The organism is Nonomuraea sp. NPDC005501 (genome assembly GCF_040605905.1).
In the GTDB taxonomy this organism is placed as follows: Bacteria; Actinomycetota; Actinomycetes; order Streptosporangiales; family Streptosporangiaceae; genus Nonomuraea.
In genome coordinates, this window is record NZ_JBEXDT010000069.1 from 1 (window position 1) to 51,523 (window position 51,523).

General features: G+C 71.1%; 56 protein-coding genes and 2 pseudogenes. 26 read left to right on the forward strand and 32 right to left on the reverse strand.

Annotated elements, in window-relative coordinates; all coding sequences use genetic code 11:
- Window positions 1-229, reverse strand: a pseudogene (locus ABZS51_RS28720) (SAM-dependent methyltransferase); the annotation flags it as partial.
- Window positions 230-401: 172 nt separating this feature from the next.
- Between ABZS51_RS28720 and ABZS51_RS28725 the strand changes: the two are divergent.
- Both ABZS51_RS28725 and ABZS51_RS28730 read left to right on the forward strand, forming a co-directional pair.
- On the forward strand, window positions 402-848 hold the full coding sequence (locus ABZS51_RS28725) for an SRPBCC domain-containing protein (RefSeq protein ID WP_355447233.1): 447 nt from the start codon (window positions 402-404) through the stop codon (window positions 846-848).
- Entirely contained in the window at window positions 845-1,204 is a 360-nt protein-coding gene (locus ABZS51_RS28730; protein WP_355447236.1) for a metalloregulator ArsR/SmtB family transcription factor, read from the forward strand. The genes ABZS51_RS28725 and ABZS51_RS28730 overlap by 4 nt, the downstream gene beginning before the upstream one ends.
- A gap of 67 nt (window positions 1,205-1,271) precedes the next feature.
- Here the strand turns inward: ABZS51_RS28730 and ABZS51_RS28735 are convergent, their stop codons facing one another.
- Window positions 1,272-2,513 carry an MFS transporter gene (locus tag ABZS51_RS28735; RefSeq protein ID WP_355447239.1) on the reverse strand — a complete coding sequence of 414 codons (1,242 nt, stop codon included), beginning with the start codon at window positions 2,511-2,513 and terminating at the stop codon, window positions 1,272-1,274.
- Between the two features lie 99 nt (window positions 2,514-2,612).
- Between ABZS51_RS28735 and ABZS51_RS28740 the strand changes: the two genes are divergently transcribed.
- Window positions 2,613-3,698, forward strand: coding sequence for a helix-turn-helix domain-containing protein (locus ABZS51_RS28740; RefSeq protein WP_355447242.1), 1,086 nt, complete (start codon window positions 2,613-2,615; stop codon window positions 3,696-3,698).
- A 58-nt stretch (window positions 3,699-3,756) separates the two neighbouring features.
- On the opposite strand, the gene ABZS51_RS28745 is transcribed toward ABZS51_RS28740, so the two are convergent.
- Window positions 3,757-4,296 carry a TIGR00730 family Rossman fold protein gene (locus tag ABZS51_RS28745; RefSeq protein WP_355447245.1) on the reverse strand — a complete coding sequence of 180 codons (540 nt, stop codon included), beginning with the start codon at window positions 4,294-4,296 and terminating at the stop codon, window positions 3,757-3,759.
- 171 nt (window positions 4,297-4,467) lie between these two features.
- Here ABZS51_RS28745 and ABZS51_RS28750 point away from each other — a divergent pair, with 171 nt between their 5' ends.
- Window positions 4,468-5,787, forward strand: a complete 1,320-nt coding sequence (locus ABZS51_RS28750) for a hypothetical protein (RefSeq protein WP_355447248.1) — start codon at window positions 4,468-4,470, stop codon at window positions 5,785-5,787.
- Window positions 5,784-6,245, forward strand: coding sequence for a PA14 domain-containing protein (locus tag ABZS51_RS28755; RefSeq protein WP_355447385.1), 462 nt, complete (start codon window positions 5,784-5,786; stop codon window positions 6,243-6,245). The genes ABZS51_RS28750 and ABZS51_RS28755 overlap by 4 nt, the downstream gene beginning before the upstream one ends.
- Before the next feature lie 61 nt (window positions 6,246-6,306).
- On the opposite strand, the gene ABZS51_RS28760 is transcribed toward ABZS51_RS28755, so the two are convergent.
- Both ABZS51_RS28760 and ABZS51_RS28765 read right to left on the reverse strand, forming a co-directional pair.
- Entirely contained in the window at window positions 6,307-7,353 is a 1,047-nt protein-coding gene (locus tag ABZS51_RS28760; protein ID WP_355447251.1) for a class I SAM-dependent methyltransferase, read from the reverse strand.
- A gap of 155 nt (window positions 7,354-7,508) precedes the next feature.
- Window positions 7,509-7,910, reverse strand: a complete 402-nt coding sequence (locus tag ABZS51_RS28765) for a nuclear transport factor 2 family protein (RefSeq protein WP_355447254.1) — start codon at window positions 7,908-7,910, stop codon at window positions 7,509-7,511.
- Window positions 7,911-8,002: 92 nt separating this feature from the next.
- Between ABZS51_RS28765 and ABZS51_RS28770 the strand changes: the two genes are divergently transcribed.
- Window positions 8,003-8,599, forward strand: coding sequence for a helix-turn-helix domain-containing protein (locus ABZS51_RS28770; RefSeq protein WP_355447257.1), 597 nt, complete (start codon window positions 8,003-8,005; stop codon window positions 8,597-8,599).
- A gap of 15 nt (window positions 8,600-8,614) precedes the next feature.
- On the opposite strand, the gene ABZS51_RS28775 is transcribed toward ABZS51_RS28770, so the two are convergent.
- Window positions 8,615-9,253, reverse strand: a complete 639-nt coding sequence (locus tag ABZS51_RS28775; RefSeq protein WP_355447260.1) for a M15 family metallopeptidase — start codon at window positions 9,251-9,253, stop codon at window positions 8,615-8,617.
- 244 nt (window positions 9,254-9,497) lie between these two features.
- Here ABZS51_RS28775 and purB point away from each other — a divergent pair, with 244 nt between their 5' ends.
- From purB to ABZS51_RS28795, 4 genes are all read left to right on the forward strand, one after another.
- The gene (purB, locus tag ABZS51_RS28780) at window positions 9,498-10,928 is read left to right on the forward strand and encodes an adenylosuccinate lyase (RefSeq protein ID WP_355447263.1); all 1,431 of its coding nucleotides are present in this window, start codon (window positions 9,498-9,500) and stop codon (window positions 10,926-10,928) included.
- 27 nt (window positions 10,929-10,955) lie between these two features.
- Window positions 10,956-11,687 (forward strand): GNAT family N-acetyltransferase, encoded by a 732-nt coding sequence (locus ABZS51_RS28785; protein ID WP_355447266.1) that lies wholly within the window; start codon window positions 10,956-10,958, stop codon window positions 11,685-11,687.
- Between the two features lie 127 nt (window positions 11,688-11,814).
- Window positions 11,815-12,852: a DUF4037 domain-containing protein gene (locus ABZS51_RS28790; protein WP_355447269.1), complete on the forward strand. Its 1,038-nt coding sequence runs from the start codon at window positions 11,815-11,817 to the stop codon at window positions 12,850-12,852.
- Window positions 12,853-13,201: 349 nt separating this feature from the next.
- Window positions 13,202-14,386 (forward strand): MFS transporter, encoded by a 1,185-nt coding sequence (locus ABZS51_RS28795; protein WP_355447272.1) that lies wholly within the window; start codon window positions 13,202-13,204, stop codon window positions 14,384-14,386.
- A gap of 43 nt (window positions 14,387-14,429) precedes the next feature.
- Here the strand turns inward: ABZS51_RS28795 and ABZS51_RS28800 are convergent.
- From ABZS51_RS28800 to ABZS51_RS28835, 8 genes and pseudogenes are all read right to left on the reverse strand, one after another.
- A pseudogene (locus ABZS51_RS28800) lies at window positions 14,430-14,603 on the reverse strand (FAD-dependent monooxygenase); the annotation flags it as partial.
- A 255-nt stretch (window positions 14,604-14,858) separates the two neighbouring features.
- Complete coding sequence (locus ABZS51_RS28805) at window positions 14,859-15,860, reverse strand: hypothetical protein (protein ID WP_355447275.1); 1,002 nt, start codon at window positions 15,858-15,860, stop codon at window positions 14,859-14,861.
- A 195-nt stretch (window positions 15,861-16,055) separates the two neighbouring features.
- Window positions 16,056-16,940, reverse strand: coding sequence for an aldo/keto reductase (locus tag ABZS51_RS28810; protein WP_355447278.1), 885 nt, complete (start codon window positions 16,938-16,940; stop codon window positions 16,056-16,058).
- 62 nt (window positions 16,941-17,002) lie between these two features.
- Window positions 17,003-17,791 (reverse strand): SDR family NAD(P)-dependent oxidoreductase, encoded by a 789-nt coding sequence (locus ABZS51_RS28815; RefSeq protein WP_355447281.1) that lies wholly within the window; start codon window positions 17,789-17,791, stop codon window positions 17,003-17,005.
- Between the two features lie 36 nt (window positions 17,792-17,827).
- Complete coding sequence (locus tag ABZS51_RS28820) at window positions 17,828-18,145, reverse strand: putative quinol monooxygenase (protein ID WP_355447284.1); 318 nt, start codon at window positions 18,143-18,145, stop codon at window positions 17,828-17,830.
- Window positions 18,146-18,158: 13 nt separating this feature from the next.
- A complete protein-coding gene (locus ABZS51_RS28825) occupies window positions 18,159-18,932 on the reverse strand; it encodes an SDR family oxidoreductase (RefSeq protein ID WP_355447287.1) in 774 nt (257 codons plus the stop codon).
- An 86-nt stretch (window positions 18,933-19,018) separates the two neighbouring features.
- A complete protein-coding gene (locus ABZS51_RS28830; RefSeq protein WP_355447290.1) occupies window positions 19,019-19,999 on the reverse strand; it encodes an aldo/keto reductase in 981 nt (326 codons plus the stop codon).
- Window positions 20,000-20,213: 214 nt separating this feature from the next.
- Window positions 20,214-20,543 carry a carboxymuconolactone decarboxylase family protein gene (locus tag ABZS51_RS28835; protein ID WP_355447293.1) on the reverse strand — a complete coding sequence of 110 codons (330 nt, stop codon included), beginning with the start codon at window positions 20,541-20,543 and terminating at the stop codon, window positions 20,214-20,216.
- Window positions 20,544-20,793: 250 nt separating this feature from the next.
- On the opposite strand from ABZS51_RS28835, the gene ABZS51_RS28840 reads away from it, so the two are divergent.
- Window positions 20,794-21,599, forward strand: a protein-coding gene (locus ABZS51_RS28840; protein ID WP_355447296.1) for an IS5 family transposase whose coding sequence is annotated in 2 segments (ribosomal slippage) — window positions 20,794-21,139 and window positions 21,139-21,599 — 807 coding nt in all. Because the reading frame shifts where the segments join, the coding sequence is not laid out codon by codon here.
- Between the two features lie 33 nt (window positions 21,600-21,632).
- On the opposite strand, the gene ABZS51_RS28845 is transcribed toward ABZS51_RS28840, so the two are convergent.
- The 5 genes from ABZS51_RS28845 to ABZS51_RS28865 all read right to left on the reverse strand — a co-directional run bounded on the left by ABZS51_RS28845 (window position 21,633) and on the right by ABZS51_RS28865 (window position 26,241).
- Complete coding sequence (locus ABZS51_RS28845; protein WP_355447298.1) at window positions 21,633-22,520, reverse strand: helix-turn-helix transcriptional regulator; 888 nt, start codon at window positions 22,518-22,520, stop codon at window positions 21,633-21,635.
- Window positions 22,487-23,362 (reverse strand): DUF4158 domain-containing protein, encoded by an 876-nt coding sequence (locus tag ABZS51_RS28850; RefSeq protein ID WP_355447301.1) that lies wholly within the window; start codon window positions 23,360-23,362, stop codon window positions 22,487-22,489. Before ABZS51_RS28850 ends, ABZS51_RS28845 begins: the two co-directional genes overlap by 34 nt.
- A 26-nt stretch (window positions 23,363-23,388) precedes the next feature.
- Window positions 23,389-23,853, reverse strand: coding sequence for a hypothetical protein (locus tag ABZS51_RS28855; protein ID WP_355447304.1), 465 nt, complete (start codon window positions 23,851-23,853; stop codon window positions 23,389-23,391).
- A gap of 211 nt (window positions 23,854-24,064) precedes the next feature.
- Window positions 24,065-25,150, reverse strand: coding sequence for a MerR family transcriptional regulator (locus ABZS51_RS28860; RefSeq protein ID WP_355447307.1), 1,086 nt, complete (start codon window positions 25,148-25,150; stop codon window positions 24,065-24,067).
- A gap of 161 nt (window positions 25,151-25,311) precedes the next feature.
- Entirely contained in the window at window positions 25,312-26,241 is a 930-nt protein-coding gene (locus tag ABZS51_RS28865) for an aminoglycoside phosphotransferase family protein (protein ID WP_355447310.1), read from the reverse strand.
- Window positions 26,242-26,377: 136 nt separating this feature from the next.
- Here ABZS51_RS28865 and ABZS51_RS28870 point away from each other — a divergent pair, with 136 nt between their 5' ends.
- From ABZS51_RS28870 to ABZS51_RS28885, 4 genes are read left to right on the forward strand one after another with little or no spacing between them, the layout of a single operon-like run.
- Window positions 26,378-27,238, forward strand: coding sequence for an alpha/beta fold hydrolase (locus ABZS51_RS28870; protein WP_355447312.1), 861 nt, complete (start codon window positions 26,378-26,380; stop codon window positions 27,236-27,238).
- A gap of 48 nt (window positions 27,239-27,286) precedes the next feature.
- Window positions 27,287-28,093 (forward strand): MerR family transcriptional regulator, encoded by an 807-nt coding sequence (locus tag ABZS51_RS28875; RefSeq protein ID WP_355447315.1) that lies wholly within the window; start codon window positions 27,287-27,289, stop codon window positions 28,091-28,093.
- On the forward strand, window positions 28,090-28,602 hold the full coding sequence (locus ABZS51_RS28880; protein WP_355447318.1) for a hypothetical protein: 513 nt from the start codon (window positions 28,090-28,092) through the stop codon (window positions 28,600-28,602). Before ABZS51_RS28875 ends, ABZS51_RS28880 begins: the two co-directional genes overlap by 4 nt.
- Window positions 28,603-28,653: 51 nt before the next feature.
- Window positions 28,654-28,932 carry a helix-turn-helix transcriptional regulator gene (locus ABZS51_RS28885; protein ID WP_310716796.1) on the forward strand — a complete coding sequence of 93 codons (279 nt, stop codon included), beginning with the start codon at window positions 28,654-28,656 and terminating at the stop codon, window positions 28,930-28,932.
- Between the two features lie 32 nt (window positions 28,933-28,964).
- On the opposite strand, the gene ABZS51_RS28890 is transcribed toward ABZS51_RS28885, so the two are convergent.
- Complete coding sequence (locus ABZS51_RS28890) at window positions 28,965-29,462, reverse strand: FBP domain-containing protein (protein ID WP_355447321.1); 498 nt, start codon at window positions 29,460-29,462, stop codon at window positions 28,965-28,967.
- 73 nt (window positions 29,463-29,535) lie between these two features.
- Between ABZS51_RS28890 and ABZS51_RS28895 the strand changes: the two genes are divergently transcribed.
- Window positions 29,536-30,192 (forward strand): WHG domain-containing protein, encoded by a 657-nt coding sequence (locus tag ABZS51_RS28895; protein WP_355447323.1) that lies wholly within the window; start codon window positions 29,536-29,538, stop codon window positions 30,190-30,192.
- 64 nt (window positions 30,193-30,256) lie between these two features.
- On the opposite strand, the gene ABZS51_RS28900 is transcribed toward ABZS51_RS28895, so the two are convergent.
- The 3 genes from ABZS51_RS28900 to ABZS51_RS28910 form a co-directional block, all read right to left on the reverse strand.
- Entirely contained in the window at window positions 30,257-31,342 is a 1,086-nt protein-coding gene (locus ABZS51_RS28900) for a tyrosine-type recombinase/integrase (RefSeq protein WP_355447326.1), read from the reverse strand.
- Window positions 31,343-31,446: 104 nt separating this feature from the next.
- The gene (locus ABZS51_RS28905; protein ID WP_355447329.1) at window positions 31,447-32,976 is read right to left on the reverse strand and encodes a UDP-N-acetylglucosamine 1-carboxyvinyltransferase; all 1,530 of its coding nucleotides are present in this window, start codon (window positions 32,974-32,976) and stop codon (window positions 31,447-31,449) included.
- Window positions 32,977-32,992: 16 nt separating this feature from the next.
- Window positions 32,993-34,696, reverse strand: coding sequence for an enoyl-CoA hydratase-related protein (locus ABZS51_RS28910; protein ID WP_355447332.1), 1,704 nt, complete (start codon window positions 34,694-34,696; stop codon window positions 32,993-32,995).
- A gap of 481 nt (window positions 34,697-35,177) precedes the next feature.
- Here ABZS51_RS28910 and ABZS51_RS28915 point away from each other — a divergent pair, with 481 nt between their 5' ends.
- A complete protein-coding gene (locus tag ABZS51_RS28915) occupies window positions 35,178-35,723 on the forward strand; it encodes a TetR/AcrR family transcriptional regulator C-terminal domain-containing protein (protein ID WP_355447334.1) in 546 nt (181 codons plus the stop codon).
- A 19-nt stretch (window positions 35,724-35,742) separates the two neighbouring features.
- Here the strand turns inward: ABZS51_RS28915 and ABZS51_RS28920 are convergent, their stop codons facing one another.
- Entirely contained in the window at window positions 35,743-36,795 is a 1,053-nt protein-coding gene (locus ABZS51_RS28920) for a putative sulfate exporter family transporter (RefSeq protein WP_355447337.1), read from the reverse strand.
- 23 nt (window positions 36,796-36,818) lie between these two features.
- On the opposite strand from ABZS51_RS28920, the gene ABZS51_RS28925 reads away from it, so the two are divergent.
- From ABZS51_RS28925 to ABZS51_RS28935, 3 genes are read left to right on the forward strand one after another with little or no spacing between them, the layout of a single operon-like run.
- Window positions 36,819-37,736 (forward strand): LysR family transcriptional regulator, encoded by a 918-nt coding sequence (locus tag ABZS51_RS28925; RefSeq protein ID WP_355447340.1) that lies wholly within the window; start codon window positions 36,819-36,821, stop codon window positions 37,734-37,736.
- A 40-nt stretch (window positions 37,737-37,776) separates the two neighbouring features.
- Complete coding sequence (locus ABZS51_RS28930) at window positions 37,777-38,163, forward strand: hypothetical protein (protein ID WP_355447343.1); 387 nt, start codon at window positions 37,777-37,779, stop codon at window positions 38,161-38,163.
- A 2-nt stretch (window positions 38,164-38,165) separates the two neighbouring features.
- Window positions 38,166-38,747: a TetR/AcrR family transcriptional regulator gene (locus tag ABZS51_RS28935; RefSeq protein WP_310716816.1), complete on the forward strand. Its 582-nt coding sequence runs from the start codon at window positions 38,166-38,168 to the stop codon at window positions 38,745-38,747.
- A gap of 96 nt (window positions 38,748-38,843) precedes the next feature.
- Here ABZS51_RS28935 and ABZS51_RS28940 read toward each other — a convergent pair whose 3' ends face one another.
- From ABZS51_RS28940 to ABZS51_RS28965, 6 genes are all read right to left on the reverse strand, one after another.
- Window positions 38,844-39,098, reverse strand: a complete 255-nt coding sequence (locus tag ABZS51_RS28940; protein WP_355447346.1) for a hypothetical protein — start codon at window positions 39,096-39,098, stop codon at window positions 38,844-38,846.
- Between the two features lie 45 nt (window positions 39,099-39,143).
- The gene (locus ABZS51_RS28945; RefSeq protein WP_355447349.1) at window positions 39,144-39,605 is read right to left on the reverse strand and encodes a hypothetical protein; all 462 of its coding nucleotides are present in this window, start codon (window positions 39,603-39,605) and stop codon (window positions 39,144-39,146) included.
- A gap of 689 nt (window positions 39,606-40,294) precedes the next feature.
- Window positions 40,295-40,669: a nuclear transport factor 2 family protein gene (locus ABZS51_RS28950; RefSeq protein ID WP_355447352.1), complete on the reverse strand. Its 375-nt coding sequence runs from the start codon at window positions 40,667-40,669 to the stop codon at window positions 40,295-40,297.
- Between the two features lie 128 nt (window positions 40,670-40,797).
- Window positions 40,798-41,103, reverse strand: coding sequence for a DUF952 domain-containing protein (locus ABZS51_RS28955; protein ID WP_355447355.1), 306 nt, complete (start codon window positions 41,101-41,103; stop codon window positions 40,798-40,800).
- Window positions 41,100-41,654, reverse strand: coding sequence for a GNAT family N-acetyltransferase (locus ABZS51_RS28960; protein WP_355447358.1), 555 nt, complete (start codon window positions 41,652-41,654; stop codon window positions 41,100-41,102). The genes ABZS51_RS28955 and ABZS51_RS28960 overlap by 4 nt, the downstream gene beginning before the upstream one ends.
- 74 nt (window positions 41,655-41,728) lie before the next feature.
- Window positions 41,729-42,262, reverse strand: a complete 534-nt coding sequence (locus ABZS51_RS28965) for a MarR family transcriptional regulator (protein ID WP_355447361.1) — start codon at window positions 42,260-42,262, stop codon at window positions 41,729-41,731.
- A 98-nt stretch (window positions 42,263-42,360) separates the two neighbouring features.
- Between ABZS51_RS28965 and ABZS51_RS28970 the strand changes: the two genes are divergently transcribed.
- The 6 genes from ABZS51_RS28970 to ABZS51_RS28995 all read left to right on the forward strand — a co-directional run bounded on the left by ABZS51_RS28970 (window position 42,361) and on the right by ABZS51_RS28995 (window position 48,005).
- Window positions 42,361-43,305 carry an NADP-dependent oxidoreductase gene (locus ABZS51_RS28970; RefSeq protein ID WP_355447364.1) on the forward strand — a complete coding sequence of 315 codons (945 nt, stop codon included), beginning with the start codon at window positions 42,361-42,363 and terminating at the stop codon, window positions 43,303-43,305.
- A 239-nt stretch (window positions 43,306-43,544) separates the two neighbouring features.
- On the forward strand, window positions 43,545-44,522 hold the full coding sequence (locus ABZS51_RS28975; protein ID WP_355447367.1) for a radical SAM protein: 978 nt from the start codon (window positions 43,545-43,547) through the stop codon (window positions 44,520-44,522).
- 162 nt (window positions 44,523-44,684) lie between these two features.
- Window positions 44,685-46,049: a hypothetical protein gene (locus ABZS51_RS28980; RefSeq protein WP_355447370.1), complete on the forward strand. Its 1,365-nt coding sequence runs from the start codon at window positions 44,685-44,687 to the stop codon at window positions 46,047-46,049.
- Between the two features lie 135 nt (window positions 46,050-46,184).
- The gene (locus tag ABZS51_RS28985) at window positions 46,185-46,916 is read left to right on the forward strand and encodes a phytanoyl-CoA dioxygenase (RefSeq protein ID WP_355447373.1); all 732 of its coding nucleotides are present in this window, start codon (window positions 46,185-46,187) and stop codon (window positions 46,914-46,916) included.
- Window positions 46,913-47,467 (forward strand): GNAT family N-acetyltransferase, encoded by a 555-nt coding sequence (locus ABZS51_RS28990; protein ID WP_355447376.1) that lies wholly within the window; start codon window positions 46,913-46,915, stop codon window positions 47,465-47,467. Before ABZS51_RS28985 ends, ABZS51_RS28990 begins: the two co-directional genes overlap by 4 nt.
- Before the next feature lie 64 nt (window positions 47,468-47,531).
- Complete coding sequence (locus ABZS51_RS28995) at window positions 47,532-48,005, forward strand: MerR family transcriptional regulator (protein WP_355447379.1); 474 nt, start codon at window positions 47,532-47,534, stop codon at window positions 48,003-48,005.
- Window positions 48,006-48,067: 62 nt separating this feature from the next.
- Here the strand turns inward: ABZS51_RS28995 and ABZS51_RS29000 are convergent, their stop codons facing one another.
- Window positions 48,068-49,255, reverse strand: coding sequence for an Ig-like domain-containing protein (locus tag ABZS51_RS29000; protein WP_355447381.1), 1,188 nt, complete (start codon window positions 49,253-49,255; stop codon window positions 48,068-48,070).
- A 228-nt stretch (window positions 49,256-49,483) separates the two neighbouring features.
- Window positions 49,484-51,523: ATP-dependent RecD-like DNA helicase (locus tag ABZS51_RS29005; protein ID WP_355447383.1), on the reverse strand; the 2,040-nt coding region annotated here is incomplete at its 5' end.

Sequence of the window (51,523 nt, forward strand, 5' to 3'; positions counted from 1 at the left end):
GCCGGGCGCGCAGGCGACGGCGCATGGCGGCGTCGGGTTCGGCGGCCACCACCTGGCCTGCCGCGCGGTAGTGGGCGAGGTTGGCGCCGGAGCCGGCGCCGATCTCCAGGACCCGCCCGCCCAGGCCCCCGACCAGCTCCTCGCGTACGGCCCCCAGCCAGCGCCGCTCGGCGACCCGGGTGATGGCGTCGTAGCACATCGCGAAACACCGGTGCCCGCGCCCGTCCATGACCGGCTCCCTCCGTCCCGCGTCCGGTTCGGCCCTGACCTCCAGCCAAGCACCCTCGCCGCACCGGACCGAGACGGGGTCCGCGCGGAAGCGCAACTCTGGGGTTGCGCTTGTGAGGGGCTATGTGCAACCCTGAAGTTGCACGCAAGGACGAATACGAAGGAGTCTCCTCATGAGCGAGGATCGGATCGAACGCGAAACGCTGATCGCGGCGTCCCTGGAGCGGGTCTGGTCGCTGGTGGCCCAGCCCGGGTTCTGGGTGGCCGACGAGGCGAGCCTGCCCGGCACCGTGGCACGAGAAGGAGAGTCGATGGTGGCCAGGAACGCCCAGCACGGTGACTTCCCGGTGCGCGTGGAGACGGTGCGGCCACCGACGTACCTGGCCTACCGCTGGACCAGCGCGTTCCCGGGGGAGGAGCTGAGCGAGGACAACAGCACCCTCGTGGAGTTCACGCTGACCCCGGAGGGCGACAAGACGCGGCTGCGCGTCGTGGAGAGCGGGTTCGCGGCACTGCCCGGCACCGAGGAGCTGCGCACCCGGAACCTGAAGGACCACACCGACGGCTGGCCCCAGTGCTTCGACGCGCTCAAGGCGCGCGCCGAGCAGCCGTCCGCGTGACGGACGAACCTCGCGGCGTCGCCGGGGAGGTCGACAGCGTCCTGGCCGCGTTGGCCGACCCGACGCGACGTCACCTGCTCGACCTGCTCGCAGCTCGGGGCGAGGCCACCGCGACGACGCTCGCCGAACGGCTGCCGGTCTCGCGGCAGGCGGTGGTCAAGCACCTCGCCGTCCTGGACGCCGCCGGGCTCGTCTCCGGCAGCCGGGTCGGCCGCGAGATGCGGTACGCGGTCCGCCCGGCGGCGCTGGACGCGACGGCGCGGTGGATGGCCGCGCTCGCGGCCGACTGGGACCGGCGACTGGCGACCATCAAGCGCGTCGCCGAGGCGGCGGAGGGGGATGCGCCCCTGAGCTGAAAATCTACAATGTAAAGGGCGCGGGCCCGGGACGGGCTGGGACCTGCACGAGTGGCGATCGCCGCGCTCACGAGCCTGCTCGCGGCCGGGGACGGCAACCGCTGAGCCGCGTTCTTCGATCCTTCTCGGTGGCGACGGCGGAGGCGGACAGGAGCGTCGCAGCGGTGAGGCTGCCCCAGAGGGCGGCCGAGCCGTGGGAGGCGAGAGCGGTGATGACCGCCGGGGAGACGGCGAGGCCGAAGCCCGTGGAGAGCTGGAAGCGGGCGAGGGCGCGTCCCAGGACGGGGGCCGGGGCGAGGACGGTGACGAGCGCGGTGGCGCTGCCGGCATAGATGATCTCGCCGATGGTGCAGACCACGGACACCGCGGCGACGGCCGGGGCACTCCATCCGTGTCCCAGGGAGGTGGCCGCGAGGAAGCCGAGGTAGGACGCGGCGAGCACCACACCGGCGAGAGCCAGCATGGTCCGCCGGGAGAAGCGGGACATCAGGACGGTGACCGGAACCTGCAGGGTGACCACCAGCACCGTGTTCGCCACGAAGATGGCCGCCGACCACACCGGGGACGCGTGCAACTGGGTCACCAGGACCAGGGGGACCGCGATTTCCGGGACGTTGAGGCAGAAGACATAGATCACGTTGGCGGCCAGCAGCGCGCGCATCCGAGGCGCGGGCCCGCCGGCACTGTCCCTGGCCGGAGTGGCGGCTGGATGCGCGTGCAGGTGGACCGACCATGCCAAGGCCGCCGCGGCGAGATAGGCGAGCCCGGTGACGGCTGCCAGCGCCTGCAATGCGGTGGTGCCGCCCGCCAGGCATGCGGTGGCGAGCAGGGCGCCCACGCCCAGGCCGGCGTTGCGCAGGGCGCGGGCTCCCGCGAGAGCGGCGTCGCGTTCGCGGCCGTGGGCGACGGTGGCCACGAGAGCCGCGTGGGCGGCCGGCCACGCCTGGTTGCCGATGCCGAGGAAGAGCGCCGCCGTCGCGAACAGCCAGACGTGCCCCGCCGGGGCGGCCAGCAGCAGCGCCACGCCCACCACCCGCACCAGCATCGACGCGGCCACGACCGTGCTGCGTGCGCCCCGGTCCAGCCATCGGCCCACCGCGGGCATGCACACCAGACCCACGACGATGCCGGCCGTCATGGCGATGCCGGTGGCCGACGCGGACAGCCGCAGCACCGTCACCCCGTAGAGCAGCAGAAAGGGCCGCAGCAGGCCGGTGCCGAGCGCGTCCACGGCCAGGGCGACGGCATAGCGGGGGCCTCCGGAGGCGCGGACGAGGGCGCGCGGCTGGATCTTGGTGGTGGTTGCCATGGCGTCAACGATGCGTTCGGCCGCCGCGCCGACCGCGTCGGTTGACGGACACCGTCAATCGACGCGGTCGTCGGCCATCCGACCAGCGATGATGGGGGGATGACGTTGAGGATCGACATCGGCGGCCTGCCGTCCGGGCGGCTGCGGTTCGCCGCCTCCCCGCTGGCCGAGCTGACCGCGATGCTGCACGTGCTGGCCGAACCCGGGCATCACCCGCAGCTCGCCGGCTGGGCCGGGGACGTCTGGGCCGGGCTGCGGCCGGAGCTGGCCGAGCGGCTCAGGGAGGCGGAGTTCCTCTGGCGTTCCTCACGAGCCGACTTCCTGGTCCCCGCCCGTCCCCGGCCGACCCTCGCCGAGGAGCTGGACGAGGTGGACCGGATCGACGATGAAACCTATGTGAGCGCCGCGCTCATCACCACGTGCGGCAGCAACCGGGTCCACTTCGGCGCGCCGTCGCCGCTCGCCGACGCGGCGGCGCGCGAGCGGGCCCTCGACCTGGCCCAGGCCCGCGGCGCGCTCCAGGAGGCCTTCGCGGAACGGCTGCTCGCGGACCCGGCCGCCGTTCGGGCGAGGGTGCGTGACACCCTCGAACAGTGCGCCGAGGCCTTCTTCGACGCCGCCTGGGCGGGCGCCGCCGTGCAACTCGCCACCGACCTGCGCCTGAAGAACGACCTGCTGAAGCGCCAGGGCATCGGGGCGGCACTCGCGTCGGCCTCCGGCGCCGTCACCCTGGCTCCGGACGGCGACTGCATCATCGTCGACAAACTGCAGGACAATGCGACCTCCGCCCACGGCACCGGGGTCACCTTCCTTCCCAGCGTCTTCGGCCGCCCGCACCTGGTGGTGATCCAGGCGCCCGGGTGGCAGCCGGTGGTGCAGTACCCCGTGGCCGAGGCAGGTCCATCGGAGCCGGTGTCGCTGGAAACGGTGACGCTACGGCTGGAGGCACTCGCGCATCCGGTACGGCTGCGGCTGCTGCGCACCCTCGCCCGCGGTCAGCACACCACCGGTGAGCTGGCCCACGCCTGGGAGCTCTCACCCCCGGAGGTCTCCCGCCACCTCGCTGTCCTGCGCCGCGCGGGCCTGCTCACGGCCCGGCGGCACGGTCGTTACGTCCGTTACACCGTCAAACTCCCCGATCTGACGGCGTTGGGCGCCGACCTGCTGACGGCCGTACTGCGCTGAGCAGCTTCGGTCAGCCGGACCGCGGGCGACCGCCGACCTGCCGGCCAGGACCCGGACCTCACCGGTCGCCGAGTGACTCCTTGAGGTAGGTCATGGCGTCCACGGGCTCTTCGGCGAAGAACATCAGCTCCGAGAGGGGACGCGGCAGGAATCCCTCGTCCTCCATGCGGCGGAACTGCTCCTTCAGCCCGTCGTAGAAGCCCGCGGTGTTCAGCAGCACCACCGGCATGTCGGTATGCCCGTGCTTCTTCAGCTCCAGGATCTCGGTCGCCTCGTCCAGGGTCCCCGTGCCGCCCACCATGATCACCACCGCGTCGGCCTTGTCCAGCAGCAGCCTCTTGCGCTCGGCGAGGTCCTGCGCGATGACCATGTCGTCCACGCCGGGCCGCACCTTGTCCACCAGAAAATGCACCGAGACGCCCATGAGGCGCCCGCCGGAGGCGTGCACCCCGTCCGCCACGACCTTCATCAGCCCCACGTTGGAGCCGCCCCACACCAGCGTGTGCCCGCCCTGCCCGATCAGCCGCGCGAGCTCGCGGGCGGGCCGGGTGTAGGTCTCGGCGAGGTCGGCGGCGGAGAGGAAGACGCAGATGTTCATGACAACACCGTAGGGGCTGCCCGTGGCGGACCTGGAGAGAGGCGTCAGCAGTGACGGCATGTGAGACGGCGGCTTCCGCGGGGCAGACCGGCCGATCATGACGCTTAACCCTCCGGACATCCACGCGTGTCATGATCTCCGGGATCTTGAGCAACCTCTGACAGGAGCATGATGACGGCATCTGCACGCCGCGCGTTACGCGCCGTTCTCGCGGGCGGCCTGACGGCCGCCGCGCTGGTCTGGCCGGCGGGCGCACAAGCGCAAGCGGCCGGGGCCGCCACCGTCTCGGTGGACTTCACCAAGCCCGTTCACACGATCTCTCCCGCCGACATCGGCGTCTCCATCACCGGGTACGGCGAGGGCTCGTACATCACCGACGACACCAGGCACCGCGAACACCTGCGCAGGCTGGGCGTGGGCCGCATGCGTATCGAGCTGCACTACCAGACGCCGGGCGACCACAGCAGCCCCATCGTCTGCGGCGGCTACAAGTGCGCCACCGAGGTCTCGGGCGACGCCTGGATCGGCGCCATCCGCGACCTGGGCGCGGAGCCGGTCGTCATCCTCCAGGTGGACGGCCGGCAGAGCGCGGAGGTGAACCGGGACGACGCGGTCGCCCTCTACCGGCACTTCGCCGCCTCCGGCAAGCCGATCCAGCGGTTCATCCTGGGCAACGAGCTCAACTGCTCCTGCACCCCGGACAAGCCGCAGATGACGGCCACGGAGTACAGCAGGCGCTTCAACCTCATCGCCGACGCGCTGCGCGCCGAGAAGGCCTCCGTCGCGGTCGGCGGCCCCGCCACCTCCTCGAACGACCATGACTACATCCGCACGTTCCTGCAGGGATCGGGCGCCCGGGTCAGCTTCGTCGATTACCACGACTACGGCAACGGCTTCGACCCCATCACCGACGACGCGCTGCTCGGTGACGTGATCCGCGACTACGAGACCGACATCGAGGCCGTGCGCGCCACGGTCCGCTCCGTGCTCGGCCACGACCTGCCGATCCAGATCGGCGAGTTCAACTCCGACTACGACGACCCGGACGGCCACCGCACGCTGACCCACTTCAACACCCTGTGGGGCGCGGCGGCCCTCGGCCAGATGCTGCACGCCGGCGCGAGCGCCTTCCAGTACGGCGACAAGAACGGCCGGCTCGGCCTGACCAGCACCAAGGGCGAGGGCGGCATCGCCCGCAGCGAGCCGCTGCCCATGTACCACGGCATCGGCATGTACACCGGTGAGGCCTGTTCAGGCCGTTCGGCACGACCGTCGTCCAGACGAGCGCGAGCACCGCCAAGCTGCACGTCTTCGCCTCCGACCACGCCAGGAACGTCGTCCTGGTCAACGTGGGCGACGAGCCGCTGGAGACGGCCCTCACCCTCACCGGGGCGGCGAACGGCACGGCCGCGATCTGGCAGAGCACCTCCGACGCCTGGACCCCGCACCGCACCGGCACCGCGACGATCTCCGGCGGCCGGGCCACGGTGACGTTGCCGGCCGGATCGGCCACCACCCTGGTCCTGGACGAGCAGGGCCTGTCGGCGACGTACTTCGACAACGCCGACCTGACCGGCCCGAGCGTCACCCGCGTCGACCCCACCGTGAACTTCGACTGGGGCTCGGCCTCCCCGGACCCCGCCATCGGCGCCGACACCTTCAGCGCCCGCTGGAGCGGCAAGGTCGTCGCCGACAAGGCGGAGACGTACACGTTCATCACGACCAGCGACGACGGCGTGCGGCTGTGGGTGGACGGGCGGCTGATCATCGACGCCTGGAGCGACCACTCCAAGCGCGAGGACACCGCCGCGATCGCGCTGAGCGCCGGCTCGCACGACCTCAGGATGGAGTTCTACGACGGCGGCTACGACGCCATCGCGGAGCTGCGCTGGACGAGCCCGAGCATCCCCCGCGAGATCATCCCGGCGGACAGGCTCCGCACCGGCTGAACCAGCGGGACGCCTGCCAGGAGCCGGCGAGGGCGGCCGGCGGCGACGCCGCTGCGCCGTCCTACGGCCGGACCTCGTACACCAGGTTGAACGGCGTCTCCGCGGCCCGCCGGAACCGCGTGAAGCCCGCCTTGGTGACCAGCTCCCGCATCCGGGCCTCACCGGCCTGCGCGCCGAGAGCGTAGCCGCCCGGCTGGGAGAGCGCGTTGGGCACGCACAGGAACGTGGAGGCGCTGTAGTACAGCCGGCCCACGGGCGTCAGGTTCTCCTCGACCCGGTCGAAGGCGAACGGCTCGACCAGGAGCCAGGTCCCGTCCGCGGCCAGCGCCTCGCGCACCCGCCGGGCGGCGCTCAGGGGGTCGCCCATGTCGTGCAGGCAGTCGAACATCGTCACCAGGTCGTAGTCGGCGCCGGTGAAGGTGTCCGCGCCGGACACCTCGAAGCCGAGCCGGTCGCCCAGGCCGGCCTGGGCGGCCCGCTCGCTCGCCAGCGCGATGGACTCGGCGTGGTAGTCGGAGCCGAGGACCGTGCTGCGCGGGTACGTCTGCGCGATGAGGGCCGAGGACGAGCCGAGACCGCAGCCCACGTCGGCCACCCGGGCCCCGGCGGCGAGTTTGGCCTCCACCCCCTCCAGGGCCGGGATCCAGCTCGTCACCAGCTGGGCCACGTAGGCGGGCCGGAAGAACGCGTCGCAGCCGACGAAGACGTCCTCGTGGTGCTCGTGCCAGCCGAATCCGGCGCCGGTGCGGAAGCTCTCGGTGATGCGCGGTTCGGCGCGCAGCATGCCGAGGGCGAGCAGGAACGCCGCGGGCAGGTTGGGGCCGTCGGGGGCGGCCAGGCAGAACGCCTGCTCCTCCGTCAGCGAGAACCGGCCGGTGCCCGGATCGTAGCCGACGTACCCGCCGGCGGCCTGGCCGCGCAGCCACTCGGCGAGGTAGCGCGGGTCGCAGCCGGTGCGCTGCGCGAACTCCTCGGGCGTGGCGGGACCCTCCGCGAGCGAGCGGTACAGGCCGAGCCGGTGACCGATCACGATGGAGCCCGCCGCGTTGGTCGCCGCCAGGTCGCTCGTGAACCGGCCCAGGAACTCCGTCAGCTTGTTCTGGTCCATCCGGTCCTCCTCGCCGTCGAGCCGGCTCGTGCCGGCTGCGACAGCAAGGGTCGGCGCGCGCCCTCCGGCGCGCTGTCCTGGTCCTACCAGGCAGAGTTTGCCCTGGTACGCGGGATGCTACGCATGGGTTGCCGGAGCGGCGTGTCGTGGTGCCGTCACCCGGCCAGGGGGACCCGCCGGGCGAGCACCTTGCGGTGGCTGATCCGCCAGCCCCGGGCCACGCGCACGACGGTGTCCTCGTACGTCACGCTCCCGCTCGTGCCGTCCGAGCGGATGCCGATCCCCTTGGACCGCGCGCTCACCCGGCCGTCGGGCCGCTCGCCGAGGACGACGTTCGTGACATGGTGCCCGACCGGGTTCAGCTCGCCCAGGGCGCGCGCCGCCTCGGCGCATGCCGCCACCCCCCGCAGGACCCCCTGCCCGAAGTCCGTGACGTCGTAGGTGACATCGGTGGTGAACACCTCGTCCAGGCGGTCGAGGTCGCCGCTGTCGCACAGGTGCCCGTGCATCGCGATCAGCTCGGCGATCAGGAAGCGGTCTTCACAGGTGAGGGCCATGACGCTCCTTTGCTGGGTAAGGCGGGAGCCTCCCGTCATAGCGCGCTACCATAAACGGGGAACTCCCCACTTAGCAACCAGGGAGCACGACGATGGCGGATGCGGGCAGGCCGGCGGGCACGCGACGACCGCGCAGGACGGACGCGGCCAGGAACGCCGAGCTGCTGCTCGCCGCGGCGAGAGAGCTCTTCGACGAGCGCGGGCCCGACGTCCCGCTGGACGACGTGGCTCGCCGGGCGGGCGTCGGCAACGCGACCCTCTACCGGCACTTCCCCACGCGGAGCGACCTGATCGTGGCGGTGTACGCGGAGGAGGTGACGACGCTCTGCGAGCAGGGCGCCGCTCTCCTCGAAGCCGAACCGGCAGAAGAGGCCCTGTTCACCTGGCTGGAGAGCTTCGTCGTCCACGTCGCCACCAAGCGAGCCCTGGCACTGGCCGGGACCGACCACAACGACGAGCGCCGCACCGAGCTGTTCGACCACTGGCACACCTCCATGCGCTCGGCCGCGCGGAAACTCCTCGCCCGGGCCCAGCGGACCGGCGCCGTCGATCCCGGCCTCACCGTGGCGGACCTGCTCGCCCTGACCAGCGCGGCCGCCATCGCGGCCACCGGCCCGGAACACGCGCGACGCCTGCTCCGGCTCATGCGCCACGGCTTCGCGGGCCCCCAGCCACCTCGCCCCGGCTGACGGCCGGGAGGACGCTCACGGACCGGCGGGCCCGTACCGCACAGGCTCGCCCCTCAGCGCCGACCACAGGCGAGTGCCGAACTCGAAGTGCCACCACTCCTCGGCGAGCACGACGAAGCCCTGCCGGCGCAGGCTGTGGTACAGCAGGCGGCGCAACGCCCGCACCGGCCCCGGGACAAGCTCGAAGGCGCCCGCCCCCGCCGGCTCCGAGAAGTCGTCGAAGCCCGTCCCCAGCGCCAGCGCCCTGCCTTCCCACGTCAACGTGAGATCGACCGCCCCGCCGGTCAGATGAGGCGGCGGTGCCGCCGGATCCCCGGAGGGCCGCGCCACCATGGTGGGCCCAGCGGGGTCGCCCTCCGGGGTGAGCGCGTCGAACAGCTCTCGCTGCAGCGCAAGGGGGCGCCAGGCGTCGAAGACCGCGATCCCGAATCCCTCCGGCAGCGTGGCGGCCGCCTGGCGCAGCCGCCCGAGCGCCTCGGCTCTCAGCCACTGCCCGCAGGTCGCATGCCGCCGGCCCGCCTCGGCGTAACTGTGCAGCACCTGCACGCCGGCACCGGACACCTCGGCGAGCCGCTCCGCCTGGTGCGTCACCTCATGGGCCGGGCAGAGGGCGGCCGACCCGGGCATGAGCGGCGGAATGGCCGTGCGGGTCATGGGAGCCGGGGGAACGGGGACCTGATCGGCACCCAGAAGCGCGGCCTGGCCGGCCGTGGGCCTCCCCGTGCCGGCCGGCTGCCGGCCTGCGAGCTCTAGCGGCGGCGTGCTCACTCATCCCCTCTTCCACCACAGGCTGAAAGTCATCGCCAGCGTACGCCCAGTGGGGCCGGCTGGATGAGCGCCGCCGCCGGGGAAGTCCCCGTCGAGAACGTCATGTGCCCGCGTCATAGACTTGTCCGACGTGACGTCGAAGCCGCGTATCCCCGATGTTCTGGCCGCCCGTTATGCCTCGCCGGAGCTGGCCCGGTTGTGGTCCCCCGAGTACAAGGTCGTCGCCGAGCGGCGGCTGTGGCTGGCGGTGCTGCGCGCCCAGGCCGAGCTGGGGGTGGCCGTGCCCGAGCAGGCGGCGGCCGACTACGAGAAGGTCCTCGACCAGGTGGACCTGGAGTCGATCGCGGCGCGTGAGCGGGTGACGCGGCACGACGTGAAGGCCCGCATCGAGGAGTTCAACGCGCTGGCCGGCCACGAGCAGGTCCACAAGGGCATGACCTCGCGCGACCTCACCGAGAACGTCGAGCAGCTGCAGATCCGCGACAGCCTGCTGCTGGTGCGCGACCGGGTGGTGGCGCTGCTGGCACGGCTGGCGGCGCTGGCCGAGGAGCACCGCGAGACCGTGATCGCCGGCCGCTCCCACAACGTGGCCGCGCAGGCCACCACGCTCGGCAAGCGGTTCGCCTCGGCCGCCGACGAGCTGCTGGTCGCCCACCGCCGGCTGGAGGAGCTGATCGCCCGCTACCCGCTGCGCGGGATCAAGGGCCCGGTCGGCACCGCCCAGGACATGCTGGACCTGCTCGGCGGTGACGAGGACAAGCTCGCCGAGCTGGAGGGGCGGGTGGCGGCCCACCTGGGGTTCGAGCACAGGCTGACCAGCGTCGGCCAGGTCTACCCGCGTTCCCTCGACTTCGAGGTCGTCTCGGCGCTGGTGCAGCTCGCCGCGTCCCCGTCGTCGCTGGCCAGGACGATCCGGCTGATGGCCGGGCACGAGCTGGTGACCGAGGGGTTCAAGGAGGGGCAGGTCGGCTCCTCGGCGATGCCGCACAAGATGAACACCCGCTCCTGCGAGCGGGTCAACGGCCTGGCCGTGGTGCTGCGCGGCTACGCCTCGATGGTGGGGGAGCTGGCCGGCGACCAGTGGAACGAGGGCGACGTGTCCTGCTCGGTGGTGCGCCGGGTGGCGCTGCCGGACGCGTTCTTCGCCTTCGACGGGCTGGTGGAGACCATGCTGACGGTCCTGGACGAGTTCGGCGCGTTCCCGGCGGTGATCGCCACGGAGCTGGACCGCTACCTGCCGTTCCTGGCCACGACCAAGATGCTGATGGCGGCGGTGCGGGCCGGCGTGGGCCGCGAGACGGCGCACGAGCTGATCAAGGAGCACGCGGTGGGCTCGGCGCTGGCCATGCGCTCGCGCGGCGCGGCCAACGAGCTGCTGGACCGCCTCGCGGCCGACGAGCGGTTCCCGCTGGAGCGGGCGGCCCTGGAGGCGCTGCTGGCCGACCGGGTGTCGTTCACCGGCGCGGCGGCCGGCCAGGTGACGGCGGTGGCGCGGCAGGTGGCCGAGGTGGTGTCCGCCCATCCGGAGGCGGCCGCCTACCGGCCCGGCTCCATCCTGTGACCCCCGGCTCGCGCGGTACCGATCGTGGTGCGTGAGCTGAGATCCGTGGCCGAGGTGCGGGCCGCGTGCGGTGACGACGACCTGCCGGTGTGGGTGGCGCAGGACCTGACGGGCGGCGCCCGGGCGTGGGCGCTGGGCGAGGCCGTGGTGAGCGCCGCGCCCGCGGTCTCGCGCCGCGACCGCATCGGCGTGTGGGGGAACGCCTCGGACGCCGTCGAGCTGGTACGGCACGCGCTGGCGCAGATGGGGCCCTCGTACCGGCCGTTCGGCGAGGCGGGGCTGATGGCCGAGGTGGCGGCGAAGGTCGACGGGCTGCAGGTGGCGGGCGGCTTCTCCTGGATGAGCCTGCCCGCCGGCCACGTCCCGCCCGACGCGGGGGCGGGCGTGGGCTGGCTGGGGGAGGGGGCCGAGGGGGAGGTGGCCGAGCTGCTGGCCGAGCACGCGCCCACCTCGTACGCGGTGCCGGGCGCGCCGGGGGTGCGCCGCTGGGCGGGCGCGCGGGTGGACGGCCTGCTGGCGGCGGTGGCCGCGGACGCGTGGAGCGCCCCGTCGGTGGGGCTGCTGGCCGGGGTGGCCACGGCGGCGCCGTTCCGGGGACGGGGTCTGGCGGAGCGCGTGTGCCGGTGGGTGACGGGCCGGCTCGTGGCGGCGCACGGGCGGGCGGCGCTCATGGTGGACGACGACAACCCGGCGGCGATCGGGGTGTACGGGCGGCTCGGGTACCGGCGCACCCGCGTGCTGGCCACGCACGTTCAGTGAATCTACATTGTAAAGGCGCTCCCGTCTGTCCGAACCCGCCGAAGCCAGACCGAACCCCATCGCATCGAACGCGCAGGCGAAAAACGAGGTGAGGCGAAGGCCGGCCGTGAGGCACAGTTCTGGGGTGATGTGCGATTTCGTACCAGGTATCGACCTTTCCCGCGCCTTCTACGGTGAGGTCGTCGCGCCGCTCGTCGGGCGGGCGCCGCACAGTGCCGCGTTGATCGGGCCGGGGTCGGAGGTGCTGGCGTTCGACACGGCCCGCTCGGCCGACCACGACTGGGGGCCTCGGGTGCTGCTGTTCGTGGCGGCCGGCGAGGTGGAGGAGGTGCGGTCGCGGGTGGTGGCGGGCCTGCCGGAGCGCTTCCGCGGCTTGCCGACGGTGTTCGGCTACCACGGTGTCCTGCGGCCCGGCGTGGAGGTGGCCGAGCTGGGGGAGTGGCTGGCGGGGCGGCTCGGGTTCGACCCGCGGGGCGGGGTGTCGCTGCTGGACTGGCTGTCGGTGCCGTGGCAGTCGCTGGCCGAGGTGACGCGGGGGGAGGTGTTCCAGGACGGGCTGCCGGACGGGCTGGAGGCGGCCCGGTCGGTGCTGCGCTGGTATCCGGCCGACGTGTGGCGGTACGTGCTGGCCTGTCAGTGGCGGCGCATCGCGCAGGAGGAGCCGTTCCCGGGCCGGTGCGGCGAGGTGGGCGACGAGCTGGGGTCGGCGGTGGTCGGGGCGCGGCTGGCGCGGGAGGTGATGCGGCTGGCCCTGCTGCTGCGCCGCCGCTATCCGCCGTACGCCAAGTGGCTGGGCAGCGCGCTGGCGCGCCTGCCGGGCTCGGCGGAGCTGGGGGAGTCCTTGGGCCGGGCGCTGGCGGCGCGGACGTGGCGCGAGCGCGAGGCGGCGCTGGCGGCGGCGTACGGGAGGGTGGCCTCGACGCAGAACCGGCTGGCGCTGGCCGCGACGCTGGATGAGCGGGTGCGCGGCTTTCACGACCGGCCGTTCCGGGTGATCGGGGGCGACCGGTTCGCGCAGGCGCTGCTGGAGGCGGTGTCGGATCCGGCGATCAGGGGGTTGCCGCTGGTGGGGTGTGTGGACCAGGTGTCGGACTCGGTGGATCTGCTGCTGTCGCCCGCGCGGGCTCGGGCGGTCGCGGGGGCGGCGCTCGGCCTGGTGGCCTGAGGCGCGCGCGGGGGCTGCCGGCCCCCCGCGGGTGCCGTCCGCGGCCGAGGCGCCGTGTCGCACCAGGCCGGGTGGATGTGTCGAGGGTCGCCAGGCTCGTCCGCCGCGACCTGGGCGCCCCGGACGTCACCGAGGACGACGAGGCGATGTGACAGAGAACCCGGCCGGGCTCGATCGGCGGTTGAGGTTGGGGTCTGAGGAACATCCGAACCGGATCATCCGCTCTCGGGCGCCGGCAGGCTGGACGCGATCCAGCCGCCCGCAAGCGGTGAGGGCGGACCTTCGAGGAAACTGGGTGCAAGGGGATCGATATGCCTGATGGATGGCAGGGCGACGGGAGGAAGCCCGCGTGAGTGCCGCGCGGTTGATCTTCGCGGCGCAGGCCTTGCGCGGCCTGGCGTACGGACTGGCCGCCGTCCAGCTCGCCACGCTGCTGCGGGCCGAGGGGCTGCGGGCCGCCGGGGTCGGTCTCGTGCTGGCCGCCGTGCTGGCCGGGGGCGCGCTGGCCGGCATCGCCCTGGCCCGCTGGGGCGACCGGTTCGGCCGTCGCCGCTCCTACGCCGTGTTGTACCTGGCCCTGGCCCTGTGCGGGTCGCTGATCGCGGTCGGAGCTCCGGTGTGGCTGCTGAGCCTGGCCGCCCTGTCCGGCGCGCTGTCGGTCGAGGTGGTCGAGTCCGGGCCGTTCACCACCGTGGAGCAGGTCATGCTGGATGGCAGCGGCGTGGCCGTGCGCGGCTTCGGCCTCTACAACGCCGTCGCCGCCACCGCCGGGACCGCCGGCGCGCTGCTGGGCGCGCTCCCGCCCTCGCGGTCGCTGCTCGGCGGGGTGTTGCTGGCCGTGGGCGTGGCCGGCGCGTTGCTGGCCCTGCGGCTGCCCGCTTCGCTGGAGGTGGCCTCGATTCAGGTCTCCGCGCCGGTCCGGCCCCGCCCGGTCGTGGTCCGGCTGGCGGCGCTGTTCGCCGTGGACAGCCTGGCAGGGGGTTTCGTCGCGCAGGCCTACCTGGCCTACTGGCTGGGCGTCCACTACCAAGCTGACACGGCGAGCATCGGGCTGCTGTTCGCGGGCTGTGCCGTCCTGCAGACCGCCTCCTTCCTCCTCGCGCCGGTCCTCGCGGCCAGGATCGGACTGCTGAACACGATGGTCTTCACCCACCTGCCGAGTAACCTGCTGCTCATCGGCGTCGCCTTCGCCTCGGAGTTCCCGGTGGCGGCGGGGCTGCTGCTGGCCCGCGCGTGCCTGTCCTCGATGGACGTGCCCACCCGCCAGGCCTACGTCATGGCCATGGTCCCGCCCACCGAGCGCATCACCACAGCCGCCGTCACCAACACCGCCCGCTACCTGACCCGGCCCGCCGGTCCCGCGCTCGCCGGGCTGCTGCAGCCCCTGGGTCCGGGCTGGCCGTTCCTCATCGCCGGGACCGCCAAGACCCTCTACGACCTGACCCTGTGGCGGATCTTCCGCCGCGTCTCTGCACACCGGGGGCCACTGAACTCAGTGGCGCCGCAACGCTCGGCGAGTGACGGGATCCCGTGATTCTGCTGAGGAGGCCCTCACTCACCCCGCCGAGAGCAGCCCCCTTCGGAGCCCGAGGGGCGGCCCCCGATCGCTCCAGCATCGTCACGTCGACTCCGGCGTGCGACAGGGCCAAGGCGGTCATCAGACCCGCGAGTGATGCACCGACGACGATGGCGGCGCCCTGGCGCTTGGCCCGGTCCCCGGTACGGGGCACGTCGCGCATAGCTGTGGTCATGCTGTTGTTCTCCTCACGTAGTCGTCACGGTGTTGGTCTGGGCGGGCGCGCTGTGGCAGGCGCCGAGGCTCGGGGTGGACATCTCGGCGGCGCTGTCCAGCGTGATCACCGGGCTCTTGCCAGCTGTGTCCCAATCTCCTGCGGAAGTGGGGCACTGACCATGCAACCGGGAATGGCGATGACGTGGGAGTCTCGGTTGTGAGGGGTACCTGCAGGGACCGCCAGGTGGCATGCCTGCAGGCCACGCCCTCTGCATTACCGGGAGCTGCCGGGCGCTCCGTGTGAGAGCAGCGCGCCGAGGTCGATCTTCCCGCTCTGCACTTGCGCGTCGTGGGGCTCGTTGAGTCCGCCGTCGGTGATGTACAGCCGCTTCCCGCGCACCGCGGTGGCGGTGGGCGAGGCGAGGCCGTCCGAGGCGGTCAGCACGGTCCTGGTGGTGCCGTTCGGGTAGACGACCGCGATCTGGTTCTGTGTGTTCAGCGCGGCGAACACGACGTTGGAGTGGTCGCTGAGGAAGTTGAAGTCATCGATGCCAGTGAGGCCGCTGGTGACGGTGTGGACCCGGCCCGGAGCTCCGGTGGCGGTGACGGGGATCCGCAGCAGGGTGCCCTTGCTGAGGTTGGAGACCCATACGGCGCCGTTGTGGAAACGGAGTCCGTTCGCACCGTACGGCACGGGCGCGGACGCCTCGATCGTGAGGGCGGGGTCGACCAGCCACGCGGTCGCGGGACCGCCGGAGACCGGTACGGCCCAGACCGTGTTCATCCGGCTGTCGGCGACGTACAAGGTGCGCCCGGCCGGATCGATGGCCAGACCGTTGGGGACTCCGCCTAGGGGCAATGCCGCGATGCGGTGAGGAGTGCCGCCGGGCGGCAGCTTCCACACCCCGTTCCGGGAGGCGTCGGAGGACCACACGTTGTAGTAGGCGGTGCCGTCGTGGCCGCGAGCGTTGCCGGTGAATCCGTCGCCCTTCTGCCCGGTGACCAGCACCGTGCGGTGCCCGGACGGTGCGATCCGCACCAGTGCCGGCCGTTCGCCCGCGGGCGTGCCCACCATCGAGACGGTCAGTGAATTGTCCGGGGCGACGGTGATGTTCTCGGGCACGTCGCCGGTGGCGAAGTCGAAGGCGGCCACGGTCTTCACCTGGGTGACGGCGGGCTGCGCGTCCGCGTGTCCGGTCGCGGCGGACGCGTACGGTGCCGAGACTATGACGGCTGCGGTCGCGGAGATCGCCGCGAGCTTGAATGGCTTCTTCATGGATATGTCTTTCGTGATCATTGCGCTCTTTGGTTCTTTGCGTCGGCGCCGCACGGGTATCGAGGTGTTCAGGGGCCTGGTGTCAGAAGTGGGGAGTGCCCACGCACCACCGGGCCCAGGACCGTGAGCCGTTCGGGCCCGGCCGGAGTGGGGCGTCAGCGGCGCTGACGACATGCCCGATCGGCTGGGGAGTCCCTAGTCGGGGATCGGGAAGCCGGCGTTCTCCAGGTTGAGCGAGTCCGGGTCGGGTCCGCCGCGTACGCCGGTGTCGAGGGTGTCGATCGCGGCCACCTCGTCGGGGGTCAGGGCGAAGTCGAAGACGTCGAAGTTCTCGGCGATGCGATGGGATTTGACGGACTTGGGGATCGCACAGAAGCCGTGGTCGAGGTGCCAGCGCAGTACGACCTGGGCGGGTGTCTTCGCGTACTTGTCGGCCAGGGCGGTGATGACGGGGTCTTCGAGTGGGTTGGTGTCGGCGCCCCGGTAGACGTAGGAGCCGCCGATGGGCGACCACGACTGGGTCAGGATGCCGTGGCTTTCGTTCGCTGCGCGCCACCCGGCCTGGGTGTAGTAGGGGTGCACCTGGATCTGGTTGACCGCCGGAACGATGTCGGTGCGGGAGATGAGCTCGTCGAGCTGCTGGGGCGTCTGGTTCGACACGCCGATCGCACGGACGCGCCCCTCGGCGAGGAGCTTCTCCGCCGCCTTGTACGCCGCGATCGTCCTCTCGAAGTCGGACGGCAGCGGCTGGTGCAGCAGCCACAGGTCGAGCTGCTCGATGCCCAGTTTGCGCAGACTCACGTCGAAGGCCCGCAGCGCGGATTCGTAACCGTAGTCGCTGATCCACACCTTGGTCGTCACGAAGATCTCGGAGCGGTCCACGTCGGAGCGGGCGATCGCCTCGCCGACCTCCCGCTCGTTGAAGTAGGCGGCGGCGGTGTCGATCAGCCGGTAACCGTCGTGCAGCGCGGTCAGGACCGCGTCGGTGGTCTCCTCGGGGGCGCTCTGGTAGACGCCGAGTCCCAGGGCGGGGATCCGTACGCCGTTGTTCAGGGTGATGAGTGGGTTCGTTGCGGTCATCATTTGCTCCAATCGTGGTGGGCGCACGCAGCCCGCGTGCGGACGGGAGAGGGGAGGCGGGCTCAGTCGGCACAGACCGCTGTGGGCAGTTCGACGCCTGTGAGATCGGCGCAGTACTTCAGCAGCCGGTCCTGCACCTCGGGCGACTGCGTCGCCGGGTGCGGAGGGCGGGGCTGCTGGTGGTGGAAGTAGCGGCCGGTGACCAGCGCCGCCGCGTCGTCGTCGGCCGCCAGCCAGGCCTGGGTCACCGGAGCCAGCCGCAGGTCGTCGGTGGCGCCGCTCCCGCCCATCTTCGTGGCGACCCAGCCCGGGTCGACGGCGTTGGAGAGCACCTCGGGCCATTTCCTCGCGACGGCGAGCATGAGAGCGGTGAGGTGGAACTTCGACTCCGAGTACGCCTGGGAGCCCTGCCACGGCCGCGTCGCCCACTGCGGGTCCCGCAGGGTGGGGTCGCCGCTGTGGTGCATGCCGGAGCTGAGATAGACGAGCCGCCGGGGCGGGGTGACCAGCGCCGTGAGGAGGTAGGGCGCCAGCACGTTGACCGCGAAGACGTCCGAGAGGCCGTCCTCGGTCTCCACCCTGCCTCGCCCGTAGTAGCCGACGCCGGCGTTGTGGATGACCGCGTCGAAGGTGCCCAAGTCGTTGACCTGGGTGGCCACATCGCGGGTCCGGGCGATGCTGGAGAGGTCACCGACGGCGACGCCCGCGTTGTCCGGGAGCGCGGCGTGTGCGTCGCGGGCCCGGGTGTTGTTGCGTGCATGGAGCGCCACCGTGTGGCCCTGCCGGGAGAGCAGTTGGGCGGCCATCAGGCCGAGGCCGTCGGTGGAACCGGTGATGAAGATGCGAGCCATGAGTATGTCCTGAAGGGTTCGGGCCCCGACCAGTCGCTAGTCCGGGTCGCTGACCCGATTGCTGGTGGTGACCTTGAGGGGTACGGCGAGCAGCGGGAGGAGTTGCTCGACGACCTTCGTCACGTTCGGGTGCTCAGCGTGTTCCGCGACGGCTTCGGGCGAGGCCCAGCCGTCGACGATGTAGAAGGTGTCGGGCTCGTCCGACTGCTGGTAGAGGTCGTAGTAGAGGCATCCCGCCTCAGCCCGCGCGGGGCCCACGAGCTCCAACAGGAGCTTCTCGACCCTGGCGCGGTGGGCCGCCTTGCCACGTACCTCGCAGATGATGTGGCGCTCTGCCGACTTGACCGTGGTCATGTGGATTCCTCCGTCAGTTCTGGCCGGCGTAGACACGGGTCATGCCGCCGTCCACGACGAGGTCGACGCCCGTGATGTAGCGGCTGGTGTCCGAGGCCAGGAAAACGAGGGTGTCGCCGATGTCCTCGGCCGTCCCCACGCGTCCCGCCGGAATCTCCTTCGCGACGCGCTCGACGTAGGCGGCGATGTCTTCGTCGCTCAGCTTCTGTTCGTGGCTGTAGCCCTCGGTGGGCACCACTCCGGGGCTGATCGAGTTGACTCGGATCCCACGGTCCTTGAGGTCCGTCGTCCAGCTGCGGGTGAGAGAGCGTACGGCCGCCTTCGACGACGCGTAGACGGCGAACCCGGGCAGCCCCATGTCGGCGGTGATCGACGCGTTGAGGACGATGGACGCGCCGTCGCGCAGGACGTCCAGCACGCTCTGTACCGTGAGGATGACGCCCTTGATGTTGATGCCGAGCTCGCTGTCGATCTGCTCCTCGGTCAGCTCCTCGAGGGGCGTGGCGTGTCCGCCACCCGCGTTGGCGAAGAGTATGTCGAGGTGGCCGTGCGCCGCCTTGATCGTTGCGGCTACGCGCAGCATGTCGCTCTTGCTCGTGACGTCGGCTCGGATCCCGGTGGCGGACGTGCCGAGCTTCTCCGCGGCGGCGTCAAGCACGTCCTTGCGCCGGCCTGTGATGTAGACAGTGGCTCCCTCTTCGATCAGACGCTTGGCGGCGCCGAAGCCGAGTCCGGTCGTGCCGCCGGTGATCAGGGCGATCCGCCCCTTGAGTACCTGCGATTCCATGTGAACTTCTCCTGTTGGGCAGGGCCTTCCTGACGAAGCGCCTCGAACGACGCTTCGTCAGGAAAGGGCCGATGGAGGCTGGTGACTTACCGGTTGATGGTCTTCTGCTGCGCTGCGGTGTACCGCTCGCCTTTGATCTGCACCTGGGCAACGGCCTCTTCGATGCGCTTGAGGTCCTCGGAGGTCAGTTCCACGTTGTCGGCGCCGATGTTCTCTTCGAGACGGTGCAGCTTCGTCGTGCCCGGGATCGGTGCGATCCACGGCTTCTGCGCCAGCAGCCACGCGATGGCGGTCTGAGCCCGGGTCGCCCGCTTGGCGTCCGCGATCTCACCCAGCAGCGCGATCAGCGCGAGGTTGGCCTCACGCGCCTCTTCCTCGAAGCGCGGCAGCGCGTTACGGATGTCGTTGGCCTCGAACTTCGTGTCCTGACTGATCGCGCCGGTCAGGAAGCCCTTGCCGAGCGGGCTGAACGGCACGAAGCCGATGCCCAGTTCTTCCAGGGTCGGCAGGATGATCTCCTCGGGCTCACGCCACCACAGCGAGTACTCGCTCTGCAGGGCCGTGACCGGCTGGACCGCGTGGGCCCTGCGGATGACTTCCGGACCCGCTTCGGACAGGCCGAAGTGCTTGACCTTGCCTTCCTGGATGAGATCCCGGACCGTGCCCGCGACCTCTTCGACCGGCACGTCGGGGTCCACCCGGTGCTGGTAGAACAGATCGATGCGGTCGGTCTGCAGACGCTGCAGGGACTGCTCGGCGACCAGCCGGATCCGCTCCGGCCGACTGTCCAGCCCCGCTGCGGGGTTGCCGTCCTTGAACCCGAACTTCGTGGCGATGGAGACCTGGTCGCGCACCGGCGCCAGGGCCTGGCCCACCAGCCTTTCGTTCGTTTCCCCGTACGCCTCCGCGGTGTCGAAGAGCGTCACACCGCGCTCGGCGGCCGCCCGGATCAGCTTGATGGCCTCATCCGTGTCCGCGGCCGGGCCGTAGCCGAAGGTCATTCCCATGCAGCCGAGCCCGATCGACGACACTTCGAGCCCGCTGTTTCCCAGTTCACGCTTCTTCATCTCGTTCTCCTTTCGAGTGGCCACGGGCGACGACAACGCCCTGGCCGGTGTGGGTCCTGATGGTCGTGAGGTGTGCCAGGCGTTTGGTCAGTCCGCCACCCGGTGGCCGACGTCCAGGGCCTGGCGGGCGATGTCCACGCCCAGCCCGCGGCCGGCACCGGTGATGGAGAAGACCTTGCTCATGAGGCGTTGCTCCAGACGGGTCGGCGCAGGGTCAGCTCGCGTCGGCGCCCTCGACGATGTTCTTCAGCTGGGTGATCGCGGACATCGCATTGGGCCAGCCGGCGTAGAACGCGATGTGGGTGATGGCCTCGACCAGCTCGTCCTTCCTCACTCCGTTCTCCAGGGCCTTGGGCAAGTGGAAGGCGAGCTGGTCGGCGCGGTAGAGGGCGACCAGGGTGGCGACGGTGATCAGGCTGCGGTCCCGCTGGGACAGACCCTCGCTCGCCCACACCTCGCCGAAGAGGACGTCGTCGGTGAGCCGGACCAGTTCGGGCGCGAAGTCGCCGAGCAGCTTCTGTGCGGCGGTCTGTTCTTCAGCCATGGTGTTTCATCCTTCGTAAGTGTGCCGAGCTGGGGGCGGGGACGGACCGATACGAGGTTCGACATCGGCCGGCCCTCACAGCGGGCCACTGACCATGCAACCGGGAACGGACACGATGAGGGAGTCTCCGCTGTGAGGGGTAACAGCAGGGACCCCCAGCGGTATATGCGCAGGCCAAAGCCCCGCCCTTGCTGCTGGCGGCAGCCGGATAAGACCGTGACTCATTTGGACGTCGATCGTTGGATCATCCGTGGATGCCTTCAAGCAACGGCTGGTGCCGGACGAGCTGTGGGAGTTGTTCGGGCGCGTGGTCCCGCCGGCGCCGACCCGGCCGCAAGGTGGCGGCCGACGGCGAGTAGACGATCGGACGATCTTGGCGGCGATTGTGTACGTCGCCACGACGGGCTGTGCGTGGCGGCAGTTGCCGCCGGTCTTCGGCGCCTCCTGGCAGACGGTGAACCGGCGTTTCGCCGAGTGGAGCCGAGCTCAGGTGTGGGCCAAGCTGTACCGGAGCATGCTGGACGAGCTCGGCGCCCGAGGCGAGCTGGACTGGTCGCGGTGTGCGATCGACTCGGTCAGCGTGCGGGCGGCCAAAGGGGGGATCTGACAGGTCCGAATCCTGTCGATCGCGGCAAGAGCGGGTCGAAGATCCACCTCATTACCGAACGGAGCGGTCTGCCGATCTCTGTCGCGATCAGCGCTGCCAACACGCATGACAGCCTGGCTTTGGAGCCCCTGGTGCGGGCTATCCCTCCGATCCGCTCCCGCCGAGGGCCGCGACGTCGCCGGCCTGCCAAGCTTCATGGCGACAAGGGCTACGACTACGCGCACCTGCGCGCCTTCCTACGCGGCCGTGGCATCTTCCCGCGCATTGCCCGCTGGGGGATCGAGTCCAGTCAACGGCTGGGCAGACACCGTTGGGTCGTGGAGCGGACCGTCTCTTGGCTGGCCGGCTGCCGACGCTTACACCGCCGCTACGAACGCCGGGCCGACCACTTCGCGCCCTTCGTCGCCATCGCCGCAGCCCTCATCTGCTACCGCCGGCTCACCAAATGAGTCGACTTCTAAGGCGGGGCTGTGGAGGTCGGTTCAGTTCCCGGAGTCCGCCTCGGCGGCCTGCACATCCGCGGCCTCGGCCGTGGCGGACCAGCTCGCCAGCAGATTCAGGGCGTCCTCGGCCACGGAGCCGGGGGCCGCGTTGTACAACGCCACGACCAGCCCCGAGCCGTCCGGCAGGTTCATCGATTCGAAGTTGAGCTCCAGCTCGCCGACGACCGGATGCCGGAGGCGTTTCGTCCCCTCATGGAAGACGTGTACGTCGTGGGCGCCCCACATCACGCGGAAGGCGTCGCTGCGGGTCGACAGCTCACCGATCAGGTTCGACAACTCGCGGTCGTACGGGTTCTTGCCCGCCTCGATCCGCAGCGCGCCCACAGCGCCCTTGGCGATGCGTTCCCAGTCGACGTAGAACCGCCGGGCCGCGGGGCTGAGGAACACGAACCGCACGGTGTTCGCCCCGCAGACCGGATCGGCGTACATCTCCGAGAACAGTGCGCGACCGAGCGGGTTGGCGACCAGAATGTCGAATCGGTGGTTCTTAACGAACGCCGGCATGCCCGGCATCCCGTCAACGATGCGCTGCACGCTGGGCCGTACAGCCGGCCTGGCAGTCCGGCGCCGCACACGGGCGGGCGTCGTGTTCGCCGCTCGGGCCAGGTCGTACAAGTGCGTGCGCTCCGTGTCGTCGAGCCGCAGAGCCTGGGCCAGCGCTTCCAGGACGCTGTCGGAGACACCGCTGAGATTGCCGCGCTCCAGACGCGTGTAGTACTCGACGCTGACGCCCGCGAGCGTCGCGACCTCGTTCCTGCGGAGCCCGGCCACCCGGCGTTGGCCGTACACGGGCAGACCGGCCTGCTCGGGCGTGATCTTGTCACGGCGAGACTTCAGGAACGCACTGATTTCGGCGCGGTTGTCCATAAGGCCAGGGTAGGTTCGCCGCACATGGACTGAGAGACCCTGTCATTACCCCTCACAGCAGTAACCCCCCACGTCAGCCCCTTCCGGTAGCGGAGTCGCAGGTCATCCCTGAAGGAGCAGTGCCGGTCAAGGCGCGGTGGTGGTGGGTGTGAGCCGCGGGTCTTGCGGTCGGGGCGGGTTTTTGGGCGTGCGAGGGTAGGGGGATGGTGTTCGGCCCCATCGGCAGCCTCGATGTGGGCAGGGCTCGTGGCTGCAGTCATCCCTTCGCCTTGGTCCTCCCGGGTGCGGGAGGGGGCATGGGGCGTTCCGAGCGCCTCAGGCCGGGTGCCGCCGTCGCGCCGGAAGGCCACATCGATCATGTGGAGGGAGTCGCGGACGGTGCCGGTGACACCGACGCCGTCCTGCCCGAGCCGTGAGGCGACATCACGCAGCGCCTGGTGCAGGGCCAGGGCATGCTCGGCCAGCAGCTGGCCGGGGTCTTCGGGCGCCGCCGCGAACTCCCGCAGCCCATAGGCCTTACGGATTTCCTCCTGATGCTCAAACGGCGTCGCCCGCCGCTCGGTGTACCGCGTGACCTGCGAGACATCCTCGATCGCCAGCTGCTCGGCCAGATAGGCCAGCACCTCGTCGGGCACGTCCAAGGGATCGGTCAGGAACCGGCCCACGAACCGGGCCGTCGTCACCTGAAGCGCGAACCCCAGACGGTTATGCACCCCCCGACGCTCAGCGATCAGCTTCCGATCCGCGTCGCCCAGGAAGAAGAACCGCTCCAGCTCCGCCCGCGACGGAACAGCCGTGAGCCGGCACGCCCGGATGAGTGTCCGGCTCGGCGGCGTCGTCATCGACGTCATCCTTGGCCGGCTCGGAGTCAGACGGTCTCACCCAACTGTTCGGCCAGCTGTTCCAGTCCACCCTTGATGAGTCGCCCGTACTCGTCGTCGCCGAGTGCGCCGATCCCGGCCCGAGCCTGCCGGAGGTGCTCGCGGGCGCGGTCGAGGTCGCCCAGCTTGCGGTAGCACTCACTCAGGTTCAGGTGCAACGACGGATACAGGGCGGCCACCGAAAGCGGCACCCCGGCCTGGGCCACCCGCTCATCCGTGATCAGGCCGACGGCGGCCAGCGCCCGCAGATCCCACATCAGCTCCTGGTGCACGTCCTCCTGCACATCGGCCATCGAGTGGGCAAGGACGCAGACATGCAGCGGGTCGCCTCGCTCGCCGCCGATGTCGTCCCAGATCTGCGCGAACAACTCGCGAGCTGCTTCGCGCCGGCCTTGATGGTGATGCAACTCCACCCCCTGGCCGATCCGGGTCATCGTCGGGTCGGCGGTCATGAGCGGCTCCCTCACGGTCGCAGGTGATCATGGTCAGCCTACTTGCTCTACGTCTCGTACAGACCTTCAAGCCGCTGACCAGCGAGAACGATCGGTACGGCGAGATCCAGTTGCGGACTGACCGTCGCCTGGATCAAACGACCGGAACAACGGTCATCCGCGCGTCAACTGGAGTCGGCTGCACGGATCACCGGAGTCGAGTGCATGCCGCTCACTCCTGCTGCTGGAGCTCCATGACGTCGGCGACCACGCAGCTGGCGTTGTCGGGACCGCCGGAGCCGTTGGCGAGGGCGATAAGTTCGCGGACCGCCTGCTGCGGCTCGCTGATCTCGGAGAGCACCCGGCGGATCTTCTCGGTCGGCACGACGGTCGACAGGCCGTCGGAGCAGAGCAGGTATCGGTCTCCCTGCTGAGCGTCGTGCAGGCGCATGTCAGGAGTGTCATCGGCTCCGTGGCCCAGGGCTCGAACCAGCAGCGACCGCTGGGGGTGGGAGGCGGCTTCTTCCGGGCTGATGCGTCCTTCCTCGACCATCGACTGCACCATGGTGTGGTCGTCGGTGATCTGGAACAGCCTTCCCTCGCGCAGGAGGTAGACGCGGGAGTCGCCGATGTGGACGACGGCCAGTTGCGAGCCGGTCCAGAGCATTGCGGTGAGTGTCGTGCCGGCCGCTTCGGAAGCGGGGTCGACCCCGGCGATGCCGTTGACGGCCTGCTTGGCCTGTTCGACGGCGTCTTCGAGGACGTTGAGGAGGTTGCCCGCCGGGATGGTCTCGGTTTCGAGGTGCTTGAGCGCGTCGACGGCGGCCGCGCTGGCTGGGGCTCCTTGATTGCCGTAGCCGTCGGCGACGGCGAGCAGGCGGGTCCCGGCGTAGGCGGTGTCCTGGTTGCTCTCGCGGACCAGGCCCGTGTCGGACAGTGCGGCGTAACGGATTCCCAGAGGCTTAGCGGTCGAAGACATGGCAGGGTCCTTCCATGACAGGTGGTCGATGAGGAAGGCGGCCAGGTCCCGCCGTGCGGCGGTGTCGGCCTCGACCTGGACCCAGAACGTGCGGATCTCCTGGGCCGCCGGGCCCGCATCCAGCGTGCAGACGCGCTGGATGCGCGCCAGCGGCATCCCCAGGCGGCGAAGCCAAGCGACCAGCCGGGCCTGATCCAGCTGCTCCAGTGCGTACAGGCGGTATCCGGTCACCGGGTCGACGCGGGCGGGGGTCAGCAGGCCGAGCTCGTCGTAGAGACGCAGCGCCTTCGGCGACAGCCGGGACGCCTTCGCGAATGCCCCGATGGTCAGCAACCCCATGCTCGCTCCTCCTCATGCCGAGCACATCGCCCGGCCCCACCTATGCTGTGGCCTCCCCCGAGGTGAAGGTCAACCAACGATTTCGGGAGGAGCGTGGTCGGCCCTCAGGAGCTTGGCATACTGGGTCTTTTCGTCGGAGCGGGTCATGGGGCGGCCGAGGCCTACCGGGTGTACTCCGAGTTCAGCAGAGCGGTGGCGATGGTCACCTGCACCGGTTCGAGGGCGGTCCTGCCGTCCTCGATGTCCCACAGGGCGTTCTGCAGGACACGGCCGAGCGTCCAGCCGGCGGCCCGCTTCCGGTCCAGGCCGAGGGCCTCGGTCAGCAGGTCGAAGCGGTGCAGCGCCGTGCGCCCGACGTCGCCCGCCGCCACCACGTCCCAGCGGCAGTCCAGCGCCGGCAGCAGGTCGAAGCCGGGGTCGCCGGCCAGGGGCTCGGGGTCGATGGCCAGCCACGGCTCGCGCTGCCCGGCCAGGACGTTGCCGTCGTGCAGGTCCCAGTGCAGCAGGCGGTCGCCGCCCTCGCCGGCCAGCTCGGCGACGGCCGCGGCACAGGTGATCACCAGGCGCCGCTCGGCGGGGTCGCGCAGCGCCGGCACGGCCCTTGGGGCCTGGTCGAGCATGGTGGCGGCGATGCCGGACAGTCGCCGCAGCCCGGCGGGCGCGGGCACCGCGGTCAGGCGGCCCATCAGGCCGGCCAGGATGCGCATGGCGGCGTCATCGTCGGGGAGGGCGGACAACGGGCGCGTCGCGTCCAGCCGTTCCAGCAGCTGCGCGCCGCTGTCCGGGTCGTGGTCGAGCAGGCGCACGACGCCGTCGCCGTTCCATGCCCGCAGGCCGGCGGCCACACCGGCGGTCTCCTCGCGTACCTGTTGGAGCTTGAGGACGGCGGGCGCGCCGCCGGCCTGCAGCACGGGCAGGACGAGCGAGGCCATGCCGTACGCGGCCGGGCCGTCCGGCCGCAGCTCCCAGCGCCGTAGCAGCTCGCCGCCGAGGTGGGGCAGCCTGGCGACCCAGGCGCGTGCCTCGGGGTCCTGGCCCCCGTAGGAGGCCGCGAACACCTCGGGGACGTCGATGGGGATCGACGTGGTCATCTCTCTCCTCAGCTTATGAAATCTACATTGTAAAGGGCGTGAGTCGTTTTCAAAATGATCAACACCTTTCATTCAACCCTGCGCCGACGGCGAACGGGCGCCTCGGGATGCGCTGTCCCGGCGTACGGTCCACGGCATGATGATCGACGATTACGGGATCGCCTACGACGAGGCGGGGCCCTCCCGGGACGACGCTGTGGTGTTCGTGCACGCCGGGGTGGCGGATCGGCGCATGTGGGAGCACCAGTTCCGGGCGCTGTCCGACCGGTATCGGGTGATCCGCTACGACTGGCGGGGCCACGGCGAGTCCGCGGACGCCGACAGCGAGGTGTGCCACCACGAGGACCTGCTGGCGGTGCTCGACGCGCTGAAGGTGCGCACCGCGGTACTCGTGGGGTGTTCGATGGGCGGCGCGTACGCCGTCGAGGCCGCGCTGGCGGCGCCGGAGCGGGTGGCGGGGCTGGTGTTGTGCGGCTCGGGCCTGGCGGGGCATGGGTGGCCGGCGTCGATGGTGGAGCAGGCGCGTGAGCGGGTGCACAGCGCGGTGCCCGCCGACCGGCTGGCGCGTTACCGGCGTGGCGGGGTGGCGGATGTGGACGCTGGTGACGTGCTGGCGATGGCGCGGGCGCACACGTTGTGGCAGGTGGCGGGTCCGGAGCGGGGGCGGGCGGATCTGGAGGACGGGGTGTGGGAGGCGGCGGTGGAGATGTGCCGTCTGGTGTTCGCGCGGTCGTGGGGCGGGCCGCCGGTGGTGGAGCGGGGGCTCGTGCCGGCGGCGGCGGGGCGGTTGGGGGAGATCGCGGTGCCGGCGTTGGTGGTGAACGGGTTGTCGGATGTGGCGGGGATCCAGGAGGTGGCGGGTCTGCTGGCCGGGGGGATCGCGGGGGCGCGGCGGGTGGATCTGCCGGAGACGGGACATCTGGCTCCGCTGGAGCGGCCGGTGGAGGTGACGCGGTTGCTGGAAGGGTTCCTGGTGGAGGTGCTGGCGGCCCGGTAGGGGGCCGGGGTGGACTCTCCCATGGGGGGAGAGGCCATGCTGTGGGGCGTGGACGAGGATCTGCTGCCGATCGGGGTGTTCGCCCGGTTGGGCCGCTTGAGTGTCAAGCAGTTGCGGCATTACGGCGAGCTGGGGTTGCTGGTGCCGGCGTGGGTGGATCCGGTGACGGGTTATCGGTATTACCGGGCGTCGCAGGCGCGGGAGGCGTTGTCGATCGGGTTGTTGCGGTCGATGGACGTGCCGCTGGCGGTGGTGGCGGAGGTGTTGTCGGGGTCGCCGGAGGCGCTGGAGTCGGTGCGGGAGGAGTTGGAGGCGGAGCTGGCGCGGCGTCGCCGTACGTTGGCGTCGCTGGAGGTGGTGCTGGAGCGGGGGTTGCCGTCGGCTTCGGTGCGGGTGGTGGTGGAGCCGGCGTGCCGGGCCGTGGTGGTGCGGGAGCGGGCGCTGGATGTGGGTGGTGTGGCGCGGGCGACGTCGGCGGCGGTGGAGCGGCTGTCGCCGTTGGCGCGGGCCGTCGCGGGGGCGTCGGATCCTGTGCGGTTGGTGGGGTTGTTCCCGCTGGAGCTGGACGAGCCGTTCGACGTGGCGGTGGCGCTGGTCGTGGATGGGGCGGTGGCGGGGGTTCTGCCTGGTGGTGCGCGGTTGGAGGTGCTGGCCGGGGGTGCGTTCGCGTGTGCGACGCATGTGGGTCCGTATGACCAGATCGGCCTGACCGCTCATGCGGTGCTTGCGTGGTGCGCGGAGCGGCGTCTGGCGGTGCGGGGGCCGATTCGTGAGGTGTACGTGTCGGATCCGGCTGTCACGTCGCCTGATCAGCTTGTTACTCATCTGATGATTCCTCTGGAGGAGGAGCCGTGAAGGTTGACCTGAAGACGTATGGTCCTGCGACGTGCCTGAGCGTCACGGGAATGGGGGAGCCGGGCGGGGCGGAGCATCTGGCGGCGATCGGTGCGCTGTATGCCGTGGCCGGTGGGATGGGTGGGCCGGCGGGTCCGTTGGAGGGCTTGTGGTGGGTGGAGGAGGAACGGCCGGGGCTGGAGGTGGCGCGGGAGCTGTGGCGCTGGCATCTGATGTTGCCGCTGGCGGGGGTTCCGGAGCCGGGGGTCGTGGAGGCGGCTCGTGAGGCGGTGCGGGTGCCGAGGTCGGCGGTGGATCGGGTGCGGGTGGTGACGTACACGGAGGGGGAGTGTGTGGAGGCCCTGCATGTGGGGCCGTTCAGTGAGGAGTATGTGACGTTGCAGGTCATGGAGGAGTTCATGGCGGAGCGGGGGCTGGTGCCGAACGGGCCGCATCACGAGGTGTATCTGACGGCGTTCGATGATCCGGAGCCGCGGACGGTGTTGCGTCAGCCGGTGCGTCGGGGCTGAGCCGGGCGATAACTATAACGGTATTTCTATACCGAGTTATAGACTGGATGCATGGTACGGCCACCGCTGACACCCGAAGAGCGGCTCCGTGGCGAGGAGCTCGGCCTGACCCTGCGTCAGGCCCGGGGTGAGCGCAGCATCGTCGAGGTCGCCGCCGCGGCGGGCATGTCGGCCGAGACGCTTCGTAAGATCGAGACCGGGCGCATCGCCACGCCGGCGTTCTTCACCATCGCCGCCCTGGCCGACGTGCTCGGCGTCTCCCTGGACCACCTGTCGGACCACCTGTCGGACCGGTTCGCGGGTCGTGTCACCCCGGCCGTGCCGGGGTGAGAGCGGGGGAGCGGCGTCCCGCGGGGGGACGGTCACCCGATCACCTTGCCCACAAAGGCGATCAGGTTCGCGCGGGTGCGGGCGATCTTCTCCGCCGGGGTGAGGGACTCCTCGATGGCGCCGTCTCCCGCGGCCTGCTTCTTGCCGCGCGCGTACAGGGAGCAGGCGAGGTCGGTGCACAGGTACTGCCCGACCGAGTTGCCCTGGCGGCCGGCCTCGCCGGTGCGGCGGGCGGTCATCAGCGCCACTCCGCCGCTGGTGTGCGTGGTCAGGCACAGTGAGCACATGCTGCGTGCGGTGAAGCCGCGTGAGGCGGCGGAGGTGACCCGCAGCGCGATCCCGACGAGGCCGCCGTCGTGGCCGGCGACGAGGTAGGCGCGTTCGGGGGCGCCCGGGTCTCGCCATCCGAGGAAGTCGAGGTCGTTCCAGGGGCTGTCGGTGAAGTCCTTGGGGAGGTTGAGGCGTTTGGTCTCGCCCTTGGAGCAGTTGACGAATGACGTGCGGATATCGCGTTCGGTGAGGGGTTCCATGGGCGGGGAGGCTAGCCGCCCTTAAGGGTAGTATGCAAATACTTAAACCCTGTAAGTAAGGCGAGGAGGGCACGTGGCACGTGCGGGGGTGACCGCGGAGCGCCTGACCCGGGCGGCGGCGGACCTGGCGGACGAGATCGGCTTCCACAACGTGACCGTCTCGGCGCTGGCGCGCGGCTTCGGCGTCAAACCGGCAGCCCTGTACGCGCACGTCCAGGACGCGCAGGACCTGCGGATCAGGGTGGGGGGACTGGCCCTGACGGAGCTCGCCGACAGGGTCGGCGAAGCGCTGGCGGGCCGCGCGGGCAAGGACGCGCTGGTGGCCTTCGCCAACGCCTACCGCGACTACGCCCGGGAGTTCCCGGGCCGGTACGCCGCGGCACAGCTCCAGCTCGACCCGGAGACGGTGACCGCCGCCACCGCTTCCTCCGGCTCCGCCGCCACTGCTTCCCCCGGCTCCGCGGCCGGTGCGGCCGTCAGCCCCGCGGTCGGTGCCGCCGTCAGCGCCGCCCGCCGGCACGCGGAGCTGACGCGGGCGATCCTGCGCGGGTACGGGCTGTCCGAGCCCGACCAGACCGACGCGGTACGGATGGTGAACAGCACGCTGCACGGATACGTGAGCCTGGAGACGGCGGGCCAGTTCCGCCATCACCCGCGCGAGGTGGAGCTGTCGTGGGCACGAACCCTGGACGCCCTCGACACGGTCCTCAGGCACTGGCCGCCGGCCTGACGAGCGCCCCACCCCACCTGCCGGGCACGGTGAACGAGCCCGGCAGGTGGGCCCGCCGGGCCGCTCAGCCGCCGCGGTTGTGGTCGCGCAGCAGCGGGTGGACGCGCATCGCCACCTCCAGCTCACCCGGCAGCTCGTCGCGGTAGCGGCCGAGCGTGGACAGGTCGCTGTGGCCCAGCACCCTGCGCACCGCGTCCATGTCGACGGCGTCGGCCAGCAGATGGGTGGCCGTGGTGTGCCGTAACCCGTGAGGTGTGACCGAGCGGCGCTGTGCGGGGTCGACCAGTGCCTGTACCCGGTCGATCACCCCCTGGACCGCGCCCCGGGCCAGGCGCCGCCCGCGCCAAGACAGCAGCAGCGCCTTGGCGTCGGAGCCGGTGGCCTTGCCCGACACCAGCGGCCGGCCCCGCTCCAGGTAGGCGTCGAGCGCTTCGGCGACGGCCTGCGGCAGCGGCACGTCGCGGGTGCGGCCGCCCTTGCCGAAGATGCGCCAGTAGCGGACGCCGTCGTTGGTGTAGAAGTCCTCCACGTTGGCGCGCACCAGCTCCGAGACGCGTGGCCCCATCGTGGACAGCAGCAGCACGATCAGCGCGTCGCGCGGCTCCATGCGCTGGTCGCGGCGTCCCTCGCGGGGCGCCTCCTCCAGTGAGCGGGCCGCGCCGATCAGGCCCTGGGCCTGCTCGCGGGTCAGCGCCCGCCGCTCCGGCCGCAGCCCGTCGCGCTGGCGTGCGGTGATCGTGGAGACGGTCATCGGGTCGAGCTGCACCCATCCGGCCAGCAGGGCGTGCTTGAACAGCGCCGACACCGAGCGGCGGAAGCGGGCCTGCGACGACGGCGACTGCCCCCGCGAGCCGCCCCCGCCCACCCTCGCACCGTCACCCGAGCCCGAGCCCGTGCCCGCGCCTGTGCCTGTGCGTCTGCCGTCGGGCTTGCGGGCGAAGGCCAGCAGCACCGCGTCGATGTCCTGCCCCGTCAGGTCGTCCAGCACCCGGTCGCCGCCGGCCAGGTCGACCAGCGTGGCCACGTCGCGGGCGTACACCTCCGCGGTGGCGGGGGACAGGGCCCCCGTCAGCGTCCGGGCCCGCACCAGCTCCACGTAGCGGTCCGCCGCCTCCGCCACCGTCACCCGTTCGAGCTCCGCAGGCCGCACCGTCCCCCTCCTCGCCTCGTGACGTCAGGCCGTACGACCAGCGGGGTCGTACGGCCTGACGCAAGATCCACAGGAGACGGTAGCGGCCGCCACCGACAGAAAACTCAGATGTCGCGGAAGGTCTCGATGCGCGCCCCGAGCGCGTTGAGCCGCTCGGCCAGATCCTCGTACCCGCGGTTGATCACGTACACGTTGCGCAGCACCGAGGTGCCCTCGGCGGCCATCATGGCCAGCAGCACCACCACGGCCGGGCGCAGCGCCGGCGGGCACATCATCTCGGCGCTGCGCCAGCGGGTGGGGCCCTCCACCAGTACCCGGTGCGGGTCGAGCAGCTTGACCGAGGCGCCCAGGCGGGTCAGCTCGGTCAGGTAGATGGCGCGGTTGTCGTAGACCCAGTCGTGGATGAGGGTGGAGCCCTGCGCGGCGGCGGCGATCGCGGCGAAGAACGGCACGTTGTCGATGTTGAGGCCGGGGAACGGCATCGGGTGGATCTTGTCGATGGGGGAGACGAGCTTGGAGGGCCGCACGGTGAGGTCGACCAGGCGGGTGCGGCCGTTGGCGGCCGGGTACTCCGCGCCGCGGTCGTGGTCGAGGCCCATCTCCTCCAGCACGGCCAGCTCGATCTCCAGGAACTCCACCGGCACCCGGCAGATCGTCAGCTCCGAGGAGGTGACGACGGCGGCCGCGAGCAGGCTCATGGCCTCCACCGGGTCCTCGGAGGGGGAGTAGTCGACGTCGCGCTCGATGGTGGCCAGGCCGTGGACGGTGAGCGTGGTGGTGCCGATGCCCTCCACCCGCACGCCGAGCTGCTCCAGGAAGAAGCACAGGTCCTGGACCATGTAGTTGGAGGAGGCGTTGCGGATCACCGTGATCCCGTCGTGGCGGGCGGCGGCCAGCAGGGCGTTCTCGGTGACGGTGTCGCCGCGCTCGGTCAGCACGATGGGCCGGGCGGGGGCCGCGCCGCGGTCGACGCGGGCGTGGTAGAAGCCGCCGGTCGCGGTGATGTCGAGGCCGAAGTGCTTGAGCGCCGACATGTGCGGCTGCACGGTACGGGTGCCGAGGTCGCAGCCGCCCGCGTACGGGATCTGGAACTGGTCGGTGCGGTGCATGAGCGGGCCCAGGAACATGATGACGCTCCTGGTGCGGCGGGCGGCGTCGGTGTCCATGGACTCCAGCTCCAGCCGGGCCGGGGGCACGATCTCCAGGTCGTTGCCCTCGTTGATCCAGCGGGCGCGTACCCCGATGGAGGCGAGGACCTCCAGGATGCGGTAGACCTCCTCGATGCGCGCCACCTTGCGCAGGATCGTCCGGCCGGAGTTGAGCAGGGAGGCGCACAGCAGGGCGACGCAGGCGTTCTTGGAGGTCTTGACGTCGATGCTGCCCGACAGGGGGCGGCCGCCGACGACCCGCAGGTGCATGGGGCCGGCGTAGCCCAGGGAGACGATCTCGCTGTCGAGGGCCTCCCCGATGCGGGCGATCATCTCAAGACTGATGTTCTGGTTGCCGCGCTCGATGCGGTTGACCGCGCTCTGGCTGGTGGCCAGGGCGTCGGCCAGTTGGAGCTGGGTCCATCCGCGGTGCTGGCGCGCGTCCCGAATCAACCGGCCGATCCGCACAAGGTAGTCATCTGTCACAACAGCAGACCATATCTCACATATGAGATGGGATCGCTTCTGCCCCCGCCGACGCGCCGGACAACTCCCGATGCGCCGCCACGTTGTCCGGCGTCGCCTCAGGCTTGCGCTTGCCCACGAACGCGCGCCGCGCCTCGGCGAAGCCGTGCCGGTCGTCGAACATGTCCCGGCTCATCTCCGCCAGCTCCTCCACCCGGTAGGCGTCCAGCGGCTTGCGCCGCTCGTCCTCCTCCCGCTGCGCGCGCCGCGCCGCCAGCAGCCTGCCGTACGACGGGTCGTGCGCCAGCCGCTCGGCGTAGTCCAGCACCGCCCGCTCGAACTCCAGCCGCGAGCCGGGCAGCACCTCGTCGGCCAGCCCGAGCCCGGCCGCGTCCACCGCGCCCACCGGCAGCGCGTCCTGCGTCAGCCGCCGGGCCGCCGCCGCGCCGACCCTGCGCGGCAGCGTGTACGTCCAGTACTCCGAGCCGAACAGCCCCATCGTGCGGTAGTGCGGGTTCAGCACCACGCCCGCGCGCACCAGCACCCGGTCGGCGCCCAGCCCCATCATCACGCCGCCCGCGCCCGCGTTGCCGCCGACCGACGTCACCACCAGCTGCCCCGTGCACGCCACGATCTCCCGGCACACCTGGTTGATGGCGTTGATGTTGCGCCACGCCTCCATCTCCGGGTGCCGCGACGCCTCGATCACGTTCAGGTGGATGCCGTTGGAGAACACCTCGCCGCCGCGCACCACCAGCACCCGGGTGTCCTGCGCCACGGCGTAGCGCAGCGCGGAGGCCAGCCGGTGGCACTGCTCGCTGGACATCGCGCCGTTGTAGAAGTCGAAGCTCACCACGCCGACGCTGTCGCTGCGGTCGTAGGTGATCTCGCTGTAGCCGGCGCGTTCCTCCGCCCCGGCGGCGAGCTCGCCCAGCACCGTGACCGCCGGCAGCTTCACCGCGCCCGGCTCGTCCCGCCGCAGGTGCCCCACCCACACCGAGCCGTCGCCGGTGTGCACCAGCACCGCGCCCTCACGCCGGCCGGCCACCGTGCCCGGCCGGCCGCTGATCGCCGGCCCGCGGTAGACGTCGAAGACCCGCATCGGCGTCTCGCCCAGCACGGTCCGTCCGCCGGGCGCGCCGTCGGCGGCCCGTACCCGCCGCAGCACCGCGTCGGTCGGCTCCTCCCAGGAGAACTCGCGGTCGGCGTGCCGCATCGAAGGGCGCAGCCGTCCCACGACCTCCGGCCGCCGGTAGTCCAGGGGCGCCGGCGTGAACGACGGGTCGGCCGCCTTGGCCGCCACCTCCACCACCAGCTCCACCGCGGCGTCGGCCACCGGCCCGTTGTACAGCGCCGACTTGCGGGGCGGCTCGGCCGGCATCGGGAACATGCGGTATCCCCAGATGGGGCCCGCGTCCATCTCCTCCACCGCCTGCAACGCCGTCACGCCCCAGCGGGGCTCGCCGTCGAGGATCGCCCAGTCCAGCGAGGAGGGTCCGCGGTCGCCGGGCGGGCCCGGGTGGATGATGATCGTGCGCTGCGTCCGCCACAGCGGCGAGGGCACCTTCTCCTTCAGGAACGGGCAGATGACCAGGTCGGGCTTGGCCAGCTGGACGGCCTCCAGCATGACCCGCTCCGACAGGGCCAGCTCGACGGTGACGTCGTGGCCGGCCCGGCGCAGCTCCAGCCAGGCGCGCTGGGTCAGGCCGTTGAACGAGGAGCAGAGCAGCAGGATACGCAACGCGGACTTCCTTCGGGTGTTCGTCACATCAAGGGGGAGGGGGCCGCTGGTGGGGCGGGCCCGCACGGGCCGGGGGTTGTCAGCGGGGGCCGGGGTGTCAGCGTGGGATGGTCGCGCGGCCGTCCCAGCGTTCCCGGGCGTTTAAGACAGTCCCATATGTCCCGTACATGCATCGATGCTGACATGTCCAGGCAAGTACTGCTGACATAACCCCGCAGAAAGCCGCGACATGCGGCACCAAAAATCCACAAATGTCCGGGTTTTTGGTGGGCGGGCACCCCGCCACCACCCCCGCCGGCCCCTCCACCCCACACCCGCCGCAGAGCCGAAGTCGCCCACGGTCCGTACCCCACCCACCCCCACCCCGTCACCGAACCCGGGGGGGAGGCCCCCAACCCCGACACCCCCCATGAACGACGCCCACGTGTACAGTGTTCACCCGCGCGCGGCACGACCACCCGCCCGCGCCCGAGGAGGAACCATGGGCCAGCGGCGCACCCAAGTCCTGCACACCGCCATCGACCTGCTCGACGAGGTCGGCCTCGACGGCCTCACCATGCGCCTGCTCGCCGACCGCCTCGGCGTCCGCGCCAGCGCCCTCTACCGCCACTACCCGAGCAAACAAGCCCTGCTCGACGCCATGGTCGCCCACCTCGTCACCCCACCCGACGCCGGCGCCACCCTCGACGGCCCCTGGGACCACCAGCTACGCGCCGTCGCCCACGGCATCCGCCACCTCATGCTCGCCCACCGCGACGGCGCCCGCCTCATCGCCGGCTTCCACGACCCCGGCGAGCACGCCGTGGCCTCCTCCCACCACCTCATCAACACCCTCACCACCGCCGGCGCACCCCCCACCACCGCGGCCGTCGCCGTCGACACCGTCCTGGCCTACGTCAACGGCTACACCACCCAGGAACAGGCCCGCGCCACCGACCCCGGCGCCCCGCCCCGCCCCGCCCGCAACGCGACCAGGCCTTCCACGACGGCCTCGACCTCATCATCACCGGCATCCGCACCCACCTGACCACCACAAAGCCCCCCGCCTAGCACACCAGCCCCACCCCGGCCAGCGACACCCCCACCACCACCGCCGTCGCCAACCCGCCCAGCACCACAGCCCGGCGACCCGTCCGCGCCAGCACCCGCAACCGCACCGCCGCCCCCATCGCGAACAACGCCGCCGCGAACAACACCATCTGCGCACTCCTCAACGGAGCCAGCCACCCGACCGGCACGACCCCCGCACTACGCAACCCCACCATCACCAAGAACCCCATCACGAACAACGGCAGCACCGGCGCCCTCCCACCACCACCCGAAGGCCCCTCCACCCGGCGCCGCCACACCCCCACACCCGCGATCAACGGCGCCAGCAACACCACCCTGGTCAGCTTCACCACCACCGCCACCCCCAAAGCCGCCGAACCCGCCGTCTGCGCCGTCGCCACCACCTGCGCCACCTCATGCACACTCGCCCCCACCCACACCCCGAACCCCTCCGCCGGCAACCCCAGAACACCCCCCGCCAGCGGCAACACCACCATCGCCAGCGACCCGTACAACGTCACCAGAGCGACCGCCGTCACCACGTCCTCCTTCGCCCCGCCCACCACCCCCTCCATCGCCGCGACCGCCGCCGCCCCGCAGATGGAGAACCCCGTCGCCACCAGAACCGACAACCCCCGCCCCAAACCCAGCCGGCACCCCACCCACCACGTCACCGAGAACGTCACCGCCACCGTCGCCACCACCAGCAGCAACACCGGCAACCCCAACGCCACCACATCCGACACCGCCAGCTGCGCCCCCAACAGCACCACACCCACCCGCAGCAACCGGCGCGCCGCGAACGCCAGACCCGGCTCCAAAGCCGCCCCCCGCACCCCCAGATTCGTCAGCGCAGCCCCCAGGACCACCGCCGCCACCAACGGGCTCACCGCCGGAACCAGCGCATTCACCACGACCGCCACCAGCACACCGGCCGACACCACCACAAGCCCCGGCACGAGCGAACCAGCGCCACGCGCCCGCCGGACAGACACCACCATGCGACGGATTGTCTCCACCCACCACACGCCCCGGTAGCCGCCGAACACGCACCGCGTCATACGGTGAACGCATGACCCGCCGGTGGCCCGACCTCGAAAGCCTCGCCCTGCTCATCACCGTCGCCGACCAAGGAAGCCTCGGCAAAGCCGCCACACTCCACGGCATCACCCAGGCATCGGCCAGCCGCCGCCTCGACACCCTCGAACGCGAACTCGGCCTGCCCCTCCTGCACCGCACCACCACCGGCTCACGCCTGACCCCCCAAGGCCACCTCGTCCTGGACTGGGCCCGCGCCACCCTCACCGCCGCCGACGACCTGCTCACCGGCGTGCAAACCCTGCGCCGCCACCGCGACACCCGCATCCGCGTCGCGGCCAGCATGACCATCGCCGAATACCTGCTGCCCGGCTGGCTCGTCGCCCTGCGCCGCGACCACCCCGACGCCGAAGTGGACGTCCAGGTCGTCAACTCCGAAGTCGTCTGCCGGCTGGCCCAGCACGGCGACATCGACGTCGGCTTCATCGAATCCCCGTCCGTGCCCCCAGGACTCACCGCCCGCACCATCACCTCCGACCGGCTCGTCGTCGTCGTGGCCCCCCGCCACCCCTGGACCCGCCGCCGCACCCCCCTGCACCTGGCCGACCTCGCCGCCACACCCCTGGTGGTACGCGAACCCGGATCCGGCACCCGCCACGCCCTCGACCGCGTCGCCACCGGCCCCGACGTCGCCCCACCCGCCCTGGAACTGGCCTCCAACGCCGCGGTCAAGGTCGCCGTCCAGTCGGGAGTGGCCCCCGCCGTCCTCAGCGTCCTGGCCGTCACCGCCGAACTACGCGAAGGACGACTCGTCGAGATCCCCGTCACGGACCTCGACCTGCGGCGCCCCCTGCTCGCCGTCTGGCGCGACCGCTCCCGGCCGCCCCGCGCCGCCGCCGAGCTCGTCCGCCTGGCCCGCGCCACCACCACCGCACACCGGGGGAGCGGGTAGAGCCTTGCAATAATTTACACAAGCGGATAACTTTACTCACGTGGATAAAAAAGTGTGGACCCGCGTCCGAGCGCTCTTCATCACCGTCCTGATCATCTCCCTCGCCACCCTCGCCGCCGCACCCCTGCTCGGCGCGAACTGGGTGGTCTGGCTCCGCGGGGGAGCGGTGGCCGCCGCAGCCGCCTGGCTCCTCGCCCTCACCGCACACGCCGCCGCCGGCAAACGCTCCGCCTACCTGCGCATCCGCCTCATCACCACCATCGCCCCCATCGGCATCGCCCTCATCGTGACCGTGCCCGACAACGGCTACCCCCCATGGATGAAAGCCGAACAGGCACTGGTCGGCCTCCTCCTGGCCGCCGTCGCGATCATCGTCAACCGCCCCCGCGTACGACAGGCGTACCCCAGGCGTGGCAAGCTGGGCTGACCATGGAAAGGCCCGCAGGCCGGCAGGCGGCCACCGAGGCGCGCAAAGCGCAGATCGCCACGGCGACCATCACCGTCCTGGCCCGGCGCGGCTACGCCGCCACCACCTTCGAAGCCATCTGCGAACAGGCGGGCCTCAGCAGCAAACGCCTCATCTCCTACCACTTCGCCAGCAAGGACGAGCTGTTCGCGGCCGTCGTACGCCAGGTCGTCCAGGACGCCGCCGCCTTCATGAGGCCCGCCCTGGACGCCGCCGACGGAGCCCGCGCCCAGCTGGAGGCGTTCATCCGGGCGAACATCGCCTTCATCGCCGCCAACCCCGACCACGTGCGGGCCGTGCAGCAGCTCGCTCACCACGGCACGCCGGTGGGGCAGGACGAGAGCGAGGCGGCGGTCGACCGGCTCGCGGAGCTGCTGGCCGGCGGGCAGCGCACCGGCTCCTTCCGGCCGTTCGAGCCCCGGCTGATGGCCGCGACGGTGCGTTCGGCCATCGACGGGGCGGCCGGCCGGCTGGCCGAGGGCATGGACGCGCGGCTGTGCGCGGACGAGCTGGCCGAGACGTTCGACCGCGCCACGCGAGCCTGACGGCAGGCCGTTCGCCGCGTCCGGCGGGACCGGAATCATACCGAACAGAACCCACCTTCTGTCCGGTATGGGATATTTTCCGGCTGTATGGGGTGGTCAGAGGCGGTTGACGAAGCGGGTGGCCGCACGGTGGCTCATGCCGGTCTCGCCGCGCACCAGGAAGACGGCTTCCTGGATCTGACCCATGGCCTTCAGCTCGCGCGCCTGGTCGACCAGGTCGGTGCTGGGGGCCAGGCGGTTACGGGGCCGCTGGGTGAGGCGGACCGCCAGGATGATCAGGTAGATGATCGCTACGGTGATGACGGCTGTGAGCGCGATGAGGCCCGGGGTGGAGATCGCCAGGCTGAGCATGGACTGATCGTAACGCGCCGGCGCCGCCTGCGTCAGGGCGGGTGGTCAGAGCTCGCCCTCATGCGCCACCTGGATGCTGTCGACGAAGGCGACGGCTTCGTCGTGACCCATGCCGGTCTCGCCGCGTACGAGGAAGACGGCCTGATCGGCGCGGCCGTCGCTCTTGAGCCGTCGTACGCGGGTGGCCAGGTCGGCAGCCGGCCCGGCGGGCTGCTGAAGGGCGGGGCCCTGGAGGGCGGGATGGCGGATGGGGCGGCCGTGGGCGAGGCCGTCGACGGCGAGCTTGGCGTCCCTGAGGCTCATGCCGGTGTGGGTGCGCAGGACCTTGATCGCCTCGATCTTCTTGCCGGCGGCCGCCAGGTGGCGGATGCGTGCGTCCACCTCCTGCGGGCCGACGGCCGGCTCCACGGGCCGGCGCGCGGCGCGTGCGGCGGCGAAGACGATGATCGCGACGGCGAGGAGGGCGAGGCAGAGCATGAACAAGAGCTCTGGGAGGCCGAGGTTCATGTCCTCATCCTAGGCAGGCTGAATGCTGCGTGATCGCGACATGTCCGAATGCTCGATAATGAACATTATGTCAAGTAAGTCGGGTTGTGACGGTGCGTGGTCATGACGGAACGCTTGACCATCGGTGAATTTCCTGTCCCCCGGCGCCTGTGGCGTTTAGGGTGGGAAGCCTGCTATCGCGCCGCGAGAGGAGCAGCACGTGGGGACCGAATCTGTTTTATGTCCGGTGTGTCAGGGGGTTCTGCCGGCCTCCGGCCGGGAATCGTACACCGCCCTGCGGGGCCGGTTGATCGTGACGAACGGTTACTGCGCAGGTGGGTGCGAGGAACGGCGGGCCGCCACGGAGCCGATCCGGCGGATGCCGCGTCAGGCTCCGGCGATGCCCGGCGCGGGTCAGGTTCCCGCGGGTGGCGGGGCGATGGCGCCGGTCCCCCAGGGTGCGGCGCCGCAGCACGCCCCGCAGGCGCACGGCGTTCCGGGGCACGGCGGTTCGGGGCATGGCGTTCCGGGGCATGGCGGGCAGTATGAGCCGTACGAGCAGGTGGCCGAGGCGCGGCTGGCGCCGGTCGTGCGGATCTCGGGCTGACGGTCCGGCACTGAGGCGCTGAGACACTGGGGCACTGAGGGTGTGTGGCCGCTGACGCGCCGTGGTGGGGCGTCCCGGGCGGTGGGTAGTGCCTGTCCCCTGCTTACTGGTGGCCTTCGGTGGTGTGCCAGTAGTCGCGGGTGCGTACGGCCAGGCCGTGGGTGTCGAAGGTGACGAAGACGCAGCCGGCGAGGGTGACGGGTGTGCCGTTGTCGTGGGCGTGGACGCGGAATTCGATGGCCGCGTGGTCGCCGTCGACGATGGGGGTGGCGAAGGTGACGTGGGGGTCGGTTTCGCCGGTGAAGGACCAGCGGATGTAGTCGGCGATGGCGCCTCTCCCCCGGTGTGGCGGGCGGAAGGGCATCGAGGTGTGTTCGGCGTCGTCGGCGTAGAGGGCGATGATGCTGTCGGCGTCGTGGTGCGTCCAGCCGTGTTGCCAGGTGTCGGCGAAGCGTTGTGCTGCGGTCCGCGGATCCATGCGGGTCATTGTGGCGGTTCCCGGGGTTGTGCGGTGCGGTCCGGGGGGTGCCACTCCCCCGGGTTCGCGTCTGCGGCTGAGCACGATCGGACACGGGCCCGAAGGCGGGCCGGAGTCGTGTTCGGTGGTCAGGGGGTGGGCGGCTCGTAGGGGCGGGTGGCGGTGACCGCGGTGAGCGGGATGGGGCCGTAGACGTGGGGGAAGCCGTTCTCGACGCGGACGTCCAGGCCGGTGGGGTCGATCTCCAGCACCAGGAGCGGCTCGGTGACGCCGGCGTAGAAGGCGTCGTGGACGCCTTGGAGCTGGGCGGGGTCGCGGCTGCAGTGGATGAAGCCCTCCTGTTCGAGGGTGCGGCCGAGGGTGGAGACGCGGTAGTCGCCGGCGGTGCGGGCGGCGTGCCAGTCGGCGGCCAGGGCGAGGTGGAGGAGGGTCATGGGGTCCACTCGCTTTCGAGCATGGCGTAGATGACCTCGTCGGTCCATTCGCCCTTGACCTGCTCGTTGTGGACGAGGTGCGCCTCGCGGCGCATGCCGAGTTTCTCCAGGACGCGGGCGGAGGCGGTGTTGCGGCCGTCGAGGCGGCCGACGATGCGGTGCAGGCGCAGGCCCTCGAAGCCGAGGCGCAGGAGTTCGCGGGAGGCTTCGGGGGCGTAGCCGTGGCCGTGGTGGTCGGGGTTGAAGATGTAGCCGATCTCGCCTTGGCGGTGCTCTTTGCTCGTCCAGACGAGGATGACGGTGCCGATGAGCAGGCCGCTGTCGCGCAGGGTGACGGCGAGGTTGAGGGCGTCGCCTTCGTCGGCGATGGCGGTCCGGCTGATCTTGGTTTCGAGTCCGGTGCGGGCGGCGTCGAGGTCGCGGGCTTCCCAGTAGAGGTAGCGGGTGACGTCGGGCCGGGATTCGAAGGCGTGGACGGCGTCGAGGTCGGATGGGGTGAACGGGCGCAGGAGGAGACGCTCGGTGGTGAGGGGGTAGTCGGGTTTGAGCACGGAGGCAGTGTAGGGACGGGGGCTGGGGGGTGGCGAGTGGTTTGTGGTGTCCTGTGTCGGGTGCCGGGGGGCGATCAGGCTTCGCCATCTGGGGGGCTCTGGCGTGCGGCGCTCTTTCGGCGCGGCTTCGCCGAGCGGGGCGGGATGGTGCGCATGTGGTCGCGGACGACGGTGAGGACCCGGGCGAGGCTGTCGATGTCCGCGCGCGTGAGTGGCTGGAGGAAGAGTTGGCGCAGGACGTCGATGTGGCCGGGGAACACCTGGGCGAGCACGTTGCGTCCCGCCTGGGTGATGGTCACTGTCACGCCTCGGTCGTCCTCCGCTGACGGGCTGCGAGTGACGAGTCCGGCCTTTTCCAGCAGCCCCACCTGGTAGGTCAGGCCGCTGCGGCTGTATACGACCCCGTCTGCCAGCTCGGTCATGCGCCGGCTGCCGTCTGCTGCGTCCCCGAGTGTGGCCAGGAGCTGGAACTGGACGTAGCTGAGGTCGCCGGCGTCGCGCAGCTGCTGCTCCACCGTGTGACGCAGGAGGCTGCTCACCTCGATGAGCGCGAAGTACGCGCCGAGTTCGGCGGGGTCGAGCGGCGGAGGGGGCTCCTCTTCGGTCATGCCGTCATCGTACTTGCTTCGGGTTCGAAGCAGTGGTAGCTTCACCTCAGTGCTTCGAATTCGAAGCATGTTGGCGTTCCCGATGAAAGAAGTTCGTCATGAAGGCAGTGCGATTCCACGAGTACGGCGATGCTGATGTCCTGCGCTACGAGGACGTGACGCTGCCCGTCCCCGGCGCCGGCGAGGTTCGCGTCCGGGTCGCGGCGACGTCGTTCAACCCGGTCGACGCCGGTATCCGCAGCGGTGGCCTGCAGGGCCCGTTCCCGGTGACGCTCCCCCACACGCCCGGCATCGACGTCGCCGGAACGGTCGACGCGCTCGGTGAGGGCGTCGACGCGGTGGCGGTCGGTGACGAGGTCGTCGGATTCCTCCCGATGATCGGCGACGGCGCAGCCGCCGAGTACGTCATCGCGCCCGCCGAGGTCCTGGCGGCCGCGCCCAAGAGTGTGCCGCTCGCTGACGCGGCGGCCCTGCCGCTGGTGGGCCTGACCGCATGGCAGGCGCTGTTCGAACTCGGCGGGCTCACCGCCGGGCAGCGCGTGCTCATCACCGGCGCCGGAGGCGCTGTCGGTGCCTACGCGGTGCAGCTGGCGAAGAACGCCGGCGCGTACGTCATCGCCACGGCGAGCCCGCGCAGCGCGGAGCGGGTCCGGGCCGCCGGTGCCGACGAGGTGCTCGACCACACCGTGACCGACGTGGTGGATGCGGTGGGCGAGCCGGTCGACCTCTTGCTCAACCTCGCGCCGATCGAGCCCTCGCAGCTCGCCGACCAGGCCGCTCTCGTGCGGTCCGGCGGGGCCGTGGTCAACACCACGGTGTGGATGCAGGCGCCGAGCGACGAAGCGCGTCAGGTGCGCGGGCTCAACGTCTTCGTCCGGAGCGACGCCAAGCAACTCGCCGGTCTTGTGGCGGCGATCGACCGAGGTGAGCTTCGCATCGACATCAGCCGCCGGATCCGGCTCCAGGACCTGCCGGCGTTCCATGCGGAAGTGGCCGCCGGTGCCGTGTCCGGCAAGGTCGTCGTCCTTGCGCCGGCCGCCTGATCCCGCTCACCTCCACCTCGAAGGCCCACACGAACTCACGCGTTGCCCTCCACCCTCCAGCGCATTGCCCACGGGCCGGAAAGCTCCAGGCGGGCCATTCACGGGGTCGCCCGTTCGCGGGGTCCGCAGGCAGGTTCATGTGGGAGCGTCTGGGGGTGGCCGGGCGGCGGTGGGATCCGGGCGGGGTGTTCGCGGTCCTGCTGTGTGCTTCGGGCGGTGTGGGTTGAAAAGGGAGTCGAATGCGTGTTCCACTGGACGGTGTGAGCTGGGACGCGCTTTCGCTGGTGGACGCGGTTGACGATCGTCCGCTGATCGAGCGGCGTGCGGTGCTGCGCGGCGGGTTCTACGAGATGCAGGCGCGTACGGCGATCGAGCGGGTGCCCGCGGGTGCGGGGGTGGCGCAGCGGTGGGCGGTGTCGCCTTATCGGGGTTGTGCGCATGCGTGCCGGGGGTGCGGGGCGCGGGGCGGGCATCGGCGGCTGGGGTTGGATGCGGGGCGTGACTTCGACACGCGGGTCGTGGTGCGGGCGAACGTGGTGGAGCGGTTGCGGGGTGAGCTGGCGCGCTGGGGTGGTGAGCCGCTGGCGGTGGGGGTGGGGGGTGACTGTTACCAGGAGGCGGAGCGGACGTATCGGTTGATGCCGGGGGTGGTGCGGGCGCTGGGTGAGGCCGGTGTGCCGTTCACGGTGTACACGAAGAGTCCGCTGGTGTTGCGGGACGCGGAGTTGCTGGTGGCGGCGGGTGCGCGCGTGGCGGTGTCGATCGCGTTCGTGGACGAGCGGATCCGGCGGGCGGTGGAGCCTGGTGCGGTGGGGGCGCAGGCGCGGCTGGAGCTGGTGTCGGCGCTGGTGGAGGCCGGTGTGGAGTGCCGGGTGCTGATGGCGCCGGTGTTGCCGTTGCTGAGTGACGCGGCTGATCAGCTGGCGGCGACGGTGCGGCGGATCGCGGCGGCGGGTGCGGTGGCGGTGGAGCCGGTGGTGTTGCGGCTGCCGGTGGGGACGCGGTCGTGGTACCTGGAGTGGCTGGGTGAGGCGCATCCGGGGTTGGTGGCGCGTTATGAGGAGTTGTACGACGGGGCGGGGGTGCCGTCGGCGGAGTACGAGGGGCGGATCACGGGGCAGATCGAGCAGCTGTGCCGGGTGTACGGGATGGCGTGTGGGGTGTGGGAGCCGGTGGGGCGGCGGCGTCCGGGTGGGGAGCAGTTGGAGCTGGTCTGATCGGGGGATTTCGGGCCTGGTGGGGGGTGTGAGTGGTGGTGTACCACTCCCCTGGGTGTCGGGTGCCGTTCGGATGTCCGTAGGCCTCGATTTGGGTCACTTCTTGCAGTTATGGTGGCAGCCTCAACCGGGATGATCTTTGTTCGGGAGGCTGAACCCCACGTGTCAGGCTTATCATCGAAGGCTCCGAAGACGCTGGCCGCGAGCGTCGCGGCGTTCGTGGTCGTGATCGCCGGAGCCGCAGCGGGGACGGCGGGCGCGTCCGCCGCGACCGGCGCCGACGACGACCCTGTCGTCTACTACCTCGACAGCGCCGCCGGCGACGACGGCGCCGAGGGCACCTCGGCCGACACGCCGTGGAAGACGCTGGCCGCGGCGTCGGCCGCGCCGCTGGTGCCGGGCTCGAAGCTGCTGCTGAAGAGGGGCGGGTCGTGGTCGGGGCAGCTGGCGGTCAGCGCCTCGGGCACGGCGGAGGCTCCCATCGTCGTCGACGCCTACGGCACGGGCGCCGCGCCGATCCTCATGGGTGACACCGAGGCGTGCGTGGACCTGCAGGGCAGCCACATCGAGGTCTACAACCTGCAGGTCGGCGTGAACCGTGACGAGGGCCGCTGCTCGTGGGCCGGGATCAAGGTGGGCGGCAGCGACAACGTCGTGGAGCGGAACCTCATCACCGGCGCGGCGGCGGGGGTGTACATCGAGACGGGCGCCCGCTACACGGCGGTGACCGCCAACGACTTCGTCGACAACAACCACATGAGCAAGCTGACCCCCACCGAGGAGGACCCCAACGACGACTCGGGGGCGTTCGCCATGCTGGTGCAGGGTGACGACTCCAACATCGGGTGGAACACCATCAGCGGGTCGGTGGCCTTCAGCTACGACTACGTGTTCGACGGCGCGGCGGTGGAGATCTTCATGGGCTCGCGCAACCGGGTCCACCACAACCTGGCGATCGACAACGACACCTTCACCGAGCTGGGCACCAGTCGTAAGCCTGACGGCACCTCCAACGACCCGGACGGCACGTCGGGAAACGTGTTCGAGTACAACGGCATCTACGGGTCGCGGGCCCGCTCGGGGCTGGTGACGCGGGGGCCGGTGCACGACGACGGCCGGATCGAGACCAACGGGCCGGTGTTCGGCACGGTGTTCCGCAACAACTCGATGAACCTGCCCAACGCCGACGCCGAGGGCGTGGTGTGTGACGCGGGCTGCACCAATCAGCATCTGAGGTTGTCGCAGAACATCGTGCTGGCGGGCAAGAAGAGCGCCTACGCCGATCCGGCGTTCACCGCCAGCGACCACAACGTCTTCTACGGCGGGCAGTTCCAGATGTCGGCCGGGACGGCGAACGTGCGCAAGGATCCCAAGTTCGATCCGAATCGGCCGTTGCGGCTGCTGTCCACCAGTCCGGCGATCGGGCTGGGTGTGACGGCGTTCGACGACATCGACCTGGACGGTGTGGCGGTCGGCAAGGACGGGCGGATCGAGGCCGGCTCGTACGAGTACGTGGCGGCGCGCTGACGCCGGCGGGGTGACCTGTGATGGTGTGTCCCGTCGCCTGCCCGCGGGCCGGCCGGGCGGCGGGACGTACCGGGAAGAGACGTAGCGGGAAAAATCGGGGGGAAGCCGGTGGGCGGCGCTGCTAGCGTGCGGCGCATGGATGTGATCGACGTCGAGCGGTTCGTGGCGGACGGGTTCGCCAAGGTGGAGGGCGCGGCGGCGCGTGAGGTGGGTGACGAGGCGCGGGCGTTGCTGTGGCGTCAGGTCGGGTTGTCGCCGGATGAGCCGTCGGGGTGGACGCGGCCGGTGGTGTGGGCCTCGGATATGACGGGTGAGGGGCCGTTCGGGGTGCTGGCGCGCAGTGAGCGGCTGCGGCGGGCGCTGGACGCGGTGGCCGGGCCGGGCGGGTGGGTGCCGCGTGGGAGCCTGGGCAACATCCCGGTGCGGTTCCCGGACGTGGCGCCGGCCGACGATCGTGGCTGGCACGTCGACGCCAACACCCCGGGTGCGGGCGGCGGCTGGAGGGTGAGCGGGCGGCCGCACACGCTGCTGCTGCTGGTGCTGCTGTCGGAGGTGGGTGCGGACGACGCGCCGACGCGGATCCGGGTCGGCTCGCAGCGGGACTCGGTGGCGGTGCTGGGCGAGGCGATGGACGCGATGGTGGCGGGGCCTTTGCTGGAGGAGGCGAGCCGGGGCCGGGCGGAGGCGTACGCGACGGGGGTGCCGGGTGACATGTACGTGGTGCATCCGTTCACGGTGCACGCGGCGCAGGAGCATCGGGGCCGGCGGCCGCGGTTCATGGCGCAGGCGCCGGTGATCCTGACGGAGCCCCTGTCCCCCGCCGCCGGGTCGCCGCTGGCGCGCGCGGCGTGGGGGACGTCGGCGTGAGCGAGGCGGCGGGTAGTGCGCAGGGCGGGGTGGCGGGTAGCGCGCGGAGCCGGGTGGAGGTCCGGGCGGGCGGGCCGCGGGATGTGGCGGCGGTGCTGGCGATGTTCGACAGCGCGGTGGCGTGGCTGGTGAGCCGGGGCATCACCGGGCAGTGGGGTGAGCGGCCCTTCACCGGCGACGAGCGGCGTACGGAGCAGGTGCGGCAGTGGGCGCGGGGCGGTGGGTTGCGGATCGCCGAGGTGGGCGGTGAGCCGGCCGGGTGCGTGAGCGTGGGGGCGCCGCCGCCGTACGTGCGGCCGGCGGAGGTGCCGGAGGTGTACGTGCAGGCGCTGGTGGTGGATCGGCGCTTTCCGGGGATGGGCGTGGGCGCGGCGTTGCTGGACCGGGCACTGGCCGAGGCCGGTGAGCGGGGGGTGGCGGTGCTGCGGGTGGACTGTTACGCCGGTGGGGACGGCCGGTTGGTGCGCTGGTACGAGGAGTGGGGGTTCGAGCGGGAGGCGCCGTTCACGGTCGGTGAGTGGCCGGGGATGGTGCTGCGCCGCTCCCTGTAGAGGGGGCGCGGGTGTGGGGTCGCGGGTGTCCCTGCGTCGGTCCGGCCCGTCTAGGGTGGCTGTCATGGCCACCGACGATCTGATGACCAGGGCGCTCGAGACGCTCGGGGAGGACGGCCCGTTGTCGGTCGAGGTGATCCACCGCCTCACCGATCTGGCCGATGTGCCCGAGTCGATGATGATCACCGAGGTTGCCGAGCTGCTCGACGTCTCGCCGCACACGCTGCGCTACTACGAGCGGGCGGGGCTGGTGGAGGTGGCCCGTGACGGCAACGGTCATCGGGTGTATGACGCGCGTGCGGTGCGGCGGCTGGTGTTCGTGACCCGGATGCGGTTGTCGGGTATGGCGATGCGTGATCTGCGGCGTTACGTCGCGCTGGTCGACGCCGGGGAGCAGACGGTGCCGGAGCGGCTGGAGTTGCTGGTGGAGCATCGCGACAGCATCCGCCGCCGGATTCGGGAGTTGTCTCTTTCCCTGGCGGCGACCGAGTACAAGATCGCGACGTACGGGGGTTCGGCCGGGCCGGACGTTTCCTGAGAGGTCTGGGGAGCGGGAAGGGGGGCCGGGTGCGGTGCCGGCCCCCCCTTTGTGGCGGGGTGTTACAGGGCGCTGCCCTTCTTCCACTGCGAGAACGGCATCTGCCAGAAGCCCCAGCCGTTGTTCCATTCCAGCTCGCGGTTGGTGCCGGTGATGTCGACGACGTCGCCGCGCTGCATGGTGCTGTAGAACCATCTGGCCTGGTCGGGGCGGGCGTTGACGCAGCCGTGGCTGACGTTGCGCACGCCCTGGGCCCAGACGTTGTCCTTGGCGTGGACGTACTCGCCGGAGTTGGAGATGCGGACCGCGTGGTTGATCATGACGTCGTAGTAGCCGGGGTCGCCCTTCTTGCGGCCCGGGGAGATCATGCGGACGGGGTTGCCGCGCTCCATGGTCAGGTGGACGCCGGAGGTGGTGGTGTACTCGCGGGTGGTGGCCATGCCGGCGCTGATGCGCATGGTCTGCACGCGTTTGCCGTCCTTGTAGACGTACATCATGTGCTTCTTGGTGTCGACCTTGCTGATGACCTTGGCGCCGATCTTGAGGTTGGCGGTGTAGTCCTTGACGCCGTAGGTGCCCTTGCCGGCCTTGACGCCTTCGATGTCGGCGGTGAAGGTGACCTTCTGGTGGGCGGGCCAGTAGGTGGCGGTGCGGTAGATGACGACGGTGTCGTTGATCCAGCGCCAGGCGCCCTTGACGGGCTTTTCGGCCTTGACGCGCAGGGCGCGTTCGATGGCGGCCTTCTGGGTGACGGGCTGGTTGAAGGTCACGATGATGGGGGCGCCGACGCCGAGGGTCTCGCCCTTGGCGTTGGGGGTGACGTCGGCCACCTGGAGTTCGCGTTCGGGTTTGATGGTGGTGAAGGCGCTGGTGGCGGTGGTGACGCCGGACTTGGCGCTGACGGTGTAGCCGGTGGAGGGCTTGAGGGGGCCCTTGGAGACCCAGCGGGTCTTGTCGGCGTTGTAGGTGCCGGTGATCTCGTCGTCGGACTTGCCGGCCTGGACGGTGATCTCGTCCAGGGTGCCGCCGGAGGCGGTGATGACGATCTTCTTGTCGGGGCTGACCTTCGCGCTGCCTTCGGCGGGCGATATGGTGATCGTCGGCGCCTGAGGTGTGGCGGACGTGGTGGCCTTGGACGCGCCGGCGTTGCCCGTGGCGGCGTTGCCGCTGGAGCACGAAGCCGTCAGGGCCGCCGCGGCGAGCAGCGCGATGCCCGCGGTGGGCTTCTTCCAACCAGACGCGATGTTCAAGTCTGTCCTCTCCCCCATGCAGAAAACTGCAAACTGCACCTAAAGACCTTAATGCCGATGCATGTATGACGCGGTTGCATATGGGAGAGTTCGGTCACATTTCGATCACTTGTTGCAGTCGACGGCAGGTCAGGGCAGGGTCAAGGACGGGTAAAGGAATGGCCGTAACGGCTCACCGCGCCAGCAGCATGATCGGCCCTGTGATCGGCCGCCTGATCGGCCGCGTGATCAGCCGCGGGTGAGGCGGTGGGTGAGGCCGGTGTGGCGGCGCCCGGCGCCCTTGGTACGGACGGCCTGCGCCAGGGCGCGGCGGGAGCCGACGATGACGACCAGCCGCTTGGCGCGGGTGATGGCGGTGTAGAGCAGGTTGCGCTGCAGCATCATCCAGGCGCTGGTGGCCAGCGGGATGACCACGGCGGGGTACTCGCTGCCCTGGGAGCGGTGGATGGAGACGGCGTAGGCGTGGGCGAGCTCGTCGAGCTCGTCGAAGGCGTAGGCGACGTGCTCGTCCTCGTCGGTCAGGACGGTCAGCTCGTTGTCGTCGGGGCGGATGTCGGTGACGACGCCGACGGTGCCGTTGAAGACGCCGGCGGCGCCCTTGTCGTAGTTGTTGCGCAGCTGGGTGACCTTGTCGCCGACGCGGAAGACGCGGCCGCCGTAGCGGCGTTCGGGCATGCCCTCGCGGGCGGGGGTGAGGGATTCCTGCAGGGCGAGGTTGAGGGCGCCGGCTCCGGCGGCGCCGCGGTGCATGGGGGCGAGTACCTGGATGTCGCGGCGGGGGTCGAGGCCGAATCTGCGCGGGATGCGGCGGGCGACCACGTCCACGGTGAGCTGGGCGATCTCCTCGGGCTCCTCGCACGGGAACAGGAAGAAGTCCTTCATGCCCGCCAGGACGGGGTGGTGGCCGGTGTTGACGCGGTGGGCGTTGACGACGACGCCGGACTCCTGGGCCTGGCGGAAGATCTGGGTGAGCCGGACGCGGGGGATGTCGTCGGCGGCCAGCAGGTCTTTGAGGACCTCGCCGGCGCCGACGGAGGGCAGCTGGTCGACGTCGCCGACGAACAGCAGGTGGGCGCCGGGGGCGACGGCCTTGACGAGCTTGTTGGCCAGCAGCAGGTCCAGCATGGAGGCCTCGTCGACGACGACGAGGTCGGCGTCGAGGGGGTTGTCGCGGTCGAAGGTGGCCTCGCCGCCGGGCCGCAGCTGCAGCAGGCGGTGGACGGTGGTGGCCTCGTGGCCGGTCAGCTCGGCCAGGCGTTTGGCGGCGCGGCCGGTGGGGGCGGCCAGGATGACGCGGGCGCGTCTGGCGCGGGCCAGGGTGACGATGGAGCGGACGGTGAAGCTCTTGCCGCAGCCGGGCCCGCCGGTCAGGACGGCGACCTTGCTGGTCAGGGCCAGGCGGACGGCCTGGCGCTGCTCGGGGGCGAGCTCGGCGCCGGTCTGGGCGTGCAGCCAGGTCTCGGCGCGTTCCCAGTCGACGTCGGCGAACGCCTTGAGCCGGTCGTGGCCGCCGCGCAGCAGCGACAGCAGGCCGCCGGCCAGGGACAGCTCGGCGCGGTGGAAGGGCGGCAGGTAGACGGCGGGCACCACGTTGTCGCCGGCGGGGACGTCCTCGCGCACGACGCCTTCGGCGGCGATGAGCTCCTCCAGGCAGGTGGTGACCAGGTCGGCGGGCACGTCGAGGATCTTGACGGCGTCGCCGACGAGGTTGGGGGCGGGCAGGTAGCAGTGGCCGTCGTCGGCGGCCTGGGACAGGGTGTAGCGCAGGCCGGCCTTGACGCGTTCGGGGCTGTCGTGCGGGATGCCGACGGCCTGGGCGATGGTGTCGGCGGTCTTGAAGCCGATGCCCCACACGTCGTCGGCGAGCTGGTAGGGGTGGGTGCGGACGACGGTGATGGACTGCTCGCCGTACTGCTTGAAGATGCGTACGGCGATGGAGGTGGACACGCCGACGCCCTGCAGGAAGATCATCACCTCTTTGATGATCTTCTGTTCGGCCCAGGCGGCGGCGATCATCTTCGTCCGTTTGGGGCCGAGGCCGGGGACTTCGACCAGGCGTTCGGGGCTGGTCTCGATGACGTCGAGGGTGTCGGTGCCGAAGTGGTCGACGATCCGTTCGGCCATCTTGGGGCCGATGCCCTTGATGAGGCCGGAGCCGAGGTAGCGGCGGATGCCCTGCACGGTGGCGGGCAGCACGGTGGTGTAGGACCACACCTCGAACTGGCGGCCGTAGCGGGGGTGGGAGGTCCAGCGTCCGCTCAGCCGCAG

Bases quoted from the DNA above. Each gene is read 5' to 3' on its own strand.
- ABZS51_RS28735 (WP_355447239.1), bottom strand. From the start codon at position 2,513: ATGGCAACCACCACCAAGATCCAGCCGCGCGCCCTCGTCCGCGCCTCC.
- ABZS51_RS28770 (WP_355447257.1), top strand. From the start codon at position 8,003: ATGGCGGATGCGGGCAGGCCGGCGGGCACGCGACGACCGCGCAGGACG.
- ABZS51_RS28870 (WP_355447312.1), top strand. From the start codon at position 26,378: ATGATGATCGACGATTACGGGATCGCCTACGACGAGGCGGGGCCCTCC.
- ABZS51_RS28885 (WP_310716796.1), top strand. From the start codon at position 28,654: ATGGTACGGCCACCGCTGACACCCGAAGAGCGGCTCCGTGGCGAGGAG.
- ABZS51_RS28750 (WP_355447248.1), top strand. From the start codon at position 4,468: ATGACGGCATCTGCACGCCGCGCGTTACGCGCCGTTCTCGCGGGCGGC.
- ABZS51_RS28810 (WP_355447278.1), bottom strand. From the start codon at position 16,940: ATGACCGCAACGAACCCACTCATCACCCTGAACAACGGCGTACGGATC.
- ABZS51_RS28915 (WP_355447334.1), top strand. From the start codon at position 35,178: ATGGGCCAGCGGCGCACCCAAGTCCTGCACACCGCCATCGACCTGCTC.
- ABZS51_RS28740 (WP_355447242.1), top strand. From the start codon at position 2,613: ATGACGTTGAGGATCGACATCGGCGGCCTGCCGTCCGGGCGGCTGCGG.
- ABZS51_RS28940 (WP_355447346.1), bottom strand. From the start codon at position 39,098: ATGCTCAGCCTGGCGATCTCCACCCCGGGCCTCATCGCGCTCACAGCC.
- ABZS51_RS28965 (WP_355447361.1), bottom strand. From the start codon at position 42,262: ATGACCGAAGAGGAGCCCCCTCCGCCGCTCGACCCCGCCGAACTCGGC.
- ABZS51_RS28830 (WP_355447290.1), bottom strand. From the start codon at position 19,999: ATGAAGAAGCGTGAACTGGGAAACAGCGGGCTCGAAGTGTCGTCGATC.
- ABZS51_RS28925 (WP_355447340.1), top strand. From the start codon at position 36,819: ATGACCCGCCGGTGGCCCGACCTCGAAAGCCTCGCCCTGCTCATCACC.
- ABZS51_RS28855 (WP_355447304.1), bottom strand. From the start codon at position 23,853: ATGACCGCCGACCCGACGATGACCCGGATCGGCCAGGGGGTGGAGTTG.
- ABZS51_RS28765 (WP_355447254.1), bottom strand. From the start codon at position 7,910: ATGGCCCTCACCTGTGAAGACCGCTTCCTGATCGCCGAGCTGATCGCG.
- ABZS51_RS28970 (WP_355447364.1), top strand. From the start codon at position 42,361: ATGAAGGCAGTGCGATTCCACGAGTACGGCGATGCTGATGTCCTGCGC.
- ABZS51_RS28760 (WP_355447251.1), bottom strand. From the start codon at position 7,353: ATGGACCAGAACAAGCTGACGGAGTTCCTGGGCCGGTTCACGAGCGAC.
- ABZS51_RS28865 (WP_355447310.1), bottom strand. From the start codon at position 26,241: ATGACCACGTCGATCCCCATCGACGTCCCCGAGGTGTTCGCGGCCTCC.
- ABZS51_RS28820 (WP_355447284.1), bottom strand. From the start codon at position 18,145: ATGACCACGGTCAAGTCGGCAGAGCGCCACATCATCTGCGAGGTACGT.
- ABZS51_RS28945 (WP_355447349.1), bottom strand. From the start codon at position 39,605: ATGAACCTCGGCCTCCCAGAGCTCTTGTTCATGCTCTGCCTCGCCCTC.
- ABZS51_RS28725 (WP_355447233.1), top strand. From the start codon at position 402: ATGAGCGAGGATCGGATCGAACGCGAAACGCTGATCGCGGCGTCCCTG.
- ABZS51_RS28850 (WP_355447301.1), bottom strand. From the start codon at position 23,362: ATGACGACGCCGCCGAGCCGGACACTCATCCGGGCGTGCCGGCTCACG.
- ABZS51_RS28985 (WP_355447373.1), top strand. From the start codon at position 46,185: ATGGATGTGATCGACGTCGAGCGGTTCGTGGCGGACGGGTTCGCCAAG.
- ABZS51_RS28860 (WP_355447307.1), bottom strand. From the start codon at position 25,150: ATGGGGTTGCTGACCATCGGGGCATTCGCGAAGGCGTCCCGGCTGTCG.
- ABZS51_RS28805 (WP_355447275.1), bottom strand. From the start codon at position 15,860: ATGAAGAAGCCATTCAAGCTCGCGGCGATCTCCGCGACCGCAGCCGTC.
- ABZS51_RS28975 (WP_355447367.1), top strand. From the start codon at position 43,545: ATGCGTGTTCCACTGGACGGTGTGAGCTGGGACGCGCTTTCGCTGGTG.
- ABZS51_RS28845 (WP_355447298.1), bottom strand. From the start codon at position 22,520: ATGGACAACCGCGCCGAAATCAGTGCGTTCCTGAAGTCTCGCCGTGAC.
- ABZS51_RS28745 (WP_355447245.1), bottom strand. From the start codon at position 4,296: ATGAACATCTGCGTCTTCCTCTCCGCCGCCGACCTCGCCGAGACCTAC.
- ABZS51_RS28815 (WP_355447281.1), bottom strand. From the start codon at position 17,791: ATGGCTCGCATCTTCATCACCGGTTCCACCGACGGCCTCGGCCTGATG.
- ABZS51_RS28775 (WP_355447260.1), bottom strand. From the start codon at position 9,253: ATGACCCGCACGGCCATTCCGCCGCTCATGCCCGGGTCGGCCGCCCTC.
- ABZS51_RS28835 (WP_355447293.1), bottom strand. From the start codon at position 20,543: ATGGCTGAAGAACAGACCGCCGCACAGAAGCTGCTCGGCGACTTCGCG.
- ABZS51_RS28935 (WP_310716816.1), top strand. From the start codon at position 38,166: ATGGAAAGGCCCGCAGGCCGGCAGGCGGCCACCGAGGCGCGCAAAGCG.
- ABZS51_RS28950 (WP_355447352.1), bottom strand. From the start codon at position 40,669: ATGGATCCGCGGACCGCAGCACAACGCTTCGCCGACACCTGGCAACAC.
- ABZS51_RS28995 (WP_355447379.1), top strand. From the start codon at position 47,532: ATGGCCACCGACGATCTGATGACCAGGGCGCTCGAGACGCTCGGGGAG.
- ABZS51_RS28955 (WP_355447355.1), bottom strand. From the start codon at position 41,103: ATGACCCTCCTCCACCTCGCCCTGGCCGCCGACTGGCACGCCGCCCGC.
- ABZS51_RS28890 (WP_355447321.1), bottom strand. From the start codon at position 29,462: ATGGAACCCCTCACCGAACGCGATATCCGCACGTCATTCGTCAACTGC.
- ABZS51_RS28790 (WP_355447269.1), top strand. From the start codon at position 11,815: ATGTGCGATTTCGTACCAGGTATCGACCTTTCCCGCGCCTTCTACGGT.
- ABZS51_RS28825 (WP_355447287.1), bottom strand. From the start codon at position 18,932: ATGGAATCGCAGGTACTCAAGGGGCGGATCGCCCTGATCACCGGCGGC.